Source organism: Paenibacillus sp. J22P277, from assembly GCF_059383675.1.
In genome coordinates this window covers 1-57,671 of the sequence record NZ_JBXENS010000001.1, presented here as the reverse complement: position 1 = coordinate 57,671, position 57,671 = coordinate 1, and the positions used below count along the sequence as shown (strand labels likewise).

51 protein-coding genes and 1 pseudogene are annotated in these 57,671 nt (G+C 55.7%); 35 read left to right on the top strand and 17 right to left on the bottom strand.

The genetic code is table 11. The annotated features are described in order from the left end of the window. Nucleotides 1–36 precede the first annotated feature (36 nt). Nucleotides 37–876, top strand: a complete 840-nt coding sequence (locus tag AC50YL_RS00260; protein WP_494828374.1) for a helix-turn-helix transcriptional regulator — start codon at nt 37–39, stop codon at nt 874–876. Nucleotides 877–1,255: 379 nt separating this feature from the next. On the opposite strand, the gene AC50YL_RS00255 is transcribed toward AC50YL_RS00260, so the two are convergent. Further along, complete coding sequence (locus AC50YL_RS00255) at nt 1,256–2,806, bottom strand: glycosyltransferase family 4 protein (RefSeq protein WP_494828372.1); 1,551 nt, start codon at nt 2,804–2,806, stop codon at nt 1,256–1,258. Nucleotides 2,807–3,071: 265 nt separating this feature from the next. Here AC50YL_RS00255 and AC50YL_RS00250 point away from each other — a divergent pair, with 265 nt between their 5' ends. Continuing rightward, on the top strand, nt 3,072–3,980 hold the full coding sequence (locus AC50YL_RS00250) for an ATP-dependent DNA ligase (protein WP_494828370.1): 909 nt from the start codon (nt 3,072–3,074) through the stop codon (nt 3,978–3,980). 142 nt (nt 3,981–4,122) lie between these two features. After that, nucleotides 4,123–4,878 carry a hypothetical protein gene (locus AC50YL_RS00245; protein ID WP_494828369.1) on the top strand — a complete coding sequence of 252 codons (756 nt, stop codon included), beginning with the start codon at nt 4,123–4,125 and terminating at the stop codon, nt 4,876–4,878. An 87-nt stretch (nt 4,879–4,965) separates the two neighbouring features. On the opposite strand, the gene AC50YL_RS00240 is transcribed toward AC50YL_RS00245, so the two are convergent. The 5 genes from AC50YL_RS00240 to AC50YL_RS00220 all read right to left on the bottom strand — a co-directional run bounded on the left by AC50YL_RS00240 (nt 4,966) and on the right by AC50YL_RS00220 (nt 9,809). Continuing rightward, nucleotides 4,966–5,982, bottom strand: coding sequence for an SLAC1 family transporter (locus tag AC50YL_RS00240; RefSeq protein WP_494828367.1), 1,017 nt, complete (start codon nt 5,980–5,982; stop codon nt 4,966–4,968). A 207-nt stretch (nt 5,983–6,189) separates the two neighbouring features. Then, a complete protein-coding gene (locus AC50YL_RS00235) occupies nt 6,190–6,606 on the bottom strand; it encodes a MerR family transcriptional regulator (RefSeq protein ID WP_494828365.1) in 417 nt (138 codons plus the stop codon). A gap of 21 nt (nt 6,607–6,627) precedes the next feature. Beyond that, the gene (locus tag AC50YL_RS00230) at nt 6,628–7,362 is read right to left on the bottom strand and encodes an SDR family oxidoreductase (RefSeq protein ID WP_494828363.1); all 735 of its coding nucleotides are present in this window, start codon (nt 7,360–7,362) and stop codon (nt 6,628–6,630) included. A gap of 102 nt (nt 7,363–7,464) precedes the next feature. Further along, nucleotides 7,465–8,181, bottom strand: a complete 717-nt coding sequence (locus AC50YL_RS00225) for a YwaF family protein (RefSeq protein WP_494828361.1) — start codon at nt 8,179–8,181, stop codon at nt 7,465–7,467. 257 nt (nt 8,182–8,438) lie between these two features. Continuing rightward, nucleotides 8,439–9,809, bottom strand: a complete 1,371-nt coding sequence (locus AC50YL_RS00220; RefSeq protein WP_494828359.1) for a phospholipase D-like domain-containing protein — start codon at nt 9,807–9,809, stop codon at nt 8,439–8,441. Nucleotides 9,810–10,025: 216 nt separating this feature from the next. On the opposite strand from AC50YL_RS00220, the gene AC50YL_RS00215 reads away from it, so the two are divergent. From AC50YL_RS00215 to AC50YL_RS00205, 3 genes are all read left to right on the top strand, one after another. Beyond that, entirely contained in the window at nt 10,026–12,332 is a 2,307-nt protein-coding gene (locus AC50YL_RS00215; protein WP_494828358.1) for a copper amine oxidase N-terminal domain-containing protein, read from the top strand. A gap of 202 nt (nt 12,333–12,534) precedes the next feature. Next, a complete protein-coding gene (locus tag AC50YL_RS00210; protein ID WP_494828357.1) occupies nt 12,535–13,110 on the top strand; it encodes a hypothetical protein in 576 nt (191 codons plus the stop codon). Nucleotides 13,111–13,373: 263 nt separating this feature from the next. Continuing rightward, nucleotides 13,374–14,696 (top strand): MFS transporter, encoded by a 1,323-nt coding sequence (locus AC50YL_RS00205; protein WP_494828356.1) that lies wholly within the window; start codon nt 13,374–13,376, stop codon nt 14,694–14,696. A gap of 60 nt (nt 14,697–14,756) precedes the next feature. Here AC50YL_RS00205 and AC50YL_RS00200 read toward each other — a convergent pair whose 3' ends face one another. Then, complete coding sequence (locus AC50YL_RS00200; protein ID WP_494828355.1) at nt 14,757–15,671, bottom strand: helix-turn-helix transcriptional regulator; 915 nt, start codon at nt 15,669–15,671, stop codon at nt 14,757–14,759. A 280-nt stretch (nt 15,672–15,951) separates the two neighbouring features. On the opposite strand from AC50YL_RS00200, the gene AC50YL_RS00195 reads away from it, so the two are divergent. From AC50YL_RS00195 to AC50YL_RS00130, 14 genes are all read left to right on the top strand, one after another. After that, entirely contained in the window at nt 15,952–16,848 is an 897-nt protein-coding gene (locus tag AC50YL_RS00195; protein WP_494828353.1) for an aldo/keto reductase, read from the top strand. Between the two features lie 281 nt (nt 16,849–17,129). Further along, nucleotides 17,130–18,248 carry a kanamycin nucleotidyltransferase C-terminal domain-containing protein gene (locus tag AC50YL_RS00190; protein WP_494828352.1) on the top strand — a complete coding sequence of 373 codons (1,119 nt, stop codon included), beginning with the start codon at nt 17,130–17,132 and terminating at the stop codon, nt 18,246–18,248. Between the two features lie 267 nt (nt 18,249–18,515). Continuing rightward, nucleotides 18,516–19,310, top strand: coding sequence for an SDR family NAD(P)-dependent oxidoreductase (locus AC50YL_RS00185; RefSeq protein WP_494828351.1), 795 nt, complete (start codon nt 18,516–18,518; stop codon nt 19,308–19,310). Between the two features lie 37 nt (nt 19,311–19,347). Then, nucleotides 19,348–20,550 carry an enolase C-terminal domain-like protein gene (locus AC50YL_RS00180; RefSeq protein ID WP_494828349.1) on the top strand — a complete coding sequence of 401 codons (1,203 nt, stop codon included), beginning with the start codon at nt 19,348–19,350 and terminating at the stop codon, nt 20,548–20,550. A gap of 323 nt (nt 20,551–20,873) precedes the next feature. Next, complete coding sequence (locus AC50YL_RS00175; RefSeq protein WP_494828347.1) at nt 20,874–21,959, top strand: Ger(x)C family spore germination protein; 1,086 nt, start codon at nt 20,874–20,876, stop codon at nt 21,957–21,959. 69 nt (nt 21,960–22,028) lie between these two features. Beyond that, nucleotides 22,029–23,486 carry a spore germination protein gene (locus AC50YL_RS00170; protein ID WP_494828345.1) on the top strand — a complete coding sequence of 486 codons (1,458 nt, stop codon included), beginning with the start codon at nt 22,029–22,031 and terminating at the stop codon, nt 23,484–23,486. 63 nt (nt 23,487–23,549) lie between these two features. Then, nucleotides 23,550–24,638, top strand: coding sequence for a Ger(x)C family spore germination protein (locus tag AC50YL_RS00165; RefSeq protein WP_494828343.1), 1,089 nt, complete (start codon nt 23,550–23,552; stop codon nt 24,636–24,638). Nucleotides 24,639–24,640: 2 nt separating this feature from the next. Beyond that, entirely contained in the window at nt 24,641–25,723 is a 1,083-nt protein-coding gene (locus AC50YL_RS00160) for a GerAB/ArcD/ProY family transporter (protein ID WP_494828342.1), read from the top strand. Nucleotides 25,724–25,739: 16 nt separating this feature from the next. Continuing rightward, on the top strand, nt 25,740–25,940 hold the full coding sequence (locus tag AC50YL_RS00155; RefSeq protein ID WP_494828340.1) for a hypothetical protein: 201 nt from the start codon (nt 25,740–25,742) through the stop codon (nt 25,938–25,940). Between the two features lie 290 nt (nt 25,941–26,230). Beyond that, nucleotides 26,231–26,635, top strand: a complete 405-nt coding sequence (locus tag AC50YL_RS00150; protein WP_494828338.1) for a Fur family transcriptional regulator — start codon at nt 26,231–26,233, stop codon at nt 26,633–26,635. Continuing rightward, nucleotides 26,602–27,333, top strand: a complete 732-nt coding sequence (locus AC50YL_RS00145; RefSeq protein ID WP_494828336.1) for a winged helix-turn-helix transcriptional regulator — start codon at nt 26,602–26,604, stop codon at nt 27,331–27,333. The genes AC50YL_RS00150 and AC50YL_RS00145 overlap by 34 nt, the downstream gene beginning before the upstream one ends. A 217-nt stretch (nt 27,334–27,550) precedes the next feature. Further along, nucleotides 27,551–28,495 (top strand): thioredoxin-disulfide reductase, encoded by a 945-nt coding sequence (trxB, locus tag AC50YL_RS00140; protein ID WP_494828335.1) that lies wholly within the window; start codon nt 27,551–27,553, stop codon nt 28,493–28,495. Nucleotides 28,496–28,577: 82 nt separating this feature from the next. Next, on the top strand, nt 28,578–28,826 hold the full coding sequence (locus tag AC50YL_RS00135) for a glutaredoxin family protein (protein WP_494828333.1): 249 nt from the start codon (nt 28,578–28,580) through the stop codon (nt 28,824–28,826). Nucleotides 28,827–28,864: 38 nt separating this feature from the next. Beyond that, a complete protein-coding gene (locus tag AC50YL_RS00130) occupies nt 28,865–29,428 on the top strand; it encodes a peroxiredoxin (RefSeq protein ID WP_494828331.1) in 564 nt (187 codons plus the stop codon). A gap of 110 nt (nt 29,429–29,538) precedes the next feature. Here AC50YL_RS00130 and AC50YL_RS00125 read toward each other — a convergent pair whose 3' ends face one another. From AC50YL_RS00125 to AC50YL_RS00115, 3 genes are all read right to left on the bottom strand, one after another. Further along, nucleotides 29,539–31,104, bottom strand: coding sequence for a catalase (locus AC50YL_RS00125; RefSeq protein ID WP_494828329.1), 1,566 nt, complete (start codon nt 31,102–31,104; stop codon nt 29,539–29,541). A 349-nt stretch (nt 31,105–31,453) separates the two neighbouring features. Then, a complete protein-coding gene (locus AC50YL_RS00120; protein ID WP_494828327.1) occupies nt 31,454–32,041 on the bottom strand; it encodes a CGNR zinc finger domain-containing protein in 588 nt (195 codons plus the stop codon). A 137-nt stretch (nt 32,042–32,178) separates the two neighbouring features. Continuing rightward, nucleotides 32,179–32,487 carry an ArsR/SmtB family transcription factor gene (locus tag AC50YL_RS00115; protein WP_494828325.1) on the bottom strand — a complete coding sequence of 103 codons (309 nt, stop codon included), beginning with the start codon at nt 32,485–32,487 and terminating at the stop codon, nt 32,179–32,181. Nucleotides 32,488–32,952: 465 nt separating this feature from the next. Here AC50YL_RS00115 and AC50YL_RS00110 point away from each other — a divergent pair, with 465 nt between their 5' ends. Genes AC50YL_RS00110 through AC50YL_RS00095 form a run of 4 tightly spaced genes read left to right on the top strand, consistent with a single transcriptional unit; the run spans nt 32,953 to nt 36,684 of the window. Next, nucleotides 32,953–34,398 (top strand): spore germination protein, encoded by a 1,446-nt coding sequence (locus AC50YL_RS00110; protein ID WP_494828323.1) that lies wholly within the window; start codon nt 32,953–32,955, stop codon nt 34,396–34,398. After that, nucleotides 34,395–35,072 (top strand): Ger(x)C family spore germination protein, encoded by a 678-nt coding sequence (locus tag AC50YL_RS00105; RefSeq protein ID WP_494828321.1) that lies wholly within the window; start codon nt 34,395–34,397, stop codon nt 35,070–35,072. The genes AC50YL_RS00110 and AC50YL_RS00105 overlap by 4 nt, the downstream gene beginning before the upstream one ends. A gap of 3 nt (nt 35,073–35,075) precedes the next feature. Then, nucleotides 35,076–35,558, top strand: a complete 483-nt coding sequence (locus AC50YL_RS00100; protein ID WP_494829741.1) for a Ger(x)C family spore germination C-terminal domain-containing protein — start codon at nt 35,076–35,078, stop codon at nt 35,556–35,558. Nucleotides 35,559–35,598: 40 nt separating this feature from the next. Next, a complete protein-coding gene (locus AC50YL_RS00095; protein ID WP_494828319.1) occupies nt 35,599–36,684 on the top strand; it encodes a GerAB/ArcD/ProY family transporter in 1,086 nt (361 codons plus the stop codon). A gap of 250 nt (nt 36,685–36,934) precedes the next feature. On the opposite strand, the gene AC50YL_RS00090 is transcribed toward AC50YL_RS00095, so the two are convergent. From AC50YL_RS00090 to AC50YL_RS00070, 5 genes and pseudogenes are all read right to left on the bottom strand, one after another. Beyond that, nucleotides 36,935–37,444: a C40 family peptidase gene (locus tag AC50YL_RS00090; RefSeq protein WP_494828317.1), complete on the bottom strand. Its 510-nt coding sequence runs from the start codon at nt 37,442–37,444 to the stop codon at nt 36,935–36,937. Between the two features lie 443 nt (nt 37,445–37,887). Beyond that, a pseudogene (locus tag AC50YL_RS00085) lies at nt 37,888–38,181 on the bottom strand (manganese catalase family protein); the annotation flags it as partial. Between the two features lie 193 nt (nt 38,182–38,374). After that, nucleotides 38,375–39,487, bottom strand: coding sequence for a Ger(x)C family spore germination protein (locus tag AC50YL_RS00080; RefSeq protein WP_494828315.1), 1,113 nt, complete (start codon nt 39,485–39,487; stop codon nt 38,375–38,377). Next, the gene (locus AC50YL_RS00075; protein WP_494828313.1) at nt 39,480–40,571 is read right to left on the bottom strand and encodes a GerAB/ArcD/ProY family transporter; all 1,092 of its coding nucleotides are present in this window, start codon (nt 40,569–40,571) and stop codon (nt 39,480–39,482) included. Before AC50YL_RS00075 ends, AC50YL_RS00080 begins: the two co-directional genes overlap by 8 nt. Before the next feature lie 15 nt (nt 40,572–40,586). Continuing rightward, on the bottom strand, nt 40,587–41,996 hold the full coding sequence (locus AC50YL_RS00070; protein WP_494828311.1) for a spore germination protein: 1,410 nt from the start codon (nt 41,994–41,996) through the stop codon (nt 40,587–40,589). A 416-nt stretch (nt 41,997–42,412) separates the two neighbouring features. Between AC50YL_RS00070 and AC50YL_RS00065 the strand changes: the two genes are divergently transcribed. Genes AC50YL_RS00065 through AC50YL_RS00055 form a run of 3 tightly spaced genes read left to right on the top strand, consistent with a single transcriptional unit; the run spans nt 42,413 to nt 46,055 of the window. Then, a complete protein-coding gene (locus AC50YL_RS00065; protein ID WP_494828309.1) occupies nt 42,413–43,870 on the top strand; it encodes a spore germination protein in 1,458 nt (485 codons plus the stop codon). Nucleotides 43,871–43,917: 47 nt separating this feature from the next. Continuing rightward, nucleotides 43,918–44,982: a GerAB/ArcD/ProY family transporter gene (locus AC50YL_RS00060; protein ID WP_494828307.1), complete on the top strand. Its 1,065-nt coding sequence runs from the start codon at nt 43,918–43,920 to the stop codon at nt 44,980–44,982. Further along, a complete protein-coding gene (locus AC50YL_RS00055; protein ID WP_494828305.1) occupies nt 44,979–46,055 on the top strand; it encodes a Ger(x)C family spore germination protein in 1,077 nt (358 codons plus the stop codon). Before AC50YL_RS00060 ends, AC50YL_RS00055 begins: the two co-directional genes overlap by 4 nt. A gap of 38 nt (nt 46,056–46,093) precedes the next feature. On the opposite strand, the gene AC50YL_RS00050 is transcribed toward AC50YL_RS00055, so the two are convergent. Then, nucleotides 46,094–48,253: a heavy metal translocating P-type ATPase gene (locus AC50YL_RS00050; RefSeq protein WP_494828303.1), complete on the bottom strand. Its 2,160-nt coding sequence runs from the start codon at nt 48,251–48,253 to the stop codon at nt 46,094–46,096. A gap of 280 nt (nt 48,254–48,533) precedes the next feature. Between AC50YL_RS00050 and AC50YL_RS00045 the strand changes: the two genes are divergently transcribed. The 6 genes from AC50YL_RS00045 to AC50YL_RS00020 all read left to right on the top strand — a co-directional run bounded on the left by AC50YL_RS00045 (nt 48,534) and on the right by AC50YL_RS00020 (nt 53,750). After that, nucleotides 48,534–48,902, top strand: a complete 369-nt coding sequence (locus AC50YL_RS00045; protein ID WP_494828301.1) for an ArsR/SmtB family transcription factor — start codon at nt 48,534–48,536, stop codon at nt 48,900–48,902. A gap of 435 nt (nt 48,903–49,337) precedes the next feature. Continuing rightward, the gene (locus AC50YL_RS00040; RefSeq protein ID WP_494828299.1) at nt 49,338–50,966 is read left to right on the top strand and encodes a YhgE/Pip domain-containing protein; all 1,629 of its coding nucleotides are present in this window, start codon (nt 49,338–49,340) and stop codon (nt 50,964–50,966) included. 41 nt (nt 50,967–51,007) lie between these two features. Beyond that, complete coding sequence (locus AC50YL_RS00035) at nt 51,008–51,571, top strand: NAD(P)H-dependent oxidoreductase (RefSeq protein WP_494828298.1); 564 nt, start codon at nt 51,008–51,010, stop codon at nt 51,569–51,571. A gap of 186 nt (nt 51,572–51,757) precedes the next feature. Next, entirely contained in the window at nt 51,758–52,213 is a 456-nt protein-coding gene (locus tag AC50YL_RS00030) for a DinB family protein (RefSeq protein WP_494828297.1), read from the top strand. Nucleotides 52,214–52,463: 250 nt separating this feature from the next. Continuing rightward, entirely contained in the window at nt 52,464–53,042 is a 579-nt protein-coding gene (locus tag AC50YL_RS00025) for a uridine kinase family protein (RefSeq protein ID WP_494828296.1), read from the top strand. 138 nt (nt 53,043–53,180) lie between these two features. Next, nucleotides 53,181–53,750, top strand: coding sequence for a dihydrofolate reductase family protein (locus AC50YL_RS00020; RefSeq protein WP_494828294.1), 570 nt, complete (start codon nt 53,181–53,183; stop codon nt 53,748–53,750). A gap of 815 nt (nt 53,751–54,565) precedes the next feature. Here the strand turns inward: AC50YL_RS00020 and msrA are convergent. Beyond that, nucleotides 54,566–55,201, bottom strand: coding sequence for a peptide-methionine (S)-S-oxide reductase MsrA (msrA, locus tag AC50YL_RS00015; RefSeq protein WP_494828293.1), 636 nt, complete (start codon nt 55,199–55,201; stop codon nt 54,566–54,568). Nucleotides 55,202–55,741: 540 nt separating this feature from the next. Here msrA and AC50YL_RS00010 point away from each other — a divergent pair. Then, nucleotides 55,742–55,987, top strand: coding sequence for a hypothetical protein (locus AC50YL_RS00010; protein ID WP_494828292.1), 246 nt, complete (start codon nt 55,742–55,744; stop codon nt 55,985–55,987). 517 nt (nt 55,988–56,504) lie between these two features. Beyond that, nucleotides 56,505–57,422, top strand: a complete 918-nt coding sequence (locus tag AC50YL_RS00005; protein WP_494828290.1) for a phosphotriesterase family protein — start codon at nt 56,505–56,507, stop codon at nt 57,420–57,422. Nucleotides 57,423–57,671 lie beyond the last annotated feature (249 nt).

Below are 57,671 nucleotides of genomic sequence, written 5' to 3'. Positions count from 1 at the left end.
TTCTGCATACTTTATTCAGTCCATCAGGAGGATTCCATGAACGGCATGCAACCGTGGCTGCACCTGATCGAGAAAGCATCGCTTCATATTTTGCAGCATGACGTACTTCGGCGTACGGAACTTCGGCAGCTTGGCCGGGAGCTTCCGTTTTACGTCGTCTCCTTTATCAAGGAAGGATCCTGCCGGCTTCGCATCGGAGGCCGCGATTACCATGCGAACCAGGGGGATGTGCTCCTCGTGCCGCCCCGGTTGCTTCATGACCAAGTGAAGGATACGGGCGAAGTCACGACCATGCTGTGGTGGCATTTCACGCTCACGATCGCGGACTGCATGGACGCGCTGCAGTTGTTTCAGTTTCCGCTGCTGTTCCGTCTGCGCGACCCGGAACGATTCGAGCATTTGTACCTGGAATACCGCCGGTGCGCGGAGCGTCCCGCATCGCTTGCGGACAGCTTGATGAGAGGCGCCAAGTCGCAGGAGCTGGCCGCCATTCTGATCGAATCGGCGCTGCGCCAGCCGGATGCGCGCTTGAAGGCCGATTATTCGGAAGCGTTCACGTCGATTCTGAACGAATTGCTCGAGAGCCCGGAGACCCGCATCGATCTTGCCGGGCTAGGCGAGCGCTACAGTCTGCACCCGACTTACATTTCTAACCAATTCAAGAAAATATACGGAATCACGCCGATGCAGCTGCAGCTTCATCTTCGCCTGCGCAAAGCCAAGCATTTGCTGGAGACGGAGAAGCGCCCGATCGGCGAGGTGGCGAAGCTGACCGGCTATGAGGATGCCGACGATTTCTCGCGTTTCTTCAAGAGCAAGACGGGAATCTCGCCGCTGAAGTACCGCAATGAAGGCCGGTTCGAACCCAGCCTGTAGGACAGCGCCTGCGAGGTGCCGGCCCGGATGAATCGACGTGCACCGCGGTTCCCCGTCCGCATGACGCCAAAATGCCGTATACGGTATCTTGCAACCGCTCTATAATGGATGCAAGGTCATTTATGATACCGCATTCAGCGGCGTCCGGGCTTGGGATCACTTACGGAGGCGCAGGGAAGTGGAGAAAAGGATTCAGCGCGAGCCTGAAACCGTCCGCGAACCGCGTTTTGGCCGAATAAAACATGCCATCAACCGCCAAGGGAGAGTCCCCGGCGGTTTTTTCATGCGTTGCCGGATCTCGCGCCGGCATATCGACTCGCTAACGGGTCTTGCCGTCGCGCCGTTCGCTTGCGACCGGCACGCAGCCTCGCTGCCGCTTCTATCGCGCATGCGCGAAGTAGATAGCTTCGTAGGCGACGATTTCGCGCTCGCCCGCAGGCAAGGGCATGCCCGACATCGCGGCCTTCAGTTCGTTGATCAGCTCCGGGCTTCGAAGCAGCATGCGGATGCGCCCGGCCAAGCGGCGGGGATCTCCCGCTCGGAACGCGTAGCCGTTCAGTCCGTCGACGATCTTCTCGGCCATCCCGCCGATATCGGAGGCCAGCACGGGCACGCGGGAAGCCAGCGCCTCATGCAGCGCTAGCGGATAGTTCTCGTACCACGTCGACGGGACGACGGCTACGTCGGCTTCCTGGTAGATACGGACGAGATCCGCCTCGGAATAGGCGCCCCGAAACGAGATTCGCCGGTCGCGAGCCGCTGCCCGCTTGAGCGTTGCCGTATACGACGGCGAGCCGGAGCCGTACACAAGGAGCTTGACCCGCCGGGACCGAACGAACGACATGGCTTTGACGAGCACGTGCACGCCTTTATGCTCGTTCAGCGATCCGCCGTATACGAGCGTTATCCGATCTCCGGCCCGGTATGACCGCGTGTTCGGGGCAAGCGTCTCCTCGCGCATGCCGTGGGGCAATACTTCGACGTTCAGCGCGGGCATGACATGCTTCATGAACGAGGCCAGGAAAGCGGACGGGGCGAGCACCCGCCGCGCCGCATGAACGATCGGCGTAAGCGCTTGGAGCCGCTCGTCCGCTTGCGGAATCCCGCAGTGGGTGAGGCAGGCGATCCCGCCTTCCGGGCCGGCGCAGAGCTGTTGATCCGATCGGACCAAGGTGGATTTCGGACAGACGAACCAATAATCCGTCAAGGTCAGGACGTACGGGATTCCCAGCTGTCCGGCGGATAGCGCGAACGCGATGCCGTGCATGGCGTGCGCGATATGAAGCAGCTGCGGCTGTTCCCGGGCGAGCAGGTCGTCGGCAAAGGCCGACAGCCGGGGATCGGAGGTTACCGACGGCGGCGAGTCGGGTACTGCCGGCATATTGCGGTAGGCGATGACCGGAACGCCGTCGTAGACGTATTCTTGGGCAAGGACGGTTCCGTCCGCGCCGCCCGGCTGATCGGGAATCGATCCGCTGGCCGTGACGACCTTCACCCGATGCCCGCGTTGCTGCATGGCCCGGGCCAAATGCAGCACGAATTTCTCGGTTCCGGTGAAGGCTTCCGGATAGAACGCGTGCACGAGATACAGAACGGTCAGACGCTCTCCCGAGAGCTGGCGTTCGGACGGCTGATCCGAGGCGTAGGAAACGTCGGGCAAGTCGAGCACGGGCGGATGCAGCACCGGCATCAGCGCCGCGGGCAGCGCTGAACGATCCGTGCCGCGCCGGGTTGACGGTTTTCGTTTGGCCCGCGAACGGGAGCGGTTTCGAGCCGTCGAAGCTTTCTTCGACGCTGCGGATTTGGCGATCCGCGAAGAACGGGCCGGGCGCCGCATCGTTTTTTTCTTCGCTTTCGCCGCCTTCGCATTCGCTGGCAGAGCTTGGCGCCGTTTTCCGGCTGCCGCGCGTATCTTGCGTTTCTTCCTCAAGAGGCACCTCCGGGCAAATTCATTCATGCATTCAGTCCTGGTATTCGCTGCTGGGGTATCTTATGTGCGCGCCTGCATGTTGTCGAGGGCTTGGGCGGCATGGTTTCGCGCGGTGCGGCAAAACGGCTCCGGCGGCGCTTCGACGGGGGCGGGACGCTTTGCATCTTCTTCGCGCGCGCTTGAGAGGCGGTTTCGCGTTCCGCCGGCGAGGTTATACTTGAAACAGAGCCGAACTGCAGTAACCGCGAGAGGAGGCGAGCCGGCCATGTTGTTTACTTCGATCAAGCCCATGCTACTATCGACGGGGATGAAGGCGTTCGACGACGAGGCGTTTCTATTCGAACCCAAGTGGGACGGGGCGAGAATCCTGCTGCATAAGCAGGGGGACCGGCTGGAGGCATACACCCGGAGCGGGCATGTCGTCACGGACAAGTTTCCCGAATTAAGGAAAGCGGTTGCAGCGATCAAGGCGCCTGCCGCGATCTTGGATTGCGAGGGCGTATGCTTGCGCGGCGGCAAACCGGCCTTCGATGATTTCGCCTATCGCTTGCGCATCGGCGATCCTTCCAAAATAAACGCCGCAATCCGGTCGCATCCGGCGACCTTCATTGCTTTCGACGTGCTGTATACGTCGGCCGATCACCTGAACGAACCCTTGACGGACCGGAAAGCCAGATTGACCGACATCGTGGCGCCGTCGGATACGATTGCGCCGACGGCCTGCATAAACGGAAATGGCAAAGCGCTGCAGGCCTGGACGATCGAGCGGGATATGGAGGGGATCGTGGCGAAACGGCAGGATTCGCGCTATCGGACCGGCATCGTTTCCGGCGAGTGGATCAAAATCAAGAATGTCAAAACGATCGACGCCATCATCTTGGGGTATAGAACGGAACCGCGATTCGCGCTCATCGTCGGCCTTCACTTCAGGACGATCCGCTATAAACCGGTCGGCACGGTCGAGACGGGATTCACCGACCTGGAGAAGCACGCGTTCCTCGCCATCGCCGAACAGCTGCAGGACAAGACGGACCGTCTCGTCCGCTGGATAACGCCGAAGCTGTGCTGCCGCATCGAATATCGGGATCGCACCGACCGTCATCAGCTGCTGACGACGCGGTTCAAGGGCTTTCTGTTCGACAAGAATCCGGAGGATTGCCGCTGGACCTATTGATCGCCGGCCGCGTCGGGATGCGATTTTTTATCCCATATGCCCAAAATCTCTGCTAAGCTGGTAGAGGAACAAAATCCAAGCCGGCGCGTCTAATGAAGGGCTGCTTGTCCGGCAGGATTCGTCAGATCTGGAGGAGGTGTAGATGATTATCGATGTTGGCTTGTATGCGTCCGTGAAGCGGATCAAAGACGGGCTTCAGGCGCAGCGTCCTATTTTTGCGGAAATGACGTCCTTCTTGAAGGAAACCTTCGGCTACGACATCCTGTGCTGCGGGTATCTTCATGAACGGATCGAAGGCGATCGGCCTTATTTTGTAAATCGGCTCGATATTTATGCCAATGACAACGAAACGTACGGCTTGATGATGGAGAACGGATTCAATGTCCGGTATAACGGGCAATCGTCGACGCAGGAAACGCAGGCGCTTCATCATTTTTTGCGGCTTGCGGCGGACCATCGGGTTCCCCACAGCTTCCCGCTGCTCAGGCACCCGCGCAAATACGCGAGCTTGCAGCTGAAGGACACGGACAAGCTTTATATCGACACGAAGCAGCTGTTTCCGATTTGCCATTCGTTTGAAGATGCGTATAGAGAGAACTTGTTGACCCGCAACGCGGACGAGCTGAAGGCATTGATCGTGGACCGGTTTCCGGACCGCTGGATATATAGGGTGCACGTCTCCAGCGAGCGCATTTATGTCTTTTACGATACGATTCGGCACGAAGACGAGAACGACGCGAACGGTACGACGGAAAAAATCAGGAATTTTTGCTTTGCGTACATACGGAACTTGGATGAATACGGCTACTTTAAGCAGACCGCGAACCTCGTTCAAACCGACAGCGACGAAATCGTCAAACAGCGTTACGGCGGCAATTATTATTATTATTTCAAATGAACGGACGGGAAACCGGCGATAAACGAGACAGAGCCGCCTGATCGCAGGCGGCTCTGTTTCGTGCGTCTTGCGGTCGTTCTTAACCGGTCATGCTTTCTTCGGAACGGGAGCGGGCGGAAAGTACTTGCCTCTGAAGAACAACCGGACGGTGCCGGCAGCCACGATCAACGTCAGCAGCAGCGAGCCGATCAGCAGGATCGCGGCGACGATCGCAAACGCCTCCGATCGTTCCCGTGCCATAAGCAAAAATCCCTGCGCGACCGTGGCGATCCCGAACGTATACGCCCAATAGCCCGGCGCGAATGCCTGTTGTCTGAGCCAGGGGTAAGACAGGGTCAACGAGACCGTGAGGAACAGCGCATACCCGGCCAGCGCATAGGTGACGAAGTTCGACGATTGTCCGCTCAGCACCTGATAGGCCACGAGGACGATGGCGGACGGAGCCATATAGATGCCCATGAAATTCCGGGTTTTCGCATCCAAGCCCCCGGTTACGAGCTGCTGCAGGAGTACCGAGTCCAAGATGAGCCAGGACAACGCGCCGATACCGAAAACCATCCAGCCGTACGTGGAATAGCCCAATTGGCCAGCGATCAAGGCATTGACCAGCACGCTGGCCGTATAAGTCAGGAACAAGGATGGGGTAACCTGCGCGGGCTGGCGCTGAATCGACCACATGCGCGAGAATCGCATTGCGGCGTAGCCCAGATTAGCCGCGGAGCCTGTCCAGAAGAGCGCGTGCGCGAATGCGGCCTGGTACGGCAGGAACGCGGAGGCCAGCAGGATCAGGGATTCGGGAATCAAGGCGATAAAGGAAGCCTGGACGGGATCGCGCCATTCTTGCACGGCAGCCGATCGGTGCTGGATCCATTTGTGGATATACAGCCCTCCCCACCCTATGAAGGAGAGCAGCGCCAATAATTCCAGCAGCTCTCCCAACAGACTCGGCACCTGCCAGACGTCGTGCGCGAAGCGAAGCGCGTTCCCCGTCTCGGCCAAGCCGAGGGTCATGGCGAAGAACGATGCCGGCGCAACGGGAAGTCCGGTCGTCGTTCCTTCGGATCGTTGAATGCGGTTCGTGCGGGCGAGGGGTCTTGTTTCCATCGGTTTGAGCCTCCTTATCGAGTCGGATTGGATAGCTACATTGTAGGCAATGCGAGAATGATAGATCAATACATGTTTTTCTATAATAACGATCGGGAATTTGAATGATAGAAGGCGACGCGTTGGAACGGAAGCCTCCAACACGAAAAATCCGAACCGGTGAATGGGGATAGCCATTCAAGCCGACTCGGAGCTTGTTGTTCATGATTATTCCGCGGGGTCGCAGGCCGAGTTGTTCAAGTCCGGATCGACAAGGACCTCGTTGTAGTGGTCGATTTTGTAATCGATAATCCGTTGCGTCTCCAGTAATCGGTCGATTTCGTGCCGGATTTTGCGCTTGTGCTCGGTCAGCAAGGAAATCCGCTGCGGGATTGAAGCTTCGCCGCTATCGGCAAGCTTGCGGAAATGCTCCATTTCCGCAAGCGTCATTCCGGTTGCTTTGAGCCGGGTCAGGAAGATCATGCTCAGCAGTTGCGGTTTGCTGTACGTCCGGTGTCCGTTCGCTTTGCGGTCGGCATACGGAAGCAGGCCGATTTTCTCGTAATAGCGGATCGTGTCTTCGGACAGACCCGTGACTTCGGCCGCTTGTTTAATGGAGCCGACGGATTCCGGAATGTCGATCAAGTTGCTGCACCTCCCGATGTATTACCACGGCAGCGCGCCGTTTTCGTCAAAGAAACCGCCGGTCGGACCATCGTCCGGAAGGGTGGCGAGGTTCACGACGATCGAAGCGCCTTGTTCAACCGTGCGATAACCCGTATGCCGATTCAAATCCGTGGCCGTGTAGCCTGGATCGGCTGCATTGATTTTGATCGCCGAATCCTTTAACTCTTTGGCAAACAAGACCGTCAGCGCGTTGACGGCCGTTTTCGAACTCATGTACCCGAGCAGGTTGACGCCGAACTTCTCGGCATCGGATGCCGGATCGTTATTCAGCGTCAAGGAAGCCAAGCCGCTTGAAAGGTTTACGATTCTGCCGGCGGGCGATTTTCGAATCAAAGGCAGCATGGCCTTCGTGACGGAAAACATGCCGAACACGTTGGTCTCGAACGTCTGCCTGAGCACGGTCAACTCCAACTGGCTGGGAGACAGCCCCTTATCCAAGCTAACGCCGGCGTTGTTAATCAGCACGTCGAGCGCGCCGTACCGATCTTCGATTTGTTTTGCTGCGGATTGAATGGTATCCGAGTTCGTTACGTCGAGGACGATCGCCGTTGCATCGATGTTCTCTGCCGTCAGGGCAGCCGCGGCTTCCCGTCCTCTGGCTTCATCTCGCGAACCGAGTAAAATCGCGAATCCCCGTTTGCCCAATTGCCTGGCCGTCTCAAGACCGATGCCTTTGTTGCCGCCCGTGATCAAAACCGTTTTGAATGTGCTCATGAATACGCCTCCCGGAGGTGATGGTTGCTTGCCTAACGATCACGATACAACTTGGAGTTCACTCCAAGTCAAGCGCATTCCGCTTAGGAACGCGCGCGGGCGTCAGGGTTGCTTCCGGCGAATGAACGGCAGGTACATGAGCGTGAAGATAGCCAGCGCGATCAATTCTTCCACGGCCAGATAGTAAGGGTACGGCCCCAACAGACTCAGCAACGAAGCGGCCTCGGGCTTGCGCCTCAGGAACATGTAATTGGCGTCGAGCCAATAATCCAGTCCGCCCACGACGATGACGAGCACGTTCAAAAAAATCATGACGACGCCGATGGATTTCCAAGCGGGGCGGAATCGTTCGATCCACGTCATGTAGAGCGAGGCCAGGATGATCGCGCTATGCACGATGAAGAAGTGGAAGAACCGGAAATGCGGAAACGGATAGATCAGATCGGGCGTGAGCATCGCCTGCAGCGCCCCGCCGATGCCGGCGAAAAACACGATCGGATACAACAGGCGGCTTCGCGTCAGCAGCATCGCGACGGCAAGGAGCTGCGTAATGCTGCAAAGCTCGAGGGGCAGCGTGTATCGGACGTTCCACAGGCCTTCGACGGCGTACCAGTACAACAAGCCCGCCTCGGGGACGACGAGCCCCAGAAGGAGGATCATGCGGATGGCAGACCGTATCCGCCGATGGTTCGCAATGGCGGATTTGAATCGATACAGCATCGCGGCCAGCGCGATCAACACCGCGATCATGGCGATATGCGACGACGAATAGGCTTGGAACCGCGAGCCCGAAAGCTCGGAATCGAAAAAGGCATGCATGTCGCTATCCCCCGAATGGATGATGGATTGCCGCATCGGTTGTACCGCAATCGATTGAACCATTACGGGGTATTCGCGATGAATGGCGCAATTTCCTCTTGGGCCCCGGAAGGCCGTTTGCACCTTAGCGAAAGGAAGAACAGAAAGTAGAGAAGAAGCGGACAAGAGCGCATCGCTACGTCGATTCCGAACGGTCGTCCCGAATTACGCGAAGGCTGCCGGAGAAGATCCGGCAGCCTTCGCGCGCTGAAATGGGACTAGAACGGCAGTTGTCCGCCGTATTCGGCAGGGTCCAGCATAATCGTCAGGCCTGTCCACGCATAATCCCCGCGCGCTCCCCGGAGCCGGTTCTCTCGCGCGATCCTCCGGTAGAGCCGGAAAGATTCGCGGTCGTTCAGCGCCTCGGTATCGGTATCCAGATGCTCCGACAGCAGCTCGCGGCGCAGCGAACGGACGACGGCAGGATCCCAGATCGAAGCGTTCATCTCCGTATGGCCGTACAACGAATTCGAGTGAAGATTGCAGGAGCCGATGGTCGCCCATTCGTCGTCCACCAGCATCATCTTGGCATGGACGTAGATGCTGCTGCGCGTTCCCCTCGCATTCGGACCCGCGATGCCGACGAGCGTAAAATGCTCATAGCGGCCCAACGCCTCGAGGCGGGCGAAGAAGTCGGTTCCGCCCGGCTGCCGGCGGCGCTCGCGCACATGGGACTCGGGTTCAGCCGGCACGAGGAGCACGACATCCACGCCGCGCTTCAGCGCTTCCTCCAGCCGTTCGGCGATCTCCGGAACCGGAAGCGCTTGATTCTCGATATAGATCGAGCTGCGCGCGGCATCGATGGCCAGCTTGTACTGCTCCAGTATCGTTCGTTCGCCTTCGGCGATCGGATACGGCTCCCCGCCGGGCGTGGGGAAATCATGGGCGTACCGTTCGGGATGCACGTTCCGCTGCATTTGGACGAGGCTGTCTCCGCGCGGAGCGGAGACGCGAGCGGGGAACGGAAGATCCTCGTCTTCGCCTTGGACCCATGCGCCGTCCGCCTCGTGCCTTTCGCTGGCTTCGTTCCAACGCTGGACGAAATTATGGTGCACGTCGGTCGCGGAAGGACCGGTCACTTCGACATAGCTGTCGTGGCGATGGCCCTCGCCGCGGTGTCCGGGCTCGACGGATTTGAAGGTCGGGTTGATCCCGCCGACGAATGCCGTCTCGGATGGCTGCCCGGCATCGATCAGCCAGATCTTCTGATGCTGGCAATAGCGGCCGTGCGCGCGATCCCATCGGGCGCGGAACCGCGAGCCGCGCGCGGCGAGCAGCTCGCGGTCTGCGGGCGATCCCGAGAAGGTCTGGCCGTAGCCGCTGCTCTCCGGGTTGGGACGCCAGAAGATGATTCGAACGTCGAGTCCGCGCGCGACAGCGCGGTCCAAGACGTCGAACAGCGTGCCGCGATCGTCCGGCAATCGGAAATCCGTCGCGAAGAACGTGATCGAGATCCATACGCTGGACGCGGCTGCTTCGACCGCCTCGCACATCCGCCGGAAGGCGGGACCGCTGTCGATCAGCGGACGGACGGCATTGCCGGATCTGAGGGGGTACGAGCTGGTTTCGGGATAGGGAATGGAAGTCATGTTGATCCTCCTTCGGGTTTTCCAATAGTGTAGCACGGTCTCTATGGGGGAACCATTGAGAAACCGTAAACGACTCGGATCGCCGGTTTGGCAGGGCTCCGCGGAAATCGGCCTGCGGCGAAACCTTCCGAATTATGGAAAATACCGCAACATTTCTCATGCCGGGCCGTCTAATGGTTCGTGAAATCATTTCCATTCGGACTGGAGGCCGTACCTATGCTTCGCCTATCACGACTGTATTCCTTTCTTACCGCCGCTGCGCTTGCGGCGTCGTTAACCCTGTCGGTTCCGCTTGCCGCCGGGGCGGCAGGAGCACCGGGAGCTCCGGGAACACCAGGAGCTAGCCTTTCTCCCGTCTCGGACGGCATCAAGGTGACCCTGAACGGCGGCGAGTTCAAGCTTGCTTCCGCCCCGTTCGTCGATAACGGCAGCGTGTACTTGCCCGTGCGCGATATCGGGGGATTGCTCGGCACCTTGGTGTCGTGGAACGCATCCGCCAAAACCGTGACGATGCATTATCCCGAGCTTGAGGTGACGTTGACGTTCGGCTCGATGAAAGCCGTCGTCAACGGATCGTCGTTCCCGTTGTCGGCGCCGCTTCGGATGGTGGACGGACGAATATTCGTTCCGCTGCGCTTTTTCTCGGAAGCGGCCGGCGCGGACGTGAAGTGGGATGGCGCGACCAAGACGGTGAGCATTGCGCGCTCGGACGATTTCGTGATACCGAACCCATGGAGCACCTTATGGCTGAATCGTATGACCGGGGATCTCTACATGGCCCGCGACGAACAGTCGCCCGCGATCCGCGTCGGCAAGCTGGATGCGGCCTTGCAGGGGGAGATCGCTTTTCAAGGCGGTTCCAAGCAAGGCGGGAATACCGTGCTGACCGTCGTGGACAACTATGGGGAATCTCGCATGCGGCATGACGCCTATGCCCTGCTTATTCACGACAACCGGATTATCGCGCAGAAGAAAGCCAGCTACGACGGACGTTACGAGCAAAACGTTTCGTACTACCAAATCTATGATCCGAACGGTTGGATCGAGTATACGGTGCTCACGGACGGCAGAATCGTGACCGTGTACGACAACCAAGGGAAAGAGTCGAAGACCTACGACCTGCCCGCGCTTACCGGTGCGGACGACGTCTATGCCGTGCTTGCCGTCGGGGAGGATTACCTGGAGGTCCGGCCGAACCGGACCGGCTTGCTGACGCTGATCGACTTGAAGGACCATACGGTCGTCACGCTGGCCGATAAGCTGTTGACCGGCAAGGACTTGGCTTACGCCCGCGGGAATACGGAACCATATCCCGGCGATACGCTGACGTACGGCGGAGACATGGGGCACGGCGTGCTGAACTTCTTCTATGCGAGCCCGTTCGGAAGCAAGAACGCAAGCCCGGTGTTGACGTACGAGCGGCCGTCCTACGAGGAGGAACGGAACGCGATACCGAAGCCGCGAAGCATCGGCGAGATGGCATCGGGTTGTTCGCCCGAGACCGTTGCGATGGTAAATATGCAGGAAGGGGATGTCATGTTTCTTCCGCTGATCGGCGAGAACGAGGAAGACCGGGACGCCATCGGCATCGTATGCGGCCTGCTTAAGAAATTCGCCGCCGCCGGCGTCGAGCAGACGTTTCCCGTCCATTCGGTCGAAACGTTCTTTCACGGGATGGAAGTCAGCTTCAAGGCAGGCGACGGCGTGGCGATTCATGAGGTTGCCGGCGGCCTCGCCCTCGGTTACGAAGGCGGCGGGACGACGACCGTGCTGACCGACCTTCAGGCCGTTCGCGATTTTCGGGGGCTGCAGGTTTTGCCGACCGCATTGTCCGTCGTTTCCGATCCGGCGCATTTCGGGGATACGCTGCATTTCAAAGGGAACAACGGGGATACCGGCAAATCGGCGCCGCTGACCGTATCGTGGGCGCCGATCGTCGACGGCGATTCCGGCACGGATCCGTCGCTGGTCGTCTTTGCCGGAACGTCGAAGTACGGCCGCTATGACGTGAATTTCGCCATGCCGGCTTACGGCCGAGCGTCCGACGGGACCTTGAAGCCGATCCCAACGGGACGAGGCAGGTTGATCGTATCGGGCAGCTTCGGGGGCAGGGGAGGCTCGACTTTCGTCGAGCTCGCGCCCGCGAGCCGCTTGCTCCTGTCGGTGAACGGCGTGCCGGCAGCCGATCCCGCGCCGGCGCCGATCACGGCCGCGGGCCATGTGCTCGTGCCGGTTCGCGCCATCGCGAAGCTGACGGGCCAGCCGGTCGCCTGGGACGCGAAAACCGGCTGCATCCTGATCCGCACGAAGCCCTCGGCGGTGACGGGAGCTTCCAAAGGAGGCGCGGCGCTGTGGATCGACGGGAAGAAGGCGGCGGCGGACTTGCAGCCGATCGTCCGCGATGGAACCGCCTACGTGCCGATACGGGCGGTGACGGCCGCTTTTCGTCTGCCGGTCGTCTGGGACGGCGTCAGCCGGACCGTCAACGTGACGGTCGCTTCGGCGCCGACGGCGGGGACATAATGCACGCTGTACGCAGCCGAAACGACTAGCCGGCACGCTGCAACAACGGCCGAACGAAAGGGAATGCTATAACGCAGTTGGCCGATGGCTGGCTGCGTTTTGCGTATGCGGCGTTCTCCGCAGCTCCTTGAGAGCGGAAGTCGCGGAACGTGAACCGTCGTATCTGCGCACCTCTACATTCCTGGGCGAAGAAGGTGATGAATTGCCCCTCCGATGGACCGGAACCGCCCTGGCCGCGCTTGCTATGCTGTTGTCTTCGGATGCATGCGCCGAAGCGCTGCCGGCGGAAGACCGGTTTGAAGCACGGGTATCCGTTATCGTATCGTCTGATCGTAACGGCGTCGCACCCAATGAACGGCTGCCTAATGCACGCGTCTTGATGATCGATCGCGACGGGAGAATCGCCGCGAACGGCTTGACGGATCGCAAGGGGGAATGGCGCGGCCGAATCAGGACTCCCGCCGATCCGCGGTTCTCATCCACGGCCATGAGTTTCGTGACGGTGATCGGCATCGCGGACGGGTTCAATGAACATGTGGAGTTCGATGTCCCGATCGTCGAACATGCCGCCTGGACAAACAAGGCATCCGTCGCGCTTCGGCCGATCCGGCTCGACGCCCGTAACGAACCGTCGTTCAATGGCGGACTTCACCGATTTACGGTCTTCGGCCTGTTGGACGATTATGCGGAGCGAGCAGGGCTTGTCAAGCAGAAGCAGCTCCGGGGCGCCGAAGGTTTCGGCAATGTAGACATGCCGTGGAGCGCCAAGCCGAAGTAGCCGGTAGACCGAGCTCCGCTCGCCCGCAAACAGCAAGACAGCCCCTTCAATCCGAAGAGGGCTGTCTTGCCGTTTGCGCCTTGGCGCAATGGGAGAGGAGCCGCTACGGCAGCCGCCTGTCCGCAGGTTCGGCAACTTGCTTCGCCCCGTTCAATGATGGCGGATGCCGAGGGCGAGCGATGTCCGTAAGCCGATCAATTGAGGCTGCCGAGACAGCCTTTTTTCACGGCCGGGTATGCCCTAGCGGGCGTTAGGATGATATAATGCAACTGAATTATCGCGGCGTCCATCGCCGGGCGGACCCTACCATGCTGCAGTTTCATTATCGCAAATTCGAAAAGAAAAGAGGCGTACGCCGCATCATGCAAGCCGATGAATCCCTTCTTAAGCAATCTTCCTTCACGAAATTCTGGATTTCCCGCACGCTGTCGTTCACGTCGTTTCAAATGATCTCGGTCGCGATCGGCTGGCAGATGTACGCGCTGACGCATGACGCCTACAGCCTCGGTCTCGTGGGACTCGCGCAGTTCCTGCCGATGCTGCTGCTGACGTTGGTCGTCGGCCATGTCGCGGACCGCTTCGACCGCCGCAAAATCGTTTTCATTTGTCAAATCATCGAAAGCGGGATCGCCGTGCTGCTGCTCGTCGGCAACATGGCCGATTGGCTCGGGCGCGAGGAAATCCTGCTGGCGGCGGCGATTCTCGGCGCATGCCGGGCTTTCGAAGGCCCTTCTTCGTCCGCGCTGCTGCCGATGCTGGTGCCGAAGGAATGGATGCAGCGGGCGATCGCCTGGACGACCTCGGCCGGGCAAACCTCGCAAATCCTGGGCCCGACGCTAGGCGGCGTGCTGATCTCGGTCGGACCCGTCTACGTCTATTTGACGGCGGCCGCGGCGCTGCTGGCCGCCGCTATCCTGACGATTCTGATCCGCATGGAGCGGACCGTCAGGAAGCTGGAGCCGCTGACCGCGCGCTCGATTTTCTCGGGCCTGGTCTTCGTCAGGCGGCATCCGGTCATCCTGGGCACCATCTCGCTGGATCTGTTCGCCGTCCTGCTGGGTGGGGCTACGGCGCTCCTGCCGATCTTCGCGCAGGATATCCTGCGCACCGGCGCATGGGGGCTCGGCGTCATGCGGACCGCGCCGGCGGTCGGCGCGCTGCTCATGTCGATCGTGCTCGTCTACGTGCCGCTCCGGAGGGCGCTCGGCCCGATATTGTTCGGCTCGCTGGCGGTATTCGGCCTGGCGACGATGCTCTTCGCGGTCTCGACGAGCCTGATCCTGTCATTGGTCGCGCTGCTGTTCATCGGCGCCTCGGACGTGATCAGCGTGGTCATTCGTTCGTCGCTCGTGCAGCTGCAGACGCCGGACGAGATGAGAGGCCGCGTGAACGCGGTCAACTCGCTCTTTATCGGGACGTCCAACCAGCTGGGCGAATTCGAGTCGGGCACGATGGCCGGCTGGCTGGGCGCCGTGCCCGCGGCCTTCATCGGCGGCGTCGGCACCATCGTGGTGGCGGGGCTGTGGATGCTGATGTTTCCGTCGCTCAGACGGCTGAGGTCGCTTGAAGAAGAACAGGCGGGCTGAACGCGCGAGGCGGAAAGCGCGCGGGAGCGTTAACGGCCGCGCGCGGGAAAAGAGCTTGGCTTACGGGACGGAAGGCTCCAGCGCGGCGCGGATCGCGTCCAGATTGGATAGGATGCGCGCGCGCAGCCGCGGCGGACCGACGTCTTCCAGCAGCGTGCCGAACGACAGCACGTAGCTCTCGAGCCAGCTTCCCGCCGGAAATGCGGCCTTGATGCCGAAGGAACCGTCCGCGTTGCGCGTGATCGTCTCTTCGGCGAACTCGTCGTAGACCCGGTATGCGCCTTCGGCGGCAATGCGCAGCGTCACTTCGATGGCATCCTCCATGATATTGTCTTCCGCCTCCGCGAGCGGAACCGCCGGTCGGGGCTCGAAGCGTTCGTCGGTGACGACGATGTCCTTCATCCGGCCGATCTTGAAGATGCGCGGCCCGTCGCTTGCGAGGCAATGCCCCGTCAAGTACCAGGATTTGCCCTTGAACAGCAGGCTGGCCGGCTCCACGCTTCGCTCGCTCTGTTTGCCGTAGGAATTGTAATAACGGAACCGGATGATCCGGTTCGTCACGATCGCGCCGCGCAGGAGCGGAAAGAGGCGCCGCTGGATTTCCTCGCTTCCCCACGGGGAAAAGTCCACCTCGATCCAGTTGTTCGTTTCTTTCTTGAACAAGCGGCTGAGCTTGCCCAGGACCTCCTCGATTTCGGGGAATTTCGCGGCGGTCAAGCTTTGGAGGGCGATCAGAATATCGTCTTGCTCGCGCTCGGACAGCAGCGAGGAATTGAATACGTACCCGTCCATGAGCGAGATTCCGCCTCCTTTGCCCCTGCTGCCGTAGACCGGGATTCCGGCCGCGCTCAGCATGTCGATATCCCGATAGATGGTCCGCGCGGACACCTCGAAATGCTCCGCAAGCTCGGCGGCGGTCAGCGTTTTCTTATGCAACAGCATGTATATGATTTCGAAATGCCGGTTCACCGACATGCGTATCACCTCGCAACCAGTATACGCGTTAAACTTGACATTCAAAAGTCATATTACTTCAGGAGGCTGGAGCTTCGGCGCGGCGAGGCTTATCTCGGCAGCAGTTTGCGACGGATCTGGATATAAATACCTGTTCTGCGCCGCACCGCGTTGACGGGCGATCGTAACTAACTATACGCGAGGATAGAAGCTGATCATATTTTCACGTCTTTCGAGCGGAGAAGGCGCGTCTTATAATGGAGATGAGGACATTAGCGACGAAAGCGGGGCTGACAGCGCGATGGAGAAACGATTGTACGGAAATACGGGGATGAACGTAAGCATACTCGGCTTCGGCGGGGCGGAGATCGGCTTCGAGGGAACGACGCCGGAACAGGCGGACAAGCTGCTCGGCAGCGCGCTCGACGCCGGGTTGAACGTGATCGATACGGCGGAATGCTACGCGATCAGCGAGGAGCTGATCGGCAGGTCGGCAGCGCATCGCCGCGACGACTATTACCTGTTCACCAAGTGCGGTCACGCCTCCGGCTTCGACCAAGCGGATTGGGACATCTCGATGCTCGAAGCCAGCATCGATCGCAGCTTGAAGCGGCTGCGGACGGATTACGTCGACGTCGTGCATCTGCATGGCTGCTCCGAGGCGCTGCTGCGCCAAGGCGATGTAATCGACGTGCTGAAGCGGGCGAAAGAGAAGGGCAAGACGCGGTTTATCGGATACAGCGGCGACCACAAGGCTGCGCAATACGCGGTTCAAAGCGGCGCTTTCGACTCGCTCGAGACGTCCGTGAACATCGCCGACCAGGAGGCCGTCACGCTGACGATCCCGGAAGCGCAGGCGCAAGGGATGGGCGTCGTCGCCAAACGCCCGGTCGCGAACGCCGCGTGGAAGACGGGGAGCAAGCCGCTATCCGGGTACCACCATACGTATTGGGAACGGCTGCAGACGCTGGAGTATGATTTTCTGAGCGCCGGCTTAAGCGAATCGATCGGCATGGCGCTGCGCTTCACGTTGTCTATCCCCGGCGTGCATGCCGCAATCGTCGGCACGGCCAATCCGGACCGATGGCACGAGAATGCCCGTCTCTTGGAGCAGGGACTACTGACAAGTGAGCAGTTCGAGGCGATCCGCGCGCGGTGGCAGGCAAGGGCTGCCGCCGATTGGACCGGCCAGGGCTGAACCGACTGTCCGGGCAGCGTCGAGCAACGGGATGCATGAAGATGGCCTGCTTTGAAGCTCGCGGCGAAAGCCCGCGGAGCGTCGTGAATCGTTAACGCTGCATGAAGCCGCTTGGCCGCCGAGATCGTATCGGCGGCTTTTTCGCGATGGCGCGAGTGCCGCGACCGGGACGCGACCGGGACGCTGTCATCCGGACGGGGACGTATGTTTATAGTTCCCATGGCGCCCGTCGCGTCTGCTATGATAAGGAAAGATTTAGCAGGAGAAAGGGGGGCGGGAAGTTGCCGAACGTATTTGATGTTGCCGATCTGCTCGTCGAGCGAATCAAGAACGCCTATGCGGATGACGTCGCGATCGTCGCTTATTACGGGTCCTATGCGCATGGGACGGCCACGAGGCGCTCCGATTTGGATTTCTTTTTTATTCCGGCGACGTCTGCCGGGTATGACGCTAGCTTGCAATTCATCGTGGACGACATCAGCTTCGACTTCTGGCCGATCAGCTGGGATCGGGCGGAGCGGATGGCTTCGTTTCAAGAACCGACGACGTCGATTATCGCGGAATGCCGACTGCTGCATGCCCGCTCGGACGAAGACCGCGAACGATTCCTGCGGCTGCGGAATGGAATCGCCTCCCTGCGGGAACCTGAATACGCGCGTCAATTCGCGGACATGGCGGAGTCGCGGCTGCGCGGCGCATACGTGCATTTGTACAAGTTAATCCGCGCGGGGGACTCGGAAGGGCTTGCCTACTATCGAACGGAAGCGCAGCGGATATTGACATGCGCGCTGGAAAGTCTCGCTCTCTTGAATCAAACCTATTACGCCAAGGGTTTCGGCAAAAACATGGATCAATTACTGCGGCTCCCCATAAGACCGAATCGGTTGGAGGCGCATATGCATGCGATCATGCGCGGATGCACGACCGGCGACATCCTGCAGGCTTGCGAGCAGTTGGCGGCGGATACCTTGGAGTCGGTGTTGGCTGAGCAAAGAAAGCATGCCGGCGAGCCTTCGTACCCGGACCGAATGAAAGGCTTCTATGAAGAAGAAAAAGGGGTCTTGGACAAAATCGTGACGGCCTGCGAGACGAATGATTACGACACGGCCTATTATTTCGTCATCCATGCGCAGGTTGAAATTGCCCGCTTCCTGCATTTCGCCGAGACGGGGCAGTGGCCGAGCGAGCTGGCGATCAACGCCGATTATCAGGCCGTCTACCGGCAAGCGGGGCTTCCGGATCTCGTCGCGCTGCTTGACCCGAATGATTTATCGCGGTTGCGGGAAGGCGCGGAGCGATTGAGCGCGCAATTGGAAAGCCATCTGCGCGACAACGGAGTCGACATCCGGCGATTCCAAAGCCTTGGGCAATTCGAAGCGTCTCTGAGCGCGAGAGATTGAAGGCGTAGGCACGGTCTCGAGCCGAGGATCGTTTACCATGCTGCTATGCGCATTCCGAGGTTGTCCTTCCGGGGCAGCCGGAACGTTTTCCGTGCAAAGCAGCTCCCTTTGCAGGCCGAACTTATGTTTTTTCCCATCCGCTTGCAGGAGATAATTGACTTCCTGCGAATGATTTAATAAGAATGCGTAAGGGCTTTCATTTGTCGGAATCTGGGACAGGCGGATGGGCGGCGGAATCGGGTTCATTCGCCGAACGGGAGGAGCGGTATGGGGCAAAAGGAACGGAATCGAACGGCGCTTGTCACCGGGGCGAGCATCGGGATCGGCGCTGGCATCGCGCTGGCGTTGGCGTCCCGCGGGTACGACGTCGCGATCGGTCACTATGCCGAGCCGGCGGAAGCGGAGGAAGCGGCCGAGCGGATCAAGCGGGATTACGGCCGTATATGCCATGTCTTTCAAGGCGATCTTGCCGAGCCGTCGATGCCGGGCAAGCTGGCCGCGCTCGCGATCGAGGCGCTAGGCGAGGTCGACGTGCTGGTGAACAACGCGGGGTTGGTGCGGTTCAAGGCGATTGCCGAGCTTGACCCCGCGGAGATGGATCGGATGTACGCCGTTAATTTTCGCGCGCCGATGCTGCTGATGCAGGCGATAGCCAAGCATATGGTCGAACGGCGGCTGAGCGGCTCGATCGTCAATATCACGTCGTCCCGGGCCGAAAGAGCCTATCCGGCCGACGCGACGTACGGCGGGCTGAAGGCGGCCTTGATGCGGGCCAGCCAATCGATCGCGCTCGATCTGGCCCCGCACGGCATCCGGGTCAACTGCGTCGCTCCCGGCGCGACGGCCGTTCGGGAAGACGCGCGTTCGTTGGCCGGCTACGCCGTGCTCGGCGCGAAAATTCCGCTGGCGCGGATCGGCACGCCGGAGGATGTCGCGAACGCGGTCGCTTGGCTCGCTTCCGGGGAAGCCGGCTATACGACCGGCACCGCGATTCGCGTAGACGGAGGCTTGATCCTGCCGGGGATGCCGGAAAGCGGCGGCGGGACGGGATGGACTAAGTAAGCTGCAGGACAAATACGCAGGCAGGGAGAGTGAACGCATGTCGAACTTGACGATACGCGACGTGAAGGTGATCTTGACGGCACCCGAGGGCATTAACCTGGTCGTGGTGAAAATCGAAACGTCCGAACCCGGATTGTACGGGCTGGGCTGCGCGACCTTCACGCAGCGCTACCTGGCGGTGGCCACGGCGATCGAGCAGTATTTGAAGCCGTTTCTGATCGGCAAAGACCCGCATCGGATCGAGGACATCTGGCAATCCGCCATGGTCAGCTCCTATTGGCGCAACGGCCCCGTGCTGAACAACGCGTTATCCGGCGTGGATATGGCGTTATGGGATATTAAAGGGAAATCCGCCGGCTTGCCGGTCTACCAGCTGCTGGGCGGAAAATGCCGGGAAGCGGCAGCCGTCTACCGGCATGCCGACGGCCGTGACGAGCACGAAGTCGAAGATAACGTACGCAAGTACATGGAGCAGGGAGTTCATTATATCCGCTGTCAAATGGGCGGCTACGGCGGTCGGGGACATCAGCTTCGCCAACCGGAAAATCCGCTGCCTGGCGCGTATTTCGATCCGAATGCCTATGCCCGCAGCGTGCCGCGATTGTTCGAGCATGTCCGGGACGCGGTCGGTTGGGAGGTCGAGCTGCTGCACGACATCCACGAGCGGCTCGTGCCGATCGAGGCGATCCGGCTGGCCAGGCAGCTCGAGCCCTTCCGGCTGTTCTTCCTGGAAGATCCGCTGGCGCCCGAACAGCTGGACTGGTTCGAGACGTTGCGCGGCCAAACCGCTACCCCGATCGCCATGGGCGAGCTGTTCACGCATCCGCGGGAGTGGACGCCGCTTATCGCCGGCAGGCTGATCGACTTCATCCGCTGCCATATCAGCGCGATCGGCGGGCTCACGCCGGCGAAGAAGCTCGCTTCGCTGTGCGAGGCATTCAGCGTGAGCACCGCCTGGCATGGACCGGGCGACGTCTCGCCCGTCGGGCACGCGGCGAACCTGCATCTCGACGTCAGCTCGATCAACTTCGGCATCCAGGAGTGGTACGGCTTCTCCGAGCGTATCCAGGAAGTATTCCCGGGCTGTCCGGAGCTGCGGAACGGATTTGCGTACCCGAACGACAAGCCCGGCCTCGGCATCGATCTCGACGAGAAGAAAGCGGCCGATTATCCGTGCGACAATCGTCTCCCGGCTTGGACGTTGGCCCGTACGCCGGACGGTACTTCGGTTCGGCCATAGCTGTCGTCAACCCTGCGATTTAGCCATTGCGCGCGTCTGCTTCAATGGAATTGGAGGAAAAAGGAATGTTTTCCGCATAGATGGAGCACGCGAATGCCACCCGCTCGGGTGGCATTCTTTGTTAATGGCGATCGTTGTTCGGCGCGGATTATTGGAACGCCTGTTCTTGGTTGCATGTACATGTTTTTCCAGAAAATAGGGAAGGGTTAAAGGATGGCAATGCACGGAACATCGGCGTCCTGAATGGGCAAGAAGGGGAATAATCGATGAAGCGGGTTCTCTGCATGTTGATCGTCTTCCTGTCGTGTTCCGGATGCTGGGACATGAAGGAGATTAACCAAATGGCCATCGTGAATATCGGCGGGGTCGATACGGATCCGGCGACGGGGAAGTCGATCGCGTATTTCCAAGTGATCAATCCGACGGGCGTTACCGCCAAAAACGGCGGTTCGTCGAAGGCGGCCGTCTATACCTACCGGTTTGAAGAAACAAGTCCCGGCCGCATGCAGGAGAAGACGAACACCGCGATGCCTAGAAAGCTGTTCGCGGATCATATGCAGAGCTACATTGTCTCGGAACAAGTCGCCCGAAAGGAAGGCGTCTTGAATTTCGTCAATTATTTGGAACGGAATCCGGCGCGCCGGACGAACATCATGTTTCTGATCTCCGATTCTCCGATGTACAAGGTCATGAACAGCTTTACGCCTTTGGAGACCGTGCCCGGCAGATTTCTCCGGTCGCTGATGGATCAGCAGGGCGATAATTACGGGACGAGACATATCCCCATGCGCGTTAAGGACGTCATCGAAGGCATCCCCAAGCAGCAGCCCACCATCATTCCGATCCTCCACTATAACGGATCGAAGGCATCGTCCCGCACAAGCAGGCTCGAAGAGATCAACGCCGTCAAAAACGGCTTCAGCATATCGGACGGCGCGGTACTGTACCGGGCGAAGATGGTCGGACGAATCGATCGGGAGAGTTTGAAAATGGATCTGATCTTGAACGGGAAGATCACGAGAACCTTGGAAAGCGTGACCTTGAACGGAGCGAACGTGGATTTGTCCGCCGAAAAGATTCGCGTGAAGCGAAAGTGGAACCACGCCGCCAATCGTCTCGACATGGATATCCATGCCGATCTCCGGATTATCTACAATATGCAGCATGCGGAAATGAACCGTCAAAACCTCCAAGAGATCGAACAAGCATTTAACGACCGTTTCAGGGAAAAAGCCGAGGATATCGTCAAGCTTGCCGTCAAAAGCGGCTGGGATCTGCTCGGACTCCAGGATCAGGGAGCGGCTTCCGGCGAGTGGCTGCACACCGACGTGCGTCTCCGCATCCGCTCCAAGGTGAAGTCGTTCGGCAATACGATGAATCCTTATCACCTGCGGGAGAGGGGGGAGTAGACTGCATGTTTTTTCCATTTTCAGGGAACAAATAAACGAAGCATGTCGGCGATGCAGGGAGGTTTTACGATGACATGGACCAATACGGGCATTAAGCTCGTCGACCAAATCGCGAGCCGCCTCGCACGCTCGCCGGATCTGAAATGCCAACGTCTGGACATGTTTAACCGTTTCGACGTTTATTGCATCTATTTAAGATCGATCGTGGACGACAACAAAATCGAAGAATGGGTCATCAAGCCTATCGTGGAAACCAACCGCCATGACGGGGATGCTCCGGCTGCGCGTCCTCCGCTGGATTGGCTCCCGGACAACGTACCGTTTCTGGGCGAGACGCGAATCACGACCCTGGCCGACTGCCTGGAGAAAGTGCTGGACGGGCATTGCCTGCTCATTCCCCCTGAAGGAGACGCCGCGTTAAGCTACGATGCGTTCAAAGGACAATACCGGGCCATCTCCGAACCGAAGACGGAGTCGGTTATTCAGGGTCCCCGGGAGGGCTTTATCGAGGATATCGACAGCAATATGGCGCTTGTTCGCAAACGAATCCGAAACGAGCATTTGTCGTTCGAGCCGCTCGTGATCGGGACGCAGACCAAAACCAAGCTGTATTTGTCCTACATGGAGGATATCGCCTCTTCGCAAATCGTGGACGAGTTTCGCGCCCGCCTGAGCGCCATCCAAACGGACAGCATATTGGAAAGCTCGTATATCGAGGAATGGATTCAGGACAAAGGCATGACTCCTTTTCCCCAATTTATCAGCACCGAACGGCCCGATGTCGTTGCGGCCAGACTGCTCGAGGGACAGGTGGCCGTCATGACGGACGGCACGCCTTTCGTCCTCATAGGTCCCATCACGTTTTTTCAATTGTTCAGCTCGCCCGAAGACTATTACCAACGCGCCGACATCGCCATCCTGATGCGGTGGCTGCGGATGCTTGCCTTCTTGTTGGCGGTCTTCGTGCCGGCCCTCTATATCGCGGTCGTCAGTTATCATCAGGAAATGCTGCCGACGACGCTGCTCATCAGCCTTGCGGCCCAGCGCGTGGACGTGCCGTTTCCCGCTTTTATCGAAGCGGGCATGATGATGGTCATCTTCGAGCTCCTTCGGGAGGCCGGTCTGCGCATGCCGCGGATCGCCGGGCAAGCCATCTCGATCGTCGGCGCGCTCGTGCTGGGCCAAGCGGCGGTCGAAGCCGGGCTGGTTTCCGCCGCGATGGTCATCGTCGTCTCGCTTACGGCGATTTCGAATTTTATTTCGCCCAACTACCGCTTTGGCATCGCGCAGCGCATCATCCAATTTTTCTTCATGATCCTGGCGGGAATTCTGGGACTGTTCGGCATCATGTGCGGCGTATTCTTCCTGCTGATCCATCTGGTGTCCATCCGCTCGTTCGGCGTTTCGTATATGGCGCCGATGGCTCCGCTCGTGCTGTCCGATTGGAAGGATACGTTCGTGCGTGTGCCCCGCAGGCTCATGACGCGTTTGCCGGCATCTTTTCATCCCAAACGGACTAGAAGGTGATCATCGGTGAGGGCAGCGGTATTGGCGGCGATGATGCTTTTATGCTGCGCGGGGTGTTGGGACATGAAGGAGATGAGCGAACTGGCTATCGTCGATCTCGCGGGGATGGACGTGGATCCGGCTACCGGAAAGTTCATCGGCTATTATCAAGTCATCAATCCGACCAGCGTCTCCGCAAGGAACGGCGGTTCCGCGAAGGCGGCCGTTTATACCTACAGCTTCGACGAACGGAGCCCGGGCCGCTTGCAGGAAAGGGCGGGCACGGCATTGCCGCGCCGGGTGTTCATGGACCATAACCAATGTTATATCGTATCGCAGAGGCTTGCCGAAAAAGGCATGCTGGACCACTACGTCAATTTCATCGAGCGGAATCCGTTACGCAGGACGAACGTGGGTTTGGTGATTTCCGATTCGCCGCTGTCCGAGGTGTTTCATGCCTTCACGCCGTTGGAATTCATGCCGGGCAAGTATCTGCGGTCGCTGCTCGAGGTGCAGGGCGAGAATTTCGGAGCGCCGAATATGATCATACGCGTCACGGACCTCGTAGAAGGCATACCGAAGCAACGGCCGACGATCGTGCCGATCATTCATTACAGCGGGCAGCCGGAACGCTCGTCCCGCGCGAGGAGGCTGGAAGATATCGGAGCCACGTCGAACGGCATCAGCATGTCCGATGGAGCCGTGATCTATCAGGGGCGCATGGTCGGCCGCATAAGCAGGGAATTGAAGATCACGGATATGATCGTAAACGGAAAAATCAAGAGAGCGGTCGAGAGCATCCGCGTGAACGGAGCCCGGGTTGACGTCGAGGCGCGCAAATTCCGTATCCGGCGCGATTGGGACCGTGCGGCCAATCGGCTCGATATCGTCATTCGCGCCAAACTTCGCATTATTGATAATTTGCAGCAGAAGGAGATGACCAAGCGAAATCTGGCCGAAATCGAACACGCCTTTAACAGCCTTCTGCAGGCGAAGGCCCGGAAGATGGTTGCATTCGCCGACGAGAAGGGCTGGGATTTCCTCGGTCTGCAGGATGCGGGAACGCCTCCCGATAAATGGCGGCAAACCGTCGTAACGTTCCGGATCGCGTCAAAGGTAGAGTCGTTCGGAAATACGAAGACGCCTTACAATCTACGGGAAATCGAGGAATAGACATGGAAAACGCCCAGCTGAAAGGGTGGCAAATGTTCGCGGCCGCCTTTAGCTTTGTGATCGGCACGACGTTTATTTTGCTGCCGGGCGGTTTGATTGCCGAGACGAAGCAATATGCGTGGCTCTTTACGCTCGGCGCGTCTTTCTACGGATTGCTATTAGCCTGCGGCTGGTTGTACCTGAGCAAATGCCACGATGGACTGAGCCTCGTGCAGATTTCGACGAAGGTGCTCGGAAGATGGGCCGGAGGAGCGGTATCCCTGCTCTATATCCTGTTCTTTATCCAAATCGCATCCTGGGTGACGCGGAATATGAGCGATTACATGAGCGTTAACCTCATGCCGAGAACGCCGATCTCCGTGTTCCATATCGTGGTGCTCGGCGTATGCGCCTACGCGGTGGTACGCGGCATCGAGTCGATCTCTTCCGTGAGTTGGATCCTGATTCCGATCCTGATGCTTATGTTCTGGGTTCCCTTCTCCATCATGCTCAAGGAATGGGATTGGAGCCGATTCCAAGTTCGCCAATCCTTTCAGCTATGGCCGGCCATGATCAAGACGAAATACGCGCTTGGTTTCCCGTTCATGGAGACCGTCGCCTTCATGATGCTGATGCCTTTTGCCGAGCGGAAGGCGAAAAGGATGGTCCTGTGGGGTATCGGCGCCGCAGGATTGCTGCTGTCGCTCACCATTCTATTTACCATCGGTATTCTAGGCGTCTACCGGAGTTCGCATCTGACGAATCCGATTTTCACGATATTCCGGGAAATGCGCTTCTCCAATGCCATCGAGCATATGGAGGCGTTGATCTCGGTGCTTGTGCTGCTGCTGGTTTTTCTCAAGCTGAGCGTGTTGTTTTATTGCGCCGTGCTCGGGATTTGCCAATTATTCAATCTGAAAAAGCGGGCCGCGGTGGCCTTTCCGCTGATTTGGGTCATTTCCGCGTATGCGCTGTATTTCGATAATGTCATCGATAATATCGATTGGATTCAGAAATATCTGTTTAGCTATTACTCGCTTTATGCCATCTTGCTGCCGGCGATCCTGATGGGCATGACATGGGCAAGGCGATGGATAACGGCATGAAGGGAGCGGCCGATAGATGGTAGGGCTAATCGTATCGTACGTTTTCTTTCTGGCGATCGGCATTGCGATGTTAAAAAAGGGGCGCAGCAGTCCGGCGGAGAAGGTGGCTTTCGTCATGATCACGACAGTCGGCGGGGTGATGTGGGGCTGTTTATTTCTACGCGTTCCGCTCGATTTGAACAAACTGATCGGGTTCATTCTGGACCGGCTTCTCTGAAGCAAGAAGCGTGCCGCCCTTCGCCCCGGCTGTTCGGCTGCGGCGTTTTGGTTGCTCTGGCGCGGGAAGCGGAAGGAATCGGAAATCGGCATGCAGCGATAGCGTAGACAGGCGCCTCCGAGACGTCTTCTGCGCTATTTTTCTTTCGCTCTCAGTATTCTCGCCAACTCGCGGCCTTATGCGGCGCGAAAGCGTTCGGCCCGCCGGGCCGGGGACGTATTCCCGCGCCTTGACGAATTCGATAAAAGTGCTAAACTTAAACTAAGTCTAAATTAGAAGGAGGCGATCGCATGTCCCGTCAAAGCTTGACCGCGCCGAGAAGGTTGATTTTGGACATCTTAACGGAGTCGCACGATCATCCTACCGCTTCGGATATTATCGACCGTCTCAAGACCCAGGGCCAGAGCGTCGCGTATGCGACTGTCTATAATTCGCTTCGTTATCTGACCGAGCAAGGGCTGATTCGGGAATTGAAGCTGGAGGGAGACGCGAGCCGGTACGATTCCCGGACCGAGGACCATCAGCATATCGTGTGCGTATCCTGCGGGAAAGTAAGCGAAGTGATGACCGAATCGCCGAAGGATTGGCTCCGGCATATCGAGGAAGAGACCGGATATTCGATTTCGGAGGAACAATTCTTGTTCAAAGGAGTGTGCGGGGAATGCCGAGCGTCGAACGACCGAACGGTTCAATGAACGAAGCGTCCGTTCCGTTCCCGGAAGGGGCTTTCTGCGAAACGACGAAGCGGATCGTCGTCATCAGCCCGTTTCCGGCGCTCCTGCAGGAGCTGGTCTCGGAGCTCATGGCCCGCTGCTACGACGTGTTGACGTTTCACAGCGCCAAGGAGCCGATTCTCCCCCTGCTGCAGAACGACCTGATCGTCGTGGACCGCACGTGGGGGGCGGACGATGACGGAGCGATTCCCGAAGCGTTATCCCCGGAGCGCCTGTACCTGATCGGAGAGCGGACGCCGTCACCCTTTCCCGAAGGACATACGCTGCAGTGGCCAGGCGCGCTCGAGACGGCGATCGCGAGGATAGAGACGCTTGCGGGTCAAAGCACGTCTCCTCCCGCCGCCGCGGAAACGGGTGCCGACCGGCTGCGCTTCAAGGACGTCGAAATGGATCTGAAGCGGATGATCGTCCTGCGCCGCGGGGCGAAGGTCGATTTGACGAAGACGGAATTCGACCTGCTGCGGGTCCTGCTATCATCCGACGGCGGCGTCTTGACGCGCCAGGCGATCATGGAAGCCATCTGGGGCGACGGGTACTTCGGCGGCAGCAACTCGGTCGACGTGCATATCAAGAGCCTCAGGCATAAGCTCGGCGACGATCCGAAAAGTCCGGTCTATATCGCGACGGTTCGCGGCGTCGGCTATCGCATCGGGGAATAAATTCAAGGCGCCGGGCCAGTCCCGGCGCGGCTTCGGCGGATGGGGCGAGCCTTCTTCATCCAATTCATATTATCTCTTCATGAGACCTTCATGATGCCTTCATCAGACCTTCATGATGCCTTCATCATACCTTCATGCAAGCCTTTCGCATGGGTGGTATGATTTTTTTGTAGCCAATATTTAAACTAAATCTAAATATAAACAGGAGGGAAACGCGATGCGCAAAACGATTATCGTCGGTACCGGCCCCGCCGGATTGACGGCAGCCATTTATCTGGCAAGAGCGAACCTGAACCCGCTTGTCATCGAAGGACCGGAGCCGGGCGGCCAGCTCACGACGACGACGGAGGTCGAGAACTTCCCCGGTTTCCCGGACGGCATCATGGGTCCCGAGCTCATGGACAATATGCGCAAGCAAGCGGAGCGGTTCGGAGCCGAGTTCAAGACGGGATGGGTCAACGAGATCGATACGTCGAAGCGGCCGTTCACGCTGAAGGTCGAGGGGCTCGGCGAGCTGCAGGCCGAGACGCTGATTATCTCCACCGGCGCATCGGCCAAATACTTAGGCATCCCGGGCGAACGCGACAACATCGGCCGCGGCGTCAGCACCTGCGCCACCTGCGACGGTTTCTTCTACCGCGGCAAGAAAATCATCGTCGTCGGCGGCGGGGACTCGGCCATGGAGGAAGCGAACTTCTTGACGCGCTTCGCTTCGGAAGTCGTCATCGTCAATCGCCGCGAGGAGCTTCGCGCCTCCAAAATCATGCAGGATCGCGCGCGGGCCAACCCGAAGATCAGCTGGGCGCTCGGCCGGACGCCGCTTGAAGTCGCGGCGGACGAATCCGGTCTGAAAGGACTCCGCGTGCTGAACAACGAGACCGGCGAACAAGAGCTGCTCGAGACGAACGGGATCTTCATCGCGATCGGCCACTCGCCGAACACGAAGTTTCTCGGCGGTCAGCTGACGACGGACAGCCACGGCTACCTGGTCGTCAATCCCGGCACGACCGAGACCAACATTCCCGGCATATTCGCCTGCGGAGACGTGCAGGACAGCCGTTATCGCCAAGCGATCAGCGCCGCCGGAACGGGCTGCATGGCCGCCCTCGATTGCGAGCGGTTCCTGGAAGCCGCCGAGCTGCCGGCCACCGCGGCGGTCTGAGCGCGCGGATCGGGCCGAGCGAGACAAGTTTAAGAACCTGAACGCATCATTTTGAACGCATAAGATCGAAGGAGGAAGAACGATGTCCGAGACGAATCCCGTCATTGTATACACGAGCACGCACTGCAACTATTGCAAGCAGGTGAAATCGTTCCTGAGCGAACGAGGCGTCGCTTACGAGGAGCGCAACATCGACCAAGAAGAGAAATACGCCGAGGAGTTGTGGAATACGGGCATGCGTTCCGTGCCCGTGACGGTCATCGGAGAGGCCAAGATACTCGGCTTCAACCAGACCCAGCTCAATCGCGCCGTCGCCGAGCTTCAAGCCTAGACCCCAATTCACCCACTAACAGGAGGTTCACCGATACTATGAATAATCAACCAACCATCGCTTACCCGTTCGCCAAAGTCGGCCTTCCCGCGCCGGACTTTAAACTCCCGTCGACCAAGAACCTGGAATCGCTCGAAGAAACGGTCGCGCTGGCCGATTATCGCGGCAAATGGCTCGTGCTGTTCTTCTGGCCGTACGACTTCACTTTCGTCTGTCCGACGGAGATCGTCGGCTTCAGCGACAGCTACGAGCAATTCAAGGCGCTCGACTGCGAGATCGTCGGCGCTTCCGTGGACAGCGTCTATACGCACCGCGCCTGGATCGAAACGCCGGTCGACAAGAACGGCATCGGCGCCATCAAATTCCCGATCGCGTCCGATTTCACGAAGGAAACCGCCCATGCGTACGGCATTCTCGACGACGCGTCGGGCGCGGCTCACCGCGGCTTGTTCATCATCGATCCCGAAGGCATCCTGCGCTATCAGGTCGTGACGGACATGAACGTCGGCCGGAGCGTCGAAGAGACCCTGCGCGTGCTGCAAGCCCTGCAATCCGGCGGCCTGTGCCCGGTCAACTGGAAGCCAGGCGACAAAACGCTCTAATACGCTCGCCGGACGGGACAATCCCGTGCATCCGCACAACAAAAACAGACTCGCGTCCTTCGTCGGGCGGAGTCTGTTTTTGTTATACGTGCGCGTTTGATAGTCTAAGCCTAATAAGGTTCGGCTTCATGTCCTTTGCGCACGGCATCCCCGGGAGCTTGGTCGCCGTTCCGGTTGCCCAGCGGTTTCCGGCTGGAGCCGTCCTTCGCGGCATGCGCCAATCCTTCGCTTAGCCGGCGACCGTATTCTTCGTCGGCTTCCGCCGCGAGCTGCGTCATCCGGGCTCGAATCCGTTCATCGCAGCGCGAGAGGTCGCCGACGAGGTTGGCGATCAATTCGGCTTTCTCCCATTCCTCGAAATTCCGGAACGTTTCCCCGGCTTGCTTGGTGTTATCCTGACGGTCGATCGACCGGCGTACCAGGTTTCCTTGCACGAAGGGCTCATGCTCCTTGCCCGGCTGCTTCGCCTCGACGAGCCCGCCGAGCATCGACGGCTCGTAATTGATATGCGGATTTTGGCCGGGGGCGCGGTCGACTTTGACCTGCATGAGTCCGCCGCTTTGATTCGTCGCGACCCGTTTCTTGGGGGCGTTGATGGGGAGCTGCAGGTAGTTCGCGCCCGCGCGGTGGCGCTGCGTGTCGGAATAGGAGAACGTCCGTCCCTGCAGCATCTTGTCGTCGGAGAAATCCAGTCCGTCGACCAGAACGCCTACGCCGAACGCGGCTTGCTCCACCTCCGTGAAATAATCGGCCGGATTCCGGTTCAGCGTCATCTTGCCGACCGGCAGCCAAGGGAAGCGGTCGTTCGGCCACAGTTTCGTATCGTCCAGCGGATCGAAATCAAGCTCCGGATGCTCGTCGTCGCTCATGATTTGAACGAGCAGCTCCCATTCCGGGAAATCGCCGCGCTCGATCGCCTCGTAGAGATCCTGGGTGGCGTGGTTGAAATTCGTCGCCTGGATGTCGCCGGCTTCCTTTTGCGTGAGATTCTTGATGCCCTGCCTCGGCTCCCAGTGATACTTCACGAGCACGGCCTTGCCTTCCGGGTTCACCCAGCGGTAGGTATTGACGCCCGAGCCCTGCATCATGCGGTAGTTGGCCGGAATGCCCCATGGCGAATAGACGAAGGTCACCATGTGGAACGATTCGGGCGAACTGGCGCAGAAGTCGAAGAAACGCTCGCTGTCCTGCACGTTCGTGAGCGGGTCCGGTTTGAACGCGTGGATCATGTCGGGAAACTTGACCGCATCGCGGATGAAGAAGATTTTGAGGTTGTTACCGACGAGATCCCAGTTGCCGTCCTCCGTGTAAAACTTGACCGCGAAGCCGCGGGGGTCGCGAAGCGTCTCCGGCGAATGGTTCCCATGGACGACGGTAGAAAAGCGCACGAAGACCGGCGTCTGTTTGCCTTTCTCTTGGAATAGCTTGGCCCGCGTGTAATTCGATACCGGTTCCCCGCCGACGGTTCCGTACGCTTCGAAGACCCCGTGTGCGCCGGCGCCCCGCGCATGCACGACGCGTTCCGGCACGCGCTCGCGGTCGAAGTGGCTGATTTTCTCGATGAAATCATAATTTTCGAGCGTCGCGGGACCGCGGTTGCCGACGGTTCGGATGTTTTGATTGTTGGTAATCGGATGTCCTTGCCGATTGGTTAACAGGTTATCGTCTTCTGCCACGGATGCATCTCCTTTGCGCTAGCCATGCTTGAATAAGCCGATGGTAGTATTGGTTGCCTTTCCCAATCTTATTCTCCGGCGCAAAGGGGGGCTGCATGCCGTGGAGCTCGTCCGGAAGCGCAAAAAACTCCCGCGCCGCTGAGCGGGGGGAGTCTTGTAAGTGCTTCGTCACAGACGGCTCTTCATGCGGAGGGGATGGCCGATCCGGCATAAGAGCCGCAGGCAGCGCGCTTCGCAAGCGGCGGGCTATCGTATCGCATGCGCGGTATCGTACCGCAAGCGCGATAATCGCATCGTTAGCGGGCTATCGTGTCGCCTGTCGTCTCCATGGCGGCATCGGCGGAAAACGTCAGCTGCCGCTCTTCCGGCGATGGTAATGCTGATTCGCCTTCATGCGGTTGCCGCATCTGTCCATGCTGCACCAGCGGCGCTGCTGATTCCGGCTCGTATCGTAGAAGTGGAGAATGCAGGTCTCGCTCTCGCATTTCTTTAGATTGTCCGGCTTGAAGGAGACGAAGAACAGCGCGGCTTCCTCCAGGAACAGCGCAGGCAACTGCGATACGTCATAATGGCGCACGGCCGCAATGCCTGATTCGGTCGCGTCAAGCTGGTAATAGCTGCGATAGCCGGACAGCTCTTCGTTCAGCGCGGCGATGAACGGGGCCGGGAGCGTCCGCTCGCTCTCGATCGCGGCGAAAGCTTCCTCCACCTTGCCCCGGAAGGAGATAATGCGCCGAAGCAGGTCCGCTCGTTCTTCGGCCGGGAGCGCGTCGCGGCTCCCCGTGACGACGCGGGCCTTGCCGGCTTGCTCCAGCCACCGCATCAGCCCCTCCCAGGAGGTCAGCAGCTCGGTGCGTTCGCCTTTGATCATTTTCCGCGTATTCACGAAATCCGCAGTGAACTGATTGCCGATAAATAGGAATTCGGACGATTCCATAGCGGTTCATCTCCATCGATTGAATTCGGATCCCTGGTCGGATCAGGATTTGATTATCTCCTATTTTAACTGTCTAAATCGATGTTTACAAGTTATATAATTTCCAATATCGAAGAGGCGTCTGCGTGAGGCCGTGATCACGGAATCGAAATGCCGTCCGCGAGATGTTTAATCTCCGAGAGCTTGTCGAGGTAAGCGCGCAGCGTATCCGCTTGAAGCTCGAGGCTCATGAATTTGCCCTCGCGGATGCTGCGGATCAATTCCGCGGTTTCAAGCTCTTTCAGATGATGGGAGATGGTCGCGGCGCTGACGTTGTGATACTCGTGCAGCACGCTGCAGGGAAGCGGCTCCTTGGCGGCGCCGATCTCCCGCAGCATCCGGTAGCGCCGCGGCTCGGCAAGCGCGCGCGAAATCCTGGAAAATTGCTGATCGGTTAACGTTGTCATGGAAGCATGGGCTCCTTTCATTAATCGCGGCGACGGAGGATTAATCGATCCCTTATCATTTCATAGTTATATATGTATCATATTATAGACCGTGCAGGAAAGCGCCGCAAGCGAGCGGAAAGCGCTATTGGATGTGGAGTCAACTTATGTGAACGGACATGTTCTCTTTGTGTGTGACGTCATAAGTTTTGAGAAGATAATCAAAATCTAATGAAAAGAATTTCATGGATACTGAGAAAATAGCTGGATCCGCGGTATTCCCGCAATGGCGCTGCCAAAGATGGTACGGGGGCGCCCCTTTAAAGGATTCGACTCGTTGCATTTCCGCTCCAGCGGATGCGGCAGCCGGGCCGCAATGAGGCTTAATCGCAAATGCAAGCAATTAAAGAATAATATTCCTGTATTAAGATAAACTATTGCTTGTGTATCGATTTATACACTTTTTCATGAAAGTTGAGAACAATCATGAATATTGGCGCAGACCTCAAAGAGAATGAACAAGTGTTCAAGGACATATTTCAGAATTGTTCGGATGTCAAATTTCGTGAAATTCCAATCCAAGACCAGCCCAAGCTGCTCATGATATACACGGACGGCATGGTCAATACGGATATCATATTGTCGCACGTTCTCAAGCCGCTCCTTTTTAATGGGCTGCCGAGAGGCTTGGGAGCGCTGGACAGCATTGTCCAGATGTTCAATCGGGAGCTCTTCACCATCCTGCAGACGATGAAGCTGTCCGATACGACAGCTATTGCCGAGTTGATTTTAAAGGGACACCTCGCGCTGCTGATCGACGGGGAGCCGCACGCGCTTATCGCCGATATCCAGCGTTTCGAAACCCGCAGCATCGAAGAGCCTACCGAAGAATCCACTCTCCGGGGCTCCAAGGAAAGCTTCACCGAAAACCTTCGAACGAATACCACCATGATTCGCCGCATACTCGGGACGCCGAAGCTGAAGATGGAATCGCTTAAAATCGGCAGCCTGTCGCAGACGGAAATCGTCATCACCTATATTGAAGGCAAGGTCTCTACCGACGTCCTGAAGACTGTGCGCGAGCGGATCGGCAAAATCGAGTTGGAGGGCATTCTCGAGTCCGGATACATCGAGGAATCGATCGAGGACTTTCATTTCACCCCCTTTCAGCAGATGGGCAACACGGAACGTCCCGACGTCGTAGCGGCTGAATTGCTTGAGGGTAAAGTAGCCATTATCACCAATGGCTCTCCGTTCGTCATTATCGCCCCTGTCACGTTCTGGGGCGGTCTGCAGGCGCCCGATGATTATTACGAGCGGTTCTTGTTCGTTGATTTCAGCCGCTGGATCCGCTTCGTGTTCATTCTCTTCTCGGTGCTCTTTCCGTCCTTGTATATTGCGCTGACCAACTATCATCAGGAAATGGTGCCGCTCAAGCTGATGACTACGATCGCGATGCTGCGGGAGAAATCGCCGTTCCCGACCGTCATTGAAGTGCTGTTGATGGAGCTAATGTTCGAGGGGCTGCGCGAAGCGGGCATCCGCCTGCCGATGCAGATCGGCCCGCTCGTCACCGTCGCCGGGGCGCTCGTCATCGGCGAAGCTGCCGTCCGCGCCGGCATCATCTCGGCGCCGATCGTCATCGTCGTAGCGGCTGCCGGCATCGCCTCCTTCGTTATTCCACGCTACCGCGCCGGCTATCCGCTGCGGATGCTCCGGTTTCCGCTGCTCGTTTTGTCCGGCCTATTCGGCCTGTTCGGGATGGCCGTCGGGATCATTGCGATCCTGATTCATATGATCCATCTAAGCTCCTTCGGGACCCCGTATTTCAGCCCGGTGGCGCCGCTCGCTTCCCGCAGGCTTAAAGATATCCTGGTGCGGAAGCCGCGCAAGCTTGTCAAAAAATCCGATCCAGAGGCTGAGCCTTCATGAAGAGGGCGGGCAAGCTCATGCTGGCGCTGCTGCTGATCGTGCCGCTAACCGCCTGCTGGAATCTCGAGGAACCCGACGAGCAGGCTTTCGTCCTCGGATCCGGACTCGATTATACGAAGGAAGGGGAGGTCATGCTCAGCTCCCAGATCGTCGTTCCTTCGGGCATCGGGAGCTCGCAAGACGGCGGCGGCAACCAGAAGCCAAACAGCTTCCGCATGATGAAGGCAACCGGCAAGAACGTGTACGATGCGGTGGAAAATCTCCAGAAGCAAATTTCGCGGACGCTCTTCTTCGGCCACCGACAGACCATTATTATCGGTCACCGGATGGCTGTCCATGGCATCGGCAGCTTTATGGACATTTTCATCCGCAACCCGCAAGCGGAGCTGCGCTCCTCGATATTCGTGGTGAAAAACTCCGACGCGAAGGACATCTTTACCATTACGCCGATCTTCGACCCCATCATTACGCCGACTCTATCGCGGGAGATCAGGTCGATGGGCTTGAAGCCTTACTATTTCCGCAATTTTCTGGCGGAATCGATGAGCGAGTCGAAGCTGCCGCTGGTGCCGCTGATCAGCATGAATAAAATGCATAAGTACGTGTATGCGGGAGGAGCCATTTTAAACAAGGATGACAACCTGAAGCTTATCGGGTTCCTGAACGCCAGATAAGCGCTGTATGCCAACTGGATACTCGGCAACCTGAACCGAATCGCCATCACCGCCCTCGTCAAGAAGGGAGACGGCACCGTCAGCGTGAAGCTCCAGACGCTGAATCATAAGGTTCGCGTGAAACCTTCGGGCTCGCAGATCAACGTCGAAGTCCATTTAACCGGGAAAGGGACAATCGTCGAAAACAACTCTAACCTTGATCCGACTAAGCGGATGGATCTCGTGACGATTCAAAAGGCGCTCGGCGAGGCGACTCGGACGTCAATCGTCGAGATGATCGATAAGGTGCAGAAGCGGTACAAGGCGGATATATTCGCGTTCGGGGAAAGTTTCCATCGGCAGCAGCCCGTTCAGTGGAAAACAATCAGGCCAAAGTGGAAGGAAGCCTTTCCCCGGCTTCATATCACCGTGAAGGTGGACATTCAATGCAAGGACCCGGGCCAGTCCAGCTCTTCGTTGATGAAATCATTTCAAAAGCCGGGTTAAAAGCCCGGGCTGCCGGCCGGACAGGAGGGATTAACGGCTTATGAAGCTGACTGGAATTCAAGTCGTGTGGATCGTCGCGACCGCCGAATTGGTCATGGAGGTCTGGCTCCGAATATCGCCCGCTATCGAATTTGCCAAGCAGGACGCCTGGATGTCGATGCTGCTCGCCGGCCTGATCGGCATCGTCTTGACCTTCCTGGCCGTTCGCGTCAGCATGTTCCATCCCGGTCAGACCCTGGTCAAATACAGCCAGAAGCTGCTCGGGAAGGGGTTCGGCAGAGCGATCGTTCTGCCGTACTTTGCGGCATGGTATATGCTATCGATCGACGTGCTCCGCTCCTTCGCCGATTTTATCCACCTGATCCTGCTCGATCAGACGCCCGTATGGCTGATCGAGCTGCTCATGGTGGTGTTGATGGCTTATATTACCTTTTCTGGCGGCATTACATCGATCGGCCGGTTTTGCGAGATCGCTGGCCCCGTCACCGTCATCACCATGTTCTTCACCTTCGTTTTAAATGCGGGCAATGTGGATTGGAGCCAGCTGACGCCGGTATTCAACGACATAGGCTGGGAGCAAGTCGCGAAGGCTTCGGTCGCTCCCGGTTCCTTCTTCGGGGAGACATTCATGCTGTTATCGGTCATTGCGTTCATGAATAAGCCGGAAAAGGCGATGTCGAAATCGATGATTGGCCTGTTTATTACCATTGTCGGCGTGTTCGCCGCAACCTTTATGGTTTTGCTCATTTTCGGCCCCAATTTGTCCGCCGGGTTCAAGTTTCCGTATTTTATGATCGTACGGTCCATCAGCATTTTAGATTTTATCCAGAACGTCGATATTTTCGTCATCTACATTTGGATTTTCGGCGTGTTTGCGAAGCTGTCGCTTTATTTGTTCCTGACCAGCTACGAAATGTCGAACTGGTTCAATATTAAGGATTGGCGGAAAATGATTTTGTTCGGTGCGCCGCTCATATTTATCTCGGCGATTATGGTTCCGAATCAGACATGGATTCTGATGTTTCAGAAATTATGGCAGAACGCGATTATCCCCTTTTGCGGAATCGGGGTTCCCCTTCTGCTGTGGATTCTGTCGGCCGCGAGAAAAAAATCCGTGCAAGTGTAAACGCCGCTGCCGGAAGCGGGTGTTTGGCTGTTAGTTATAAAATTGGACAGAGGTACCGACTCGAGAACCGATTTTTTAACATTCGTTGTTCGGAATTTCGATCGCGAACAGAAAGCGCTAATGGATGTGGAGTCACAAAAATCGCTAGAAAATAAAGATCCCCCATGGAAGACAATGACGACTTCGGGCTAGCCCGAAGTCGTCATTGTCTTATCCTTGAAGGGATTGTTAGCGTGCGGGGTGAATGTGCCTATTTAATTACGCGTCGTGCCGTTAAGTAGTGAGAATTCCAATAGGAGTTAAGCGTAGTGATTCTCACGCCGCCAGCACCGTATGTGTTTAACATTTTGTTACTTCCAAGGTAAATGCCTACATGACCGACTCCAGATCTGCCCGGGACGGAGAAAAATAGCAGGTCGCCTTTCTTGCGATTGCTTTTTGAAACATAACTGCCGACTTTCGCTTGCTGAGCAGCTGTTCGCGGCAGGGTAATGCCGTATTTCCCGAAAACGTATTTCGTAAATGACGAGCAGTCGAAGTTGCGTGTTTGTCCAACTTTAGCACCGAATTTATATGGCGTGCCTAGATATCTTTTCCCTAAAGAGATAATGCTGTCGGCTTTCGTAGCAGCAGACATCGCACTAATACTAGTAGCGGCATGAGTGGTATGGGGACTAGTGATTACCCCTCCGGAAATAGCAACTGTTGCTCCAATCGTAATCATCGCCAAGAGCTTCGTCCATCTAAGATGTAATTTCATGCTGTTGTTCTCCTCCTTGAGTTGAGCACTGGATCATCGCCTGGTCAAGTATAGCAGACCGGAAGTCGCCTATAATTTGCTAGAAGAGGAGTAAACCATTGGCTGATAAGGGAATGGCCTGTTTTATTAGAAAACAATGAGAATCTTTATCGAATTCTTTCTTGACGTATCTTCGGTAGAGTGCCATAGCTACGACCGGTACCTGTGCTTGCGTCTTTCTTCTGAACATCGGATACAGTCATCGGAAGAAATTGTGTCGCTAAAGGAGCCAAATGCGCGCTCGCGAGGGATGAAAACGTGGATACGATTAATTTTGAGCAGGCGGATTTTCGGAGTGGTCCTAAGGAGCTCATAGAAATAAAACGACCGCCACATGGCTAATGCATGTAGGCGGTCGTCTTGGCGGAAAACTAGCTGCTTCGGGAGCTGACTCAATTTTAGCCTCAGTAGGCTTTTCGCGTGCCGTTATTTTCCTTCAGCATTTCGACGGCTTCGCGAAACCGCTGGCCATGCACGATTTCCCGCTCGCGCAGAAATTTGAGCCCGTCGTTGAGATCCGGATCGTCGCTTAGATCGATAATGTATTGATAGGTCGCGCGCGCTTTCTCTTCCGCCGCGATATCCTCGTAAAGGTCGGCAATCGGATCTCCTTTCCCCGCGATATAGGAAGCGTTGAACGGAATGCCGCCGGCGTTCTCGTAATAAAGAGCGCTGCCATGATCGTAATGGGGCTCGAGATCGCCTTCAATCAGATCCCTCCGGTCGACCACCGGAAATTCGAATTGTTCGAGGAGAAGGACGCCATCGGCGCGACCAGCGGAAACTCGAATCAAGTCCGCGAAAATCGCGGGCTTTTTTAATTCGATGAGACTGTCGAGACGCTGGTCGGCGGATGTTTTGGACTGGGAGGATCGGGGGCGGCAGACCGAATCATTTCATTTTGCCGACGTTCTTGATCGTCATCTTAACCTTGCACCGCACGTCGATTTGCGGGTACAATTCGCGCCAATCCGTTCGCTTCCAATCGGTATAGCTCATGCCGTTGCGCACGTAGGCGCCGATGCCCACGCCGTCGGCTCCTGCGTGCTGCATTTTCTTCATCATTAATTCCGCCTGCCCGGACACATACGCCTCGATTTTCCGTTCCAGCTTTCTCAGGTCCTTCGCGTTGCCGAGCTTGAGACCGCCGACGTATTCCAGCACCGTCCCGCTCAATTTCACGCGCACGGTAACGGTCGTGCCGGATCCTGATCCACTGATCTTCACGCTGCGCTGGCTGACAAGGGACGTGATCATGACCGCTTCCCTCGGCGTTCCTTTCTGCTGCAGGTCGATGCCGAATTCGCCCTGCTTGAATCTGCCGCGCATGAACGCGAAGATCATCGCGTCCTGGGGCGGCAGACGATCGACGTAACGGTCGTCCCGGAACAAAGCGATGCCGTCGACGACGATATTCTCGCCGGATTTGCGGATCATCGGCGCGACGGGATCGATGCCGTCGTCGTAATAGTCCCTCACGAATTGATGCAGGGTAGTCTTTGGAATCGCATGCGTGCTGGCCTCTTTCTCGAGCAGCCGTTCGATGTACCGGTCCGTGCGCGGATGCTGGCTGTAACGCTGGTTAAGCAGCTGCTCCGCGTCGCCGTTCACGACGGCGATCTTCATCAGCGGCGAGATGGCCGGATCGCGGATTTGCGTGTCGAGCTGATTCCCGATGCCGGCTTCGACGAACGATCGACCGAGCAGCGTGACGCGCAGCTGCCCGCTGACCAACTGCAGGCTGGTTTCGCGGGACATTTTGATCCGGGCTTGCTTGCTCGTCGGCGCCGTCGTGCTGAGCACTTCCCGCTTCTCGTTAGACTCGGCTTCCAGTCGCGGAATGGCGACGGCGATCTTCAATTCTCCGTTCGGCATCAGATCGTAGCTGGTCGACTGGATGAAGCCGATCCGCTCCAGGATGCGCTGGTCGCCGCAGCCCCCTAGCCCGAAAGCGGCGAAGAGCAAGAGCAGCATCGGCAACCGCCTCCAGAAGGCGTTACGCATGGACGGGGGCCTCCTTGTCTTTGCGGATCAGGAGCAGCGCGATCAGAAACAGGGGCAAGCCGAACGCGATGCCGATCTCGGCGATGCCGAACCAGGTCAGCCATTCGTTCACCTCGGCCAAGGTGTCGGGCATGAGGCCGACGAAGAAGGTGCCGGCGATCAGCGCGATGCCTCTGTACGACGGCTTAAGCTTCGGAAACAGCCTGCCGGTCGTTTCGTTCGCGGACCAATAGTACATGGCCATCGTGGCAAGCATCGTGAAGAGCAGCAGGCCGTACAGCATGTTTTCGATCCGTTCGATGAACGGAAACTTGATATAGGCGAACATGTCGATCAGCGGGAACTGCATTTCTCGCAGCTCGCCGATTCCGAAGAAGCCGAACACCAGAAAGCTGACATAGATATAGCTGGAGAATACGAGCACGTTAGCCCAGAGGGCGAGCTTCATCAGCTTCGCGGACCGTTCGGCGTATCCGAACAGCAGCATCACGAGCTCGTAGCCGAGAAAGGCCGTATAGATCCCCGTCATGCCGAGCGGGTCGAAATCGCCTTCCCGGAAGAAGAAGGGCGTCAGCCGGCTCCAGCTGAATTCATGATAGAACATGCAGGAGAACGGATACATCCAGACCGTCAAGTAGAAGAAGATCGTGCTTGCCTTCGATATCGTATAGATGCCTTTGATAAACAGCGAATAGGCGAGCAAGTCGATGACGATCTTGAACCAGACGGGGTTGGTCGTCGGGAACGCGATCATTTGAAAGATGAGCACGTACTCCATGGAGACGAGGCAGGCCAGCATGCTCCATATGATCGTCAGCAGGAGATACAAAGGCGAGAGCAGCAGAAGGGGCAGCCGCTGCTCCATGATTTCGAAGATGGATTTTCCCCGGCCCATCCGGTAGACCAGCCCGATCAACAGCAGATTCGCCGTGACGATGACGCCGTAGAACGGAAGGGCGAGCCATCCGTTGATTCCGAACGTTTGGGCAAGGATCTGCCCGAGGGACAAGATGACGACGCCCGTTTGCGTCATGTAGATCAGGACCAGGATATGGAAGGGAGCAAGCTTTTCCTTGACCGCCATCAAAATGACCACGTCCTATTTTTTCATTTTCATGCGGGCCGGATTCGGACTCTTGGCTTGCGAGGGCCGGGTCTTCAGCAGCTTGAACGGTGCCCGGATGAACACGTCCGCCCAATCGCTCGGTTTATGCGGCGCGACCGGCGTCATGTAGGAGGAACCGAGGCTCGTTAGATGGGATAAATGGATGATCAGGTAGGCGACTCCTATGGTAATGCCGAGGTTGCCCCAGATGCCCGCCAGAATAATCAGGCCGAAGCGGATCAGGCGAATGGAAGCGCTCATGATATAGCTCGGCATGACGAAGGACGAGATCGCGGAGGAAGCCACTACGATGATGAGAATGTTGCTCGTGAAGCCGGCTTGGACGGCGGCCTGGCCGATGACGATACCGCCGACAATGCCGATCGTTTGCCCGATTTTGGTCGGGAGCCGGGCGCCGGCTTCGCGGAGCAGCTCGATGACAAGCTCCATGAGCAACGCCTCGTATACCGGGGGAAACGGCACCCGGCTGCGCGATTCAGACAGCGTCAAAAGCAGGTTCTGCGGGATCATCTCGTAATGGAAGGTCGTGACCGACACGTAGAAGCATGTAAATAGAATCGTGACCGCAAACGAGAAGAATCGCAGCGCACGCGTCGCCGTGCCGAGCGACCAACGCTGATAATAATCGTCGGAGGACGTGAAAAACTCGAAAAACGACGTAGGCGCACTGAAGGCGGACGGACTGCCGTCCATAATGCCGACGACGCGGCCCGCGGTAAGCTTGGAGGCGATCGCATCCGGGCGTTCCGTGGTGAAGAATTGCGGGAAAATGGAGCTCGGCCTGTCGTCGATCAGCTGGACGAGCATGTTCGTGTCATGGACGGCATCAATCTCGATTCCCCGAATCCGACGGCTCAATTCATCGACATGGGACATATTGACGATGTCCGCGATGTAGAGCATGAATACATCCGTTTTGGAGATTTCACCCACCTGCATACGCACGCATTTAAGATGAGAGCTCTTAATTCTTCGTCGAATGAGGGATAACGTATCGCCCACCGGCTCGCTGAATGCATCGTGCGGTCCGGTAATCGTCGTTTCGCTCTCCGATTGGCTGATGGATCTGCCTTTCGGGTTGTACATGTCCATGACATAAGCTTGCTCCCGAAAAAACAGCACGACGGCGCCGGACAAAATTTCAATGACGATTTCTTTTTCCTCGTCTTTTCGCGCAAGGGCCAACCGTTCCAGCATGGATTGCAGCTCGCGCTCCGATGCCGAAAGGATTGGCCCTAAAACCTCGCGGTACAGCTTGTCGCTGTCAATCATATGAGCGAAGTAGAGCAGGTCGATATGAAGGTCGGGAAACGTTTGGTGGGTGAAATCCGCGCAGTCGTAGAATTGCTCAAGCGTATGGGACAATTGCTTCTGCTGGTTCATATGCACACCCTATGTTGTCGATAATTGGTATGCTTTCAGCTTTTCCCCAAGCGGATAATTTATACGAAATTACATCGGATCGAGCTCAAGTTCCGCTTTTGGAAAACGCAGGGTTTGGATACGAAGATAAAGCAATGTCGATAGATTTGGGGTGGCAAATGCTTGCGGAAAAGCCGTGTAGGGAGATTATAAACTTGGATTCGGACCACTCGCCGTTCTTTTCGCATCTGGAAGCGTAATAACATAGGGCAAGCGGTGTGCAGCTCGGCTTGTTGCACCCGGCGAGCGAACTGCCAACGATGTATCGGCTCGGGCAGCGCAACCGAACAAACGGAGCTAGCAAGCAGGCAATTTGTATAATTATCCCTTGACGGAGACACAATGAACGGTAATCAAGACCGAAAGAGGGATGAGGAGTGAGCGCAGCCCAGCGGGTATGGCAGGAGCTTCAAGAATCGGCGGATTTCGTAGTCTACGAACATGATATGAACGGCGTTCCGCTGATCATCGGCTACATTAAAACGATCACGGAGACGGAAGTCCTGCAGCGTCATATTCTGAGCTATTTGAAAGACGATGCGGCTCTGACCTTCGAGAAATTATACCAGCTTATCCCCGTGGCGGAAAAAGAGCGATCCGAGGATTGGACCTACATTCGCGACAAAATTTATCGCGGCTATGTCGCGATTCGATACGGACATGAAAACCGCCCGTGCATGCTGATCAATGCCGCCGCATCGAAGGGGCGCAGCGTCACGATTCCCGAAGTCGAATTCACCGTAGAAGGGCCCAAGCAAGCCTTCGTGGAGTCGCTGGACATCAATCTGCATTTGATCCGCAAACAGGTTCCTTATCCCGACTTACGGATCAAAGAGTTCACGATCGGGACGATCTCCAAATCGAGAGTCGCGGTCGTGTACATAGAGGGAATCACGAACGAACAATATTTGAACACCTGCATGCAGCGCATCCGGGATATCCGATTCGATCAAATCACCGACACGACGCTGCTGCAGCAAATGATTGAAGATCATCCGAACTCCATCTTTCCGCAGACCATCGGCACCGAACGACCCGACTACGTGGCTTGGGCCGTCTCCTCGGGACAAATTTGCATCCTCAAGGACGGATCCCCGACCGCGGTGTTCGCGCCGGTCAATCTGTGGCTGTTTTTTATTACGTACGAAGACTATTACTTGCCGTGGATCGTCGCTTCCCTGCTCCGTATGATCCGGATGTGCTCCGTGCTATTTTCCGTTTATGCCTCGCCGCTATATGTGGCGGTCATCACGTATCACGGTCAAGGCATATCGAATGTGTTTTTGCCGACGATCGTGTCTTCGAGGATCAACGTGCCGTTTCCTCCGGTCGTGGAAGTGCTCATCATGGAGCTCGTCATCGAACTGCTGCGGGAAGCCGGCGCCCGGCTTCCTTCGAAGATCGGACAGACGATCGGCATCGTCGGAGGCATCGTGCTCGGGACGGCAGCCGTGGAAGCCGCGCTAACAAGTAATTTTTTGTTGATCATCGTCGCGCTGTCGGCGCTCGCTTCTTTTACGACGCCGATTTTCCGCATGAGCGCCACCATACGCATACTTCGGTTTCCGTTCATCATCGCCGCGCAAATCTGGGGTTTGCTCGGAATCGTCATCTGTACGCTCGCGCTAATTGCGCATCTGCTGCGATTGACGTCGCTCGGGATGCCTTATCTAGTACCGCTCTACCCGTTCCGCTCGCCCGACTTGTACGATACGGTGATTCGTCCGCCTTATTCCAAGTTTCAACATCGCTTCAGCTTCTTCCGGTCGCCGACCCCCGTCAGATTCGAACGAAAGAAGAAAAAGGCTCCGGCTAAAAAAGACATTGACGATTGAACCCGCTTGGAGAGTGAGAAAAGACGACTACCGCAGCGTCTTCGAGATTGACCATATCGTCTTTTCTCGTTTTCGTGCTGATTCATGCCATGCAGTTCGGTCCCGAGTATCTGTCCATGTCGATTACCCCGATACAATGGGCGGGTCAAGACGTCTGGATATCGGTCTTGATTTGCAGCCTCGTCTTTCATGTCATCATTTGGATGATGTACCAGATCCTCAACCGCAGCGGAACGGAGCTGATCGATCTTCATCATCAGCTATTCGGGCGATGGGCGGGCGGAGGGCTTAATCTAGTCTTTGTCGTTTATTTCCTGCTTCTGGCAAGCTTGCAAATGCGGCTGTTTATCGAGGTTATTCAAGTCTGGCTGTTCCCTGATCTGGCGACATGGCCGTTGGCCTTGGTTATGCTGCTGCTGGTGTATTACATCGTGGCCGGCGGTTTTCGGGTGATCGTGGGTATTTGCCTGTTTAGCTTGATTCGCTATATCACTATCTTGGCGATGTTTTTCCCAGCCAAGTATTTTCATTTCAGCAACTTGTCGCCGATACTCGACCATTCGCCGAAGGAGCTCTTCGAAGCGGGTAAGGCGCTGACCTTTCCTTACATCGGCGTGGAGGCGATCTTCTTCTGCTACAGCTTCGTGAAGACGCCGGAAGCGTCGCAAAAATGGGCGCACTGGGCGAATGCGCTGACGACCGTGTCGTATCTCTGCATTCTTTTTTTCTCTTTGTTGCTCTTCACGCCCGAACAATTATCGAATGAAATTTGGCCCCAATTAACCAAATACAAATTCATTCAATTTCCGTTTATCGACAGATTCGAATATATCGGCGCGGTATCCCAGATTTTATGGATCGTTCCGATCGTCTGCTTCTCTCTATGGGTTGCAAGCCGAATCGGCAAAGCGATGTTCACGGTCAGACAGATCACGATGCTGCCGATTTTATTGCTGATCGTGTTTGCCGCCATCTGTATGATGCCAGGCCGCAGCCGCGTAGAAGACGTTCAAGCGCTGTTAGCCCAATTTGGCTTGTACATGATTTATGCATACATCCCGTTGCTCTATCTTGTCGTGATGGTCCGATCGAAGGCGAGGCGAACCGCATGAAGCGTATGTTGAGCGTGATACTCCTGCTCTGTTTCCCCTTATCGGGATGCGTGAAGCAAAACATCTTAGAGAAAACCAACATCTCGTTCGTCTGCGCGTTCGATGAAGCCCCCGACGATCAAATCGAATTAACAGTGGCGCCGCCAACGTTTCAAGCGGGCAAGCCCGGTACGGTCTCCAATCTCTTGCTCTCCAAGGTAGGACATACCAGTCGCAATATCGCGGAATTAATGAACATGCAATTAAATCAGCCTATCAAGACCGGTAAAATCGCGGTGGTCTTGTTCGACCAAGCTGTAGCCGCAAATGGATTGGCGGATGAGATAGACGTGATTTTGCGAGACGCGCTCAGTTCGCGCAATATGTACCCAGCCGTCGTCGACGGGAAAGCAAAGGAGCTTCTGCATGCGAATTTCGGTTCCAATGTGGAGAAGGGGATGTATTTGTTCAATCTGCTCGATATGAACGTGCGGTCCGGCTTGGTTCCCCGGCAAAATCTGAACGATTTCGAGTACGCGTATTTGGGCAAAGGGAGGGATCCCCTTTTGCCGGTGCTTGCTTTGCAAAACGGTCAAATCGCAATTACGGGCTTGGCATTATTCAAGGATGACCGCCAAGTCGCGGAGCTGAACGTGAAGCAGATGCAAGTCATCAAGCTGCTAATCGATAACACGAGGTACGGCGTGCTGGAAACCAAACTCGAGAACGGCACGTACGCCGCCGTGAGAAACTTCGGTTCACGCGTGAAATATCGGATCGGACACGATTCGAAGGGGCAGATGATCTCGATAAGGCTTCGTTTTAACGGCGAAATTATCGATACGAAAGGCGTTCGGCTGACGAGCCGGGAGCAGCGGCGAATTGTCGACAGCTTGGAGAAGGAGTTGAGCGCGACTGGCACGGCGCTTCTCGCGCAATTCCAGCGAGAAGGGATAGATCCGCTCGGACTGGGCGATTTCGCTAGAAGCAAAACGCGCAACTGGAACGAAGCGGCGTGGATGCGGAACTATCGGACGATGACCGTTAGCTTGAAGGTTCAGGTCAAGCTGGAGGAAACGGGCATCCGCAAATAAGGACATGGGTTTAAAAGCCGCATAAATTGCGGCTTTTTTCATTTGGTTTTCTTAGCGATTAATACCGTCAAGCTAACCAAAGTTACAAAAATGGTCGCGCCCATGTCCGATAAAATGGCAAACCATAGTGTCAATAAGCCGGGAATCGTTAGCAATAAGGCGACGAGCTTTAATCCGAGCGCAACGATGATATTGAATCGGATAATGGAATTAACGCGCTTAGCGACGGAAATCGCCTCTGGAAGCTTACCGAGATGATCCTGCATCAATACGATGTCCGCGGTTTCAATTGCGCTATCCGTTCCTTTGCCCATCGCGATTCCAAGCTGCGCGGAGGCCAAAGCCGGGGCGTCATTAATACCGTCGCCAATCATGGCCACTGTTCCTTTTTGCGCGAGCTCCTTAATTTTATTCACTTTATCCTCGGGGAGCAGATCTCCAAAGAACGAAGTGACGCCGACGATGCCGGCAACCTTTTCCGCAGTTTTCCGGTGGTCCCCCGTCAACATCACGGTGTTCCGTATGCCGGCTTTATGAAGCTCGGCAATGACGCTTTTGCTTTCTTGCCGGATTTCGTCGGCGATACCGAACATTCCGAGAATCCGTTCTTCGTCTGCCACAAGCACAAGCGTAAGACCTTGATTCTTTAATTCCTTGATGCGTTCGTCGACATCGCTTGGAATGGAGAGATGTTCCATGCCCTTCTCATTGCCGAGCCAATATTGAACGCCATTAACGCGGGCTACGAGTCCTAATCCTGAAACGGTTTGAATATCGTCCGGATCGGGGATATCGATCCCAAGTTCTTCGATCTTTTTAATGATCGCTTTTGCCAAGGGATGGGAAGAAGACTTTTCAATCGATCCTGCAACGGTGAAGAACCGCTCCTTATCGTATTCGACGACTTGTTCGACATGCGGTTCGCCTTTGGTTAATGTCCCTGTTTTATCGAATGCCAACGTATCGATTTTGCCGAGCTGCTCCAGAAACACGCCGCCCTTTACCAAAATCCCGTTGCGCGCATTTCGCGTTATCCCTGATACGATCGCAATCGGAGAGGAAAGAATAAGGGCGCATGGACAACCCACGATTAAGACCGCGAGGCCTTGGTACACCGACTTGCTCCAATCTGCGCCAAGCAGGAGAGGGGGGACCAGGATGACGAGGGCAGCTGCGATCATAATGAGCGGCGTATAGTACCGGGCGAATTTATTAATGAACAGCTCCGTTGGCGTTTTGGTCTCCTGAGCTTCTTCCACCAAATGCAAGATTTTTGCCAAAGATGAATCTTCGTATGCTTTTTCGATTCGAATGCGGAGAACGCCTTCGTTATTCATGCTCCCGCCAAACACGGGCTCTCCGGCCGATTTCTCGACAGGCAGCGATTCGCCCGTAATTGCGGACTCGTTTACGGAACTTTTCCCGTCCTCGACCATTCCATCGGAAGGGATTTTCTCGCCAGGCTTGACGACCACCAAGTCTCCGACCAAGAGCGAAGCGATCTCGACGATTTTTTCCGCGCCGTTCTCAATCTTCACGGCTTCTTTCGGCGCCACCTTAAGCAAGGTCTCCATGGACCTGCGGGCTTTCTCCATACCGAGTCCTTCGAGCACTTCATTCAGCCCGAATAGGATAGCAACGAGCGTCGCTTCTTTCCATTCTCCGATGGCAACCGCGCCAATCAGCGCTATCGTCATGAGCGTATCGATGTTAAAGCGAAGCGCTATCAAATTTCGGAGGCCTCTTAGAAAGGTCGAGTAGCCGCTTAATACGATCGCCGCTATAAATAGCCCGATTTGAACGGCTTCAGATAATTGACTTTCTAAAATAAACGCGGCTGCATAAACGATCGCCGATATAACGAGCAGTATTATCATACGCTTTGCATGTCCGTGCTCATGATCGTGCGAGTGTCCATCGGCGTGGTCATGATTATGGTGCTTATGATCGTGTCCTTCGTGACTGGCGTGGCCATTTTCGTGCACGTGTTCGTGATTGTCATGATTGCGGTCGACGTAGGCATGGTCGGATTTTAGAATTTTCTCGACATCGGCAAGTACGACTCGGGGATCTAATTTCAGTTTGCCCGAATTATAACTAAGCGTCGCTGTTTCGCCATAGGCTAATTTCTGAATTTGCTGCTCGAGCTCAAGCGTGCAGTTGCCGCATGAAAGGCCTTTTATGCGGTATTCGATCATGGGCGATCCTTCTTTCAAGTGATATATGAGTACTTATTCATATGATATGTTTATTTCATTTTTATGTCAAACCCATTTTGCCGAGATCCAAATACTTTAGAGGCTTTCCAAATGGCCTGGGGAGGGGTTTTATTGCATCGGCTATTCATCTATGGCATCGCACTTTTGCTTGCGATCGCAAGCTATGATATGCAACAACATAAAAAAGCGCGCGTATAAGTTTAATCGTCATTTATGTTATAATGAGGCTTACGAATTCATTTGTGAGCCGGAGGCAAAAGTGGTCGAAAAACTTATACAGGATGCGTGCGATGACAATTGCAGCGGGACAGAGGCAGACGTCAAAATAGTCAAAGCAAGCATGGTGGATGACTCTGCTGCAAGCGAGATGGCGGATCTCTTTAAGACGTTAGGAGATGCGACGAGGGTAAAAATCATTCATGCGCTAAGCTTGAGCGAGCTCTGCGTTCATGATTTAACGCAAGTCTTGGATATGGGACAATCCGCGATCTCCCACCAGCTTCGCTTCTTGAGAAACCTGCGAATTGTCAAACGAAGAAAAGTGGGGAAAACAGTCTTTTACTCGCTGGATGACAGCCATGTTGAACAAATGTTTATCCAAACCCTACAGCATTTGAAACACGATTAAGGACAGGAAACGATGTTCCTCACGCGGGGGATATCGTTTTTTTTTTTGCTCCCTTCCATATCTTTCACGTATGCTCCACGCTGCCCCTGAATTGACTTGCGGATGAAAATCGTATACTATTTCGTTATACACTCGTTGAATGAAATCGAAGAAAAGTGAGGCGAATGCACGGAATAGGATTCCCAGGACGAGCAGGGACATGCAGGCGTGGACCGCAGAGGACAAATTCTTCAAAGTAACAAGCCCATCAGTTGCTTTCGGTCGGCGTCGTCTGCGCGCTGCGTGAGGTTTCCTTCATTAAGGCGGTTGACGTTGAGATTGAGAGTCATATCCGAAACATGTTCGCTTTCTCCATGTCCCAATGGCGAAAGTAATTTCTTTTTCCTATTTTGTTAACCGAACGTAGAATGAATATAGTGGAGGCTCAAACATTTCATGATCAGATTTTTTCGACAAAAGCATCCATATCTTACTGTCTTCCTCGTGTTTCTCGTTGTGCTCGTCCTCGGGCTGGCGCAGCTTGGTTCAAGCGTTAACCCGGTGCCGCGCGACCTGCCCGTGCTGCTCGTGCAGGGCGATGCCGGGACAATGACGCCCGCGGGCGACACGAATTTCGGGCGCGACCTATCGGAGCGCCTGCGGAATGCCGAGCCGCCGGGCGGAGAGGGTCCGGTGCTGATCTGGCACGTCATCTCTTCCGAGGCTGCGGCGATCCAGGCGATGAACCGCGAAGAGGCCTATGCTGCGCTTGTCATTCCGGCGGACTTCTCGAAGAAGCTGTCGAGCCTGCTCTCGCCCGATCCGCAGTCCGCTTCAGCCGTCTTGTACGTTAACCAGGGCATGAATTATAACGGCGCGACGATGGCAAACGGCATCGTGACCCAAATGCTCGGCGGCGCGAACGCGCAGCTTCGCGAACGGCTGCTGGCGCAAGCCGGGCCTGGCGGTACGCTGACGTCAGCGCAGACGGATGCGCTTGCCGAGCCGATCCGGATTTCGAGCCGCAGCGTCAACGCCGTCGGCCCGAACAGCTCGAACGGCAACGCGCCGGTCGTGTTGACCCAGCTCGTCTGGTTCGCGGCGATGGTTTCGACGATGATGCTGTTCGTGGCGGCGAACCGGGCGACCGCAAACGGGTTCCGCCTGCATCGCTTCGGCATCCGCGTATCCCAAATCCTCATGGGCATAGCCGGGTCGGGCGCCGCCGCGCTTAGCATCCTCTGGATCGCCGGCCAATGGTTCGGCCTGCACATTCCGGATTACGCCGGCATCGGCTGGTACCTATTTTTTGTCTGCATCGTGTTCTTCCTGGTCCAGACGACCGTCGTCAGCTGGCTGGGCTTCGTGGGCATGCCGCTCTTCGTGCTGCTCTTCTTTTTCTCGGCACCGTTGCTCGCGCTGCCGCCGGAGCTGCTGCCGGAATTCAGCCGCCGCTTCCTGTACAACTGGCTGCCGCTCCGGTTCGCGGCGGATGGGCTTCGGGATCTGTTTTATTTCAAAGGATTGAATCTGGAAAGTCCGACGCGGACGCTGGCCGCGATTGGCGGCGTTGCCGTCGTCTTGATCCTTTTATCGGTGTTGAAGCGGCACCGGACGGCCGATAACGAAATGGCGAATCAGCTCCCGGCCGCGGAGGTACCCAGCGACTTTTCCCGGGTGGAGGTTGAAGGGAATGCCGGGCGCCAGATGTCTGCGATCGAAGTGAGGGACGGCGGCGGCGAATCGAAGGCTGTAAGCAAGCCGCATGAGGATACGGTGCAGGTACCGGTTAAAGCGTCGGAAGCGAGCGAGTCGGCGGCCCAATTGGCGTTAGAGGAGTCGGCGGCTCACGCGTACTTGCCAATCAAGGATAGCGAATTCCGCAATGCCATTCGAGGGTTTTTAACCCCGCCTCAGCCCGCGAGAGACGATGGGCAGTTCACCGATAAAGAATACCGGAAGGTGCTGTTGAAGCTGAAGGATGCCACGAACAAGGAAGCGGACCAGTTTGAAGGAATGCCCCCCGATAAAGCCTACCGGGAAACGCTAAAGAAATTGACAGGACTCCTGCAGAAAAACGAGTAAGGAAGCGGGTTTGAATAACCATCACGAGAGGAGATCAATCGATGAAAATCTATATTGTTTACGATAGCGAAGCGGGGCATACGGAACAACTGGCCCGTTCCATTGCGAAAGGAGCCCAGAGCGTGGAGGGCACTGAGGTGTTCATCAATCACGTTAAGAAGGCGAACGTCAGGGATCTTGCCGATATGGATGCGATTATCTGGGGATGTCCCGGACACTTCGGCACGATCAGCTCCGGCTTAAAGGAATGGATCGATAAACTCGGGTATTTGTGGGCAAATGGAACGTTAGTGGATAAAATCGGCGCGGTATTTTGTACGACGGCAACCATTCATGGCGGTATCGAAGCGACCTTGCTTAACCTGATTACGCCGATGCTGCATCAAGGCATGATGGTTGTCGGCTTGCCGGCTATGATTCCGGAGAATGCATTGTACGGCAGTTATTATGGAGTCGGAGTGACGTCTCCCGTCGAAGATACCAGCGATGAGCTCATTCAATCGCTCTTCACGAAGGGTCTCGGGCTAGGTGAGGTTCTAGGAAAGCGCGTGGCCGATACTGCAAACACGGTCGCGGCAGGCAAGAAATGTCATGGAACCCTTTGAATAGCCAAAGGCAAGCACCTGCGGTGACATCCTTGCCGGACTTATATCAACGAGAGCGCGGTCCCTTAACATGGATCGCGCTCTATGAGGGTTGAAAATAAAGTTGTGGACGAGCCGCGGACGCGGTAAGCTCTAACGGAGAACAGTAGTTCAAGTCTTCGATGAGACGAAGAGGGGGAAGCCGAAATGAAAACCATCAAGTGCATGATGGACCACCTGTACTGGGCGGACGGACGCATCTTGGACGCGCTCGAGGAGAGCGAGACGAAGAACAAGGATCTTCTGAAGCTGGTTCGGCACGTCGCGGTCGCGGAACGAGTCTGGCTGTCTCGTTTGCTGGGCAAGGGCACCGCGCAATATTCGTTATGGGAGGACGCGGAAGACCTGACGGTCATCCGGACAATGTTCGGAGAAAACGCCGAGCAATATCGCGTCTATATCGATGGGCTCGAGGAATCCGAGTTGGACGAGATGATCGACTATGCGAACCAGAGCGGCGTCCCGTTCCGAACGTCCGTCCGGGATATCCTGTTGCAGGTCCTCTTACATGGGCAATATCACCGCGGACAGATCAACCGGGCACTTCGGGTCGAATCGGCAGAGCCTGTTCAAGTCGATTACATCGCGTTCGCGAGGCTCTAAGCGGGTCTGCTCATCAGTTTTGTTCCGAATGGGATTGGCAATGCATAACGAGTACGATAGTTTCAACGCATCTTGGAGCAGCTTGCCGGTGGCAGTTGCTCCTTTTTTCGTTTCGACAACGGGCAGGATAGTTTGATCGCATATCGAATAATTCCGATGAAGTCATCAAAATGGGGTGATAGGAGTGCTTACGTCGATTAACTGCCTTTTCGAGAAGTTTCTCGAAATATCTGAAGAGAAAAAAACGATCATGATAGGAATCGATGGTGGTGGAGCTTCCGGTAAAAGTACGCTAGCTCAGAAATTCCAAACACTTCAAGAAGGCGTAACAGTCGTTCACTTGGATGATTTTTATCACTTGTCAGCGTATAGAAATCAAATTCTAAATCGAAATGAAATAGGTGGGAATTGGGACTGGAAACGTGTTCTCAATCAGGTTCTGGAGCCATTGAAACGAAATGAGGAAGGTAAATATCAAATTTACGACTGGGATACCGACACTCTAACCGATTGGCATTCAGTACCCGTTGGCGGCATTGTTATTATTGAAGGGTGTTATGCTTTAAGAGAGGAGTTATCTTCTTTGTATGACATTCGAATTTGGGTGGATAGTCCTCGCGAGTTTAGGCTCGAAAGAGGAGTGAGGCGCGATGGCGGAGGAAACCGTGGAATGTGGGAACAGGTATGGTTGCCTGACGAGGATAGATATTTTACCGTCCAAAACCCTGTTGATTCGGCTGATATCATCATCGACGGTACAGGTCATGTTGGTGATCTTAATAAATCTGAAGTCAATGTTTTACGTGCCCCTGAGGGCTGGTTTCAATAATTAACGAACGGGCACGAAAGATTCCCTCTTGAACCTTACGTAACGTAATGATTTATAGTGAACGTAACAGCAGGACAAAACACAGGACAACGGCCAAAAAATCGAACAAGATAATTCGAAATCGGAGGAGAAACGGACATGAGAAAACTCGTATTGTTCATGCATGTGTCGCTGGATGGGTATGCGTCAGATTCAAACGGAGGACTGGATTGGATTCCGTACAACGAGGAGTTAGAGAAATACGCCGAGGAGGTCGTAGCCGAAGTCGGCTCTCCCGTTTACGGACGTACGACGTATCAGTTGATGGAGAGCTACTGGCCCACGGTGCTGGATGATCCGAATGCGTCGAGGCACGGTATGGAGCATGCCAGTTGGCTGCAGGATGTTAAGAAGATCGTCATATCCGGCACGATGGACAAGGCGGAATGGAATAACACGATGCTGATTAAGGACAACATCGCAGCGGAAATCAAGGCGCTCAAGGAGCAGCCTGGCAAAAATCTCGTTATCTTCGGCAGCCCGGGGGCTGCGAAGACGCTGCTTGAGCTCGGCCTGATCGACGAATTCCTGCTGACGATTTGTCCGGTCGTCCTGGGCAGCGGAAAATCGGTATTCGACGGCGGCGTCGAGAAAATCGGGCTCAAGCTGCTGACCAGCCGAACGCTCAAGTCGGGCATTATCGCGACCCGCTATGAGTTAGAGAAATAGTCGCGCCGTATTTATTCGAGTTGATGCGTTAAGCGAACGAGCTTTAGTGCAACAGATCACTGTTTTACATGGAAAAATGGGACGCCAAATGGGGAAACTGAAAAAATAGATTGAAATTAGTCATTCGAGGTGACGTTTTGGGAAATCGCTATCCATGGTTGAACGTTACCTTTATGTCCTGCTTTTTATTCTTTGTTCTCTATGTATTTACATTTTTAATCACAGGGACAAGTTATAACCTATTCTCCTTAGTGCCAGCGGATCAGTCCCGAGGGTTCTCTTCGATTTATTACGGTGTTTCATTCTCAGTACTACCTTATCTCCCAACGGGATTTTTACTGTATTCGTATGTCAAACGGTGGCCACTCATTTTGGCAATCCATGCGAGCGCAATTGGTTTTCTACTGGAGAAGGGAGTATTTGTCTATCTAGGGACATTGTTAGGAACAGGTTATCCGTGGTATGGACGAAATTTTCCCTCAAGTGGACATGCTGTACTTTGTGAGGAATTGCCGATGTTCTGTGGTTCTTACACATGGAACTACTACATTTTGGGAACAACTACAGCATTTGCGGCTTCCTATTTAGGCACCTTCATCCTAAGCCTGAAAATGAAAGCGCACGGGAGAGGTGAATTCGAATAGCCTCTTTATGTGCCAAATAACGGTTTCGCAGTCGCACCTCGACGCGAAACGTGTTCGCCAAGATTGATCATGAAAGCCCTGTATCTGCCGCGATTTGGCGTCGGATCCGGGGCTTTTTGCTGTTTCGGTTAAGGCCTTGTCAAGCGTTAATATTGCCGAATGTTCGCGCAATCACCATCTGATACGTTGGATAAGATGGAGCATAGTTCCTTTTTCCTCCTCGCTGATCGGCCATGTACGGATTTCGTCTAGGATGGTATGCAGATTGGTATACCCTTTGGCCAGACCGTTCAGCCTTGCTGCCAAGGTTGCATTCGTCAGCTCTTGAGGGGACGGAAAAAGGTTGCTCAGCTCTTCGATCGCATTAGGATAGCGTTTCAAATAATATTTCTGATGCCGATCCTCGGCAGGGTAGAAACGGCTGAAGGGAGCAATCTCGGTGTCGGGCTTTCTTTTTCCTTGTTCTTCCAATCTTTGTATGACTTTTTGGATTACGTTTAGCTGCGTTTGGTCACGATACAACACCAAGGATTGATACTGACGGCCTTTATATTCGTTGATATTGAAAGGATTGTGGTTACTCCAAAATACATCCAGAACGTTCTCCAATGATAGGATCCGGGTATCATAATCCATTTCGACCGTTTCCGTATGATCTCCAAGCTGCCGATAAGTAGGATGATCCAAGGTTCCTCCGGCATAGCCAACGCGGGTTCTTATGATTCCTTTTATTTGTCCGAACAACGCGTCAGGACTCCAAAAACATCCCATCCCAAGCGTCACCGTGCTTATGTTATCGTAATTCATCAAAGTCACCTCGTTTCGTGTATTCGTCAATCGATGCCGCCAGCCGTTTCCATGGCATTTTGTCGAGCGGAGTCGTTTGGACTTTCGATTAGGTTGCTTTGTCTTTAACATGACAAACGGCACCTCTTGACTCGATATCGCGTAGTTTGGCGGAATTCAGCGCCGAATATTCCGATATAATACCAGCTACGGCTGAATATCCTAATTCCAATCGGTTAGGCAGGTGCGGAGCGGTGGCGAAAAAGGCGTTTCCACGGCGGGCAGCGAATTTCTTATTTGCGGTATCATTTAGCTATTAAGTCTTAAGGGGGGATCGGGATTCGTTTTATTATTTTCTTACTACTTTGTTGTCTTATAAGTGGATGTAGTGGCGTTAAGCAGACGGATGTCAAAATCAACTCCATACCTTATGATTTTACTGAACCCGCACAGTTTCCATTTGAAATTAATGAGGTCCATACTGAAATTGAAATCGACACACTGCACCAATTTATATTTTATTATAAAAATAAGCAGACTGCCCAAGAAATAAGATACATTTTGAGCAAGGTTATTATTGGTGAACCTGCAACGTTTCCGGATAGGGAAAAAATGCAGTCGTTGCAGCTCGAAAACGGGAAATATGCTTATTATAAAGAAGATGAAAATAGTCAGTCGATATGGTGGGAAAGTGAGAATGGTTTTATGGCTCGTTTTGTGTATTACATAAATGGCAATATGGAGCCGTTAGGCGAAAACAAACTCACTCAAAATGAACTAATAAATTTAGTTAATCAAGTTGAGTAGCAGGTTGTTAAGGCGATTCGGCGTTTAACTAACGGGACACGATGGTTCAACGCATCTTGGAGCAGCTTGACGGTGGCAGTTGCTCCTTTTCCGTTACGCAAACGGACAGGATACAAGCTTAGGAACAGAACGAGAGGTGACCGCTTATAGTCGGGAATTATAACGTTCATACAAGATTCGGACTTTCATAGAAAATAAAGCTAAGTCGATTCAGAGGACGCCTATCCATTACGGTATTGTCGTTCGATTCGACCGACAGCTCTTGCAAGAAGTAACGATCCGTTATAAATATTTAGGTTTGACCAAAGAAAATCATATTATTAGATGGTTCGGATATTGAACGTCTCACTATTGATCAGGGAAAAACAGCATTCTGTTAAAAGGAAATAAACCATTAGACTGAAAATAAAGTATTAGACTGTGTACGGCGGTATTAAGCTAACAGGTAGGATCGTTCAATGATTTCGCGAATACAGTGAAATGCAAGTAGCCAGATTCACGAAAAGGGGTGCTGTTGTTGCTGCAAACGGTTTCAGGTTTAATTAATGCCCAGGAAGCAGGACGAATTTTGGAACATGAGCATGTGCTCGTAGGGTTTGTGGAAGACGGGAAGCTTACCCCGGCGATGTATGACCGTGACGAGGTGGTCACGTCCATCCTTCCATATTTGTTGAAGTTGAAGGAAGCGGGATGCAGCACCATGGTAGACTGTGCGCCGGAGTACTTAGGACGGGACCCTTACATTCTAAGGCGGCTGTCGGATCTTTCTGGTGTCCATCTAATTACGAACACCGGATTCTACAAGAAGCCGTATCTGCCTTCTTTCGCTTATGAGAGTTCAGAACGGGACTTGGCCGATATATGGATTCGGGAAGCTCGGGACGGCATCGGAGAGAGCGAGGTGCGTCCGGGTTTTATCAAAATCGCGCTTAATGATGGACCGGTAATCGACGATATGCAGTTGAAGATCCTTCGTGCCGCGCTACGAACCTCACTGGAAACCGGTCTGCCGATTCAGTGTCATACGATAGGCCATGATATCGCTTTGCACGCCTACGAGATCATGAAACTAGCGCAGTTTGACCAGGAACGGTTCATTTGGGTGCATGCACAAACATTCAAAGTAACTGATGTATACAAGCGGCTTGCGGAGGCAGGAGGTTGGATTTCCATCGACTCCATAATGCCGGGGACGTATGAGGAGCATGTGGATTTGCTTGGTCAGCTGCGGGGCTGCGGCATTGGTGACCGATTGCTGTTGTCTCAGGATACCGGATGGTACAGTGTAGGACAGTATAAAGGCGGCAATTTGCGTCCTTATCATCACTTATTTACCGACTTTTTCCCTGTAGCAGCGGCCGGCGGTCTCGAATCGCACTGGCTGGAACAATGCGTTACGAGCCATGCCTTTCAAGCAATGAGTAAGCGAACCTAACAATAATGGATCTACCGTTTGTGAATGGTGTAGTTTGGACACTTGTTTGAAGAGCTTGCTATACGGCGGCTCTTCTTTCGTTTGTTCAGGGACGGGCAGGATTGCGCAACAATTAAAGACACGAAGGCAGACGATCAGTGAACTGCACCCCGTCAAGTAGACAGTGGAAATAATATAAGTAACTAGGCGGCCTTGTTCCGGTATTCCATCGGACTAAGGCCGTTTAGTTTTGCTTGCAATCGGTCGTTA

What these genes read in the sequence shown, in the direction of transcription:
- AC50YL_RS00165 (WP_494828343.1), top strand. Translation starts at nt 23,550, where the DNA reads ATGAAGGAGATGAGCGAACTGGCTATCGTCGATCTCGCGGGGATGGAC.
- AC50YL_RS00080 (WP_494828315.1), bottom strand. Translation starts at nt 39,487, where the DNA reads ATGCGTAACGCCTTCTGGAGGCGGTTGCCGATGCTGCTCTTGCTCTTC.
- AC50YL_RS00155 (WP_494828340.1), top strand. Translation starts at nt 25,740, where the DNA reads ATGGTAGGGCTAATCGTATCGTACGTTTTCTTTCTGGCGATCGGCATT.
- AC50YL_RS00170 (WP_494828345.1), top strand. Translation starts at nt 22,029, where the DNA reads ATGACATGGACCAATACGGGCATTAAGCTCGTCGACCAAATCGCGAGC.
- AC50YL_RS00030 (WP_494828297.1), top strand. Translation starts at nt 51,758, where the DNA reads ATGAAAACCATCAAGTGCATGATGGACCACCTGTACTGGGCGGACGGA.
- AC50YL_RS00145 (WP_494828336.1), top strand. Translation starts at nt 26,602, where the DNA reads ATGCCGAGCGTCGAACGACCGAACGGTTCAATGAACGAAGCGTCCGTT.
- AC50YL_RS00200 (WP_494828355.1), bottom strand. Translation starts at nt 15,671, where the DNA reads ATGTCGGTGAACCGGCATTTCGAAATCATATACATGCTGTTGCATAAG.
- AC50YL_RS00130 (WP_494828331.1), top strand. Translation starts at nt 28,865, where the DNA reads ATGAATAATCAACCAACCATCGCTTACCCGTTCGCCAAAGTCGGCCTT.
- AC50YL_RS00185 (WP_494828351.1), top strand. Translation starts at nt 18,516, where the DNA reads ATGGGGCAAAAGGAACGGAATCGAACGGCGCTTGTCACCGGGGCGAGC.
- AC50YL_RS00260 (WP_494828374.1), top strand. Translation starts at nt 37, where the DNA reads ATGAACGGCATGCAACCGTGGCTGCACCTGATCGAGAAAGCATCGCTT.
- trxB (WP_494828335.1), top strand. Translation starts at nt 27,551, where the DNA reads ATGCGCAAAACGATTATCGTCGGTACCGGCCCCGCCGGATTGACGGCA.
- AC50YL_RS00150 (WP_494828338.1), top strand. Translation starts at nt 26,231, where the DNA reads ATGTCCCGTCAAAGCTTGACCGCGCCGAGAAGGTTGATTTTGGACATC.
- AC50YL_RS00120 (WP_494828327.1), bottom strand. Translation starts at nt 32,041, where the DNA reads ATGGAATCGTCCGAATTCCTATTTATCGGCAATCAGTTCACTGCGGAT.
- AC50YL_RS00020 (WP_494828294.1), top strand. Translation starts at nt 53,181, where the DNA reads ATGAGAAAACTCGTATTGTTCATGCATGTGTCGCTGGATGGGTATGCG.
- AC50YL_RS00225 (WP_494828361.1), bottom strand. Translation starts at nt 8,181, where the DNA reads ATGCATGCCTTTTTCGATTCCGAGCTTTCGGGCTCGCGGTTCCAAGCC.
- AC50YL_RS00035 (WP_494828298.1), top strand. Translation starts at nt 51,008, where the DNA reads ATGAAAATCTATATTGTTTACGATAGCGAAGCGGGGCATACGGAACAA.
- AC50YL_RS00195 (WP_494828353.1), top strand. Translation starts at nt 15,952, where the DNA reads ATGGAGAAACGATTGTACGGAAATACGGGGATGAACGTAAGCATACTC.
- AC50YL_RS00050 (WP_494828303.1), bottom strand. Translation starts at nt 48,253, where the DNA reads ATGATCGAATACCGCATAAAAGGCCTTTCATGCGGCAACTGCACGCTT.
- AC50YL_RS00070 (WP_494828311.1), bottom strand. Translation starts at nt 41,996, where the DNA reads ATGAACCAGCAGAAGCAATTGTCCCATACGCTTGAGCAATTCTACGAC.
- AC50YL_RS00245 (WP_494828369.1), top strand. Translation starts at nt 4,123, where the DNA reads ATGATTATCGATGTTGGCTTGTATGCGTCCGTGAAGCGGATCAAAGAC.
- AC50YL_RS00205 (WP_494828356.1), top strand. Translation starts at nt 13,374, where the DNA reads ATGCAACTGAATTATCGCGGCGTCCATCGCCGGGCGGACCCTACCATG.
- AC50YL_RS00230 (WP_494828363.1), bottom strand. Translation starts at nt 7,362, where the DNA reads ATGAGCACATTCAAAACGGTTTTGATCACGGGCGGCAACAAAGGCATC.
- AC50YL_RS00055 (WP_494828305.1), top strand. Translation starts at nt 44,979, where the DNA reads ATGAAGCGTATGTTGAGCGTGATACTCCTGCTCTGTTTCCCCTTATCG.
- AC50YL_RS00240 (WP_494828367.1), bottom strand. Translation starts at nt 5,982, where the DNA reads ATGGAAACAAGACCCCTCGCCCGCACGAACCGCATTCAACGATCCGAA.
- AC50YL_RS00215 (WP_494828358.1), top strand. Translation starts at nt 10,026, where the DNA reads ATGCTTCGCCTATCACGACTGTATTCCTTTCTTACCGCCGCTGCGCTT.
- AC50YL_RS00135 (WP_494828333.1), top strand. Translation starts at nt 28,578, where the DNA reads ATGTCCGAGACGAATCCCGTCATTGTATACACGAGCACGCACTGCAAC.
- AC50YL_RS00220 (WP_494828359.1), bottom strand. Translation starts at nt 9,809, where the DNA reads ATGACTTCCATTCCCTATCCCGAAACCAGCTCGTACCCCCTCAGATCC.
- AC50YL_RS00160 (WP_494828342.1), top strand. Translation starts at nt 24,641, where the DNA reads ATGGAAAACGCCCAGCTGAAAGGGTGGCAAATGTTCGCGGCCGCCTTT.
- msrA (WP_494828293.1), bottom strand. Translation starts at nt 55,201, where the DNA reads ATGAATTACGATAACATAAGCACGGTGACGCTTGGGATGGGATGTTTT.
- AC50YL_RS00090 (WP_494828317.1), bottom strand. Translation starts at nt 37,444, where the DNA reads ATGAAATTACATCTTAGATGGACGAAGCTCTTGGCGATGATTACGATT.
- AC50YL_RS00180 (WP_494828349.1), top strand. Translation starts at nt 19,348, where the DNA reads ATGTCGAACTTGACGATACGCGACGTGAAGGTGATCTTGACGGCACCC.
- AC50YL_RS00040 (WP_494828299.1), top strand. Translation starts at nt 49,338, where the DNA reads ATGATCAGATTTTTTCGACAAAAGCATCCATATCTTACTGTCTTCCTC.
- AC50YL_RS00250 (WP_494828370.1), top strand. Translation starts at nt 3,072, where the DNA reads ATGTTGTTTACTTCGATCAAGCCCATGCTACTATCGACGGGGATGAAG.
- AC50YL_RS00075 (WP_494828313.1), bottom strand. Translation starts at nt 40,571, where the DNA reads ATGGCGGTCAAGGAAAAGCTTGCTCCCTTCCATATCCTGGTCCTGATC.
- AC50YL_RS00105 (WP_494828321.1), top strand. Translation starts at nt 34,395, where the DNA reads ATGAAGAGGGCGGGCAAGCTCATGCTGGCGCTGCTGCTGATCGTGCCG.
- AC50YL_RS00025 (WP_494828296.1), top strand. Translation starts at nt 52,464, where the DNA reads ATGATAGGAATCGATGGTGGTGGAGCTTCCGGTAAAAGTACGCTAGCT.
- AC50YL_RS00110 (WP_494828323.1), top strand. Translation starts at nt 32,953, where the DNA reads ATGAATATTGGCGCAGACCTCAAAGAGAATGAACAAGTGTTCAAGGAC.
- AC50YL_RS00115 (WP_494828325.1), bottom strand. Translation starts at nt 32,487, where the DNA reads ATGACAACGTTAACCGATCAGCAATTTTCCAGGATTTCGCGCGCGCTT.
- AC50YL_RS00095 (WP_494828319.1), top strand. Translation starts at nt 35,599, where the DNA reads ATGAAGCTGACTGGAATTCAAGTCGTGTGGATCGTCGCGACCGCCGAA.
- AC50YL_RS00175 (WP_494828347.1), top strand. Translation starts at nt 20,874, where the DNA reads ATGAAGGAGATTAACCAAATGGCCATCGTGAATATCGGCGGGGTCGAT.